This window comes from Acetobacter sp. DmW_125128, assembly GCF_008704325.1.
GTDB lineage: Bacteria > Pseudomonadota > Alphaproteobacteria > Acetobacterales > Acetobacteraceae > Acetobacter > Acetobacter oryzifermentans.
The window spans coordinates 1-57,323 of record NZ_VHOP01000001.1 but is presented as its reverse complement, the minus strand read 5'-3'; the positions used below and the strand labels follow the sequence as shown (position 1 = coordinate 57,323).

The following is a 57,323-nucleotide window of genomic DNA, read 5'->3' as shown; positions in this document are numbered from 1 at the left end:
CTCCTGATGGCTGGATGTGGCGCGCCACCTGTGGATGAAACTAGCCGTGAAAGAGGAGAGGCGGCATCTGCTGCTCCGTGGATGCACATCACGCGGGATGCACTCTATTCTGGAGCGGGGGATGTCACGACAGCCACCATTCAGGATGGTCGGCACCAATGGAAAGTTGGTGGGGTTACAGCCACGCTGTCTGCTTCTGGCTTTGATGTATCTGGTGGGAATATGACCACTGATCAGGATGTCAAAGCGGGCAATATCAGCCTGACCGGGCACGTCCACAGCAATGGCAATAAAGGCGAGAATACTGGGGGGCCAATTGGATGAGTTGCCTTTCCCACGAATGGGGTGGTGATCTACAAGTTGACGCTTCTGGAGCGCTTGTAATTTCCAGCAACCATGATGGCGTGCGGCAACGCTTGCTTAGGCGACTTATGACGCCACAGATGGGATATATCTGGCAGCCTGAATATGGCGCCGGGTTACCCCAAAAGATCGGCCAGATCATCACGGAAGAAGAGCTTTATGCACTCATCCGCTCTCAATGCGCCTTAGAAGTGGGAATTGATCAAACGCAGCCTGTGACTGTGACCCTGACTGATAATGGCGATGGCGGATTTTCCTGCCTGATTTCTTACACAGACGCGCAAACAAACAGCGTGCAGGCTCTAACGCTGACCTGACGGAATCTTCATGTCACTTCCTTTAAGAACGTATGCTGCACTTGTCGCTCAGTCAGTGGCGGCGGCGCAGGGTGCGTGCGGCACGTTGCTGGATATGGCTGTGGGCACGCCGCTGCGCGCAATTATGGAATCTGTGTCGGGCACGGGTCTGTGGTTGCAATATATCGCATTGCTTATTCTGTCCCGCTCGCGGTTAGCCACATCAAGCGGCGCGGATGCAGACAGTTGGGTGGCTGATTTCGGTATGTCCCGTATGCCGGGGACGGCTGCTACAGGCGAGGTGACGCTGACTTCATTTCAGCCAGATCAGCAGTCTGCATCAGTGGCAGTTGGGGTTCTTGTTCGCACTGTTGCTGGTATGAATTATGCCGTGACGGAAGATACGAGCAATTCTGCATGGTCTGCCGCAACTGGTGCTTATGTGCGGCCAGCGGGAACGGGATCTATTACTGTGCCCGTTGAATGTCAGGTTTCTGGATCAACTGGCAATGTTGCCGCAGGCGCCATCTGCCTTCTTGGAACCAGCATTGCCGGTATTGATACCGTGACGAATGCAGTAGCACTTGTAAATGGCTCCGATGGAGAGACAGACGCGCAGTTAAAGGCTCGTTTTCCTGATTGGCTGGCGGCAAAATCTACAGCCAGTAATCCGGCTATTGAAAATGCTATTGCGGGTGTACAGACCAATCTCACTTATGAGATTATTAACTGCGCAGCACCAGATGATACATTCCGCCCGGGATACTTTACGGTTGTTGTAGACGATGGCACGGGCGCGCCATCTACTGATCTTTTGGCATCTGTGTATACAGCGATTGATGCTGTTAAAGCGGAGGGGGTCGGGTTTGCTGTTATCGGGCCCATTGAACTTCGGGCAACAGTCAGTATGACGGTAACCGTGGCTGCGGGAACAGATACAGCTACGGTTCAAACTAATATTCAGAATGCAATTACGACCGACATTGATGCCCAGAAAGTGGGGGCGGGTTACGCATACAGTCGTCTTCCTGTGGTAGCTTACAACAATGCCGGGGTGGATATTGTTTCCATCACGAATGTGCTGTTGAACGGCGCGCAATCGGATCTAGCAGCCGCTACCAAACAGGTGATCCGGGCAGGTTCCGTTGCGGTGACGGTTGTTGAGGCAGGCAGCTAATGGCTACGGGAGATCAGAACGATTTTGCCCGCCGTGTTCGGCAACTCCTTCCATTCGGCTGGTTCCCAGATCCTCCAGCAGAAAACCAGAGTGAAAAAGCGCCTGTTCTGAATGGTGTTTTGCAGGGCATCGGAAATATTCTGTCATGGGTTTATGACCTGTTCGGGCAGGTTAACCTTCAGATGCGTCTGGCCACGGCCACAGGCTCTTTTCTGGATATGATTGCCTACGATTTCTTTGGCGATGCGTTGCCTCGTGCCTCTGGAGAGACAGACGCAGCTTATAGAAAGCGCATCCAAGAAGCACTTGTTGCTCAGAAGAATACCCGCACAGCCATTACGGAAGCATTGCAGGATCTGACGGGGCAAACGCCTATCGTGGTTGAGCCCACGAGCGCCAGCGATTGCAAGGGACTTGGTTCAACAGCAACGCCAGCCGCCGGCGGTGGCTACGGGTATGGTGTGGCGGGACTATATTACGGTGGCCTGAATGGAGGCCAGTTTTTCGTGACGACAAAGCCGGGCAATGCAGCGTCCGTGGCGGCAATTTACGCCGCAATCAATAATGTGCGCGCCGAAGGTGTTACGGCGTGGGTGAAGGTTGAAAACTGATGCAGCGCAGGATTGTTTATCAAGGGCAGATTCCGCTTGATGCAGATTTGTTGTGGGGTGAACGCAATCTGAAAACTGCATTGGGGCAGGCGTTAAATCTTCTTTATGGAGATTTTTCTACAGTTTCTGCGGCTTTCGGTTTTTCTGTTACGCCATCTGCTTCTGCGCTGACCATTGCTGTAGGCTCTGGTGTCGTGGCATCTTCTGGCGCCATTGATGAAACAGCTTTCGGCGGGAATGGGGGTGGTATTTCTGCTGATACATCCGCGCAGTTTGTTGTTTACGGATGCGCTGGAGGAAGCATTACCCTCACAGCAGGGCAGACAGCAACGTTATATGCTGTGTGTTCTGAGGCGGATACAGATGAAACTGTGCTGCCATTCTATAATGCGGATAATCCAAGTCAGACGCAGGCTGGACCCGGAAATGCAGGCACGTCTTTACCGGTTACCCGTTTGGCGCAAGCGGAATTGGTTCTGGCCGCCGAAGCGCCTGCATCACCATCTGGCGGTGCAATCGTTCCTCTTTACACGGTAACAGTTCCCGCTGGCGCAACAACTGCCGCTGGAGCCACGACTAAAGCCCTTACAGCGTTTTATCCGACCGTACCACAACTAGAGCGTGGTCGTTATCTGGGAACGCAGAAATTCACCAGCAGCGGCATATACACTCCAAGTAACCGCGCACGAATGGCGCGTGTTCGGATGTGCGGAGCAGGTGGTCCGGGTGGTTATGCGCAAGCCAATGATAGCGATCATAATTCAGCGGGTGGAAGTGGAGGGGCCGCAGGTGAAATCGAATTTTGGTTTGATGTGTCAGACGGGGCGATACAATCAATAACGATTGGTGCGTCAGCAGAATCCACAAATACAAATACTCAGAACAAAAGCGGTTCAACATGGCTTGGATCTATAGTGGAATGCCAAGGTGGCGTGGAGGGGAGTTATGGATTTTCTACTTCTACGAGTTCAGTAAGCGTTGGCGGCCAAGCTGAAGGCGGAGCAGTAACTGTCTATGATGCGAGCAAAATCCTTTCTGTAATCTACCAAAAACAAGGGCAAGACGGTGCGGGCGGGTGGTATGTTAACGGCATCACTTATCCTGGTATTGGGACGCAATCATTTTTTGGTGGTGGGACATACGCCACATCAAACGGCGCTGCCCAAGACGCGTCTGGATACGGTGGTGGCGCAGGCGGTGGCGGTTCGACCACCTCAACTGGATACCCTGGGGGGCTTGGCTCTCCCGGCGTTGTGATTATTGAGGAATATGCCTGATGCAAAGGTATGTAGTTTACCGCACGATGGCAACTAATACGCAGCCTGTCGGCTATGTAGTCAATGCGGTTCTATGGGATGGAAAATCCTCCTGGGCGCCCCCGAATGGTATGGCTGTTATTCAGAATGATATTTTGAATATTGGCGATACTTACAATTCAAATTCTTAAATTTCCCTGTTTTTTATTTTTAAGGCCGCTTTTTGCGGCCTTTTTTTATGTGAGGGCTCATGGCTGACGCAGATCAATACACGCCTGTGCCGCTACGGCAGTTGGCGCCACTGGTTGCCGCGCTTATCGTTAAAGAGTCTCTGTCTGGCCTTGATATTTCTGGGGCAAATGTCGGCGATATATCCATTGTTGACTATACCAAGGCAGTTAATGATGCCGTTGCACAAGTATTAGATGCGGTAGATAATGCATCCGCAACTTCAGAGGCATCTTCTCAGTCGGCTAATATCGCAGCGGCTGCAGCAGATAGCGCGCAAGCAACTGCGGCTGGGGCTGGGGCCATCCTTGCGCAGAACACCGCACTCGCCAGCATGGTCGCGAACAACCCGGTCCAGTTTACAAACAGGGGCGCATGGGATGCGAGCAAAAACAGCCCGTCATTAACCAGCGGCACGGGCACAGAGGGCGATTTCTACGTTGTTTCTGTTCCGGGCAACGCATCGTTAGATGGGGTTACGGCGTGGGAAATTCTCGACGGCGTCTGGTTTCATGATGGTGTTTGGACAATTCTTAAAAGGGCTGGGTATCCCACCATTGCGCAGGTATTTCAGGGGCTGGATGGCGTTATTGCTGATGGTGTCACGCTCAACAGTCGTGGTAGCGGCGCATTAACGCTCAGGGATGTGTTGGGTTATATCCTAACCTCCATTGATAATACCGGGAATATCAGCACGGCAGGCAAACAGTTGCTGCTGGGCTCTACACTTTTGGATTGCAACGCTACGGGACAATTCCTGTTTGGCATGCGCGATGCCATGGGGAATGTGGCATGGGGCGTACGAGCAGACGGCTCTCCTGCATTCCCGAGCAGTGCTGCGCGTGCTGATCTCGGCCCGATTTCTGTTACCAGCAACAGCAATCCAAATGGCGTTACGGTCAGGGACAAAAACGGTTTTATCCTGCTCGACACGTCTGGGTATTACGCCGTCAAAACTGGCGATTTTACCTCTGAGGAAATCGCCGAACGTGACCGCATGCAGTTAGCTCGGTCTGCTGCGACAATGGCAGGCCCCGGCGATATGCTGCGGGCGCGACCTGTTTGGGGTATATCCGTCAGCTACGCACTCGGTCAGTCTGAGATGATGGGTTTTGTTTCAATTCCTGCCCTCAGTATTACACAGCCCTACGACAACATCACATTTGGCGGTGATCCGAGGGGGTTTGATTTCGGAATTGATAGTGCGCAGTGGACGCCGAGGGGTGGTGATGCAGCACCGCAGCCGTTGGTTGCTGTTAATGTAAATCAAGACACGTATGCAACGATGGATATACCTGATCTGGTTTATAAGCCTGCGACTGTAGATGTGACAGTTCCGACTGTTACCAGCGGTCATCCACAAATCCAGATCAGCACCACGGATAAATCCGTTGATTTTACAACGGGATTTTCTGTGGGTCAGACTATCCAATGTGCAGGTTTTACGGGTACGGCAGCGGCTAACAATGAGAGTGGTGGGTGGTGGTATAGTAACTATATAACGCTCACAACCGTTACAGCGCAGTCTATAACAGGGACGTGTGATTATGTTTGGTTCCAGTGGGACCCCGTAGCTGTTTCGGGAGCAACTGGCGTCTCTATTGCTCCACTGCGCATTACTCGTGATTTTGGTGAGCAGCAGAGTATTGCGGCTCTGAATTTTTATCGTGGTATGCAATTAGCGTATCGTGGTCTGCCCTCTGATTCCTCACGCAAATTAGCTCTGCTGTCCTGCTGCGTTTCTGGCACAACTATTGAGCAGTTAAGTAAGGGATCGTCCCCCGATCTGTTTGACCGCATCCCGCAGTCTGCCACGATTGCTAAGGCGCAGGCAGATAAGTCGGGCACGACAATCGGCTGTTTTCTTCTAGAGTTTTGTCAAGGCGGATCGAATACGAATACGGATTACGCCACGTATTACCCGCTGCTGGCACAGTATTTCGAAGATGCAAAATCGGCCATCAAGTCAGAGTTTGGGCAGACGATTGATCCATTTATCGAAATTGTGCCGATCAGTGGGATGAATCTGCCGGGCACAGGGATTATGGACGTGTGCCGCGCTCAGGTGGACTACGTTATGGCAACGCCGGGAGCATACATTCCGACAGTTGGCTATCCAGCGATTGACTATGGGCCGCATTATTCCAGCAATGGTGAGCGGTATGTTGGTGCGATGCGTGCAAAAGTGCGGCACAGGGTCATTACGCAAGGGCTGGCGTGGAAACCATTGATAATGGAACGTGCCAGGCTGCGTGGGAAAACAATACTGATTGATTGTCACGTTCCGTATCCCCCCATCCGCGTGCTGCCAACGTGGGAAGGGCAGGCCCAAAACACCAGAACTGATCTAGGATTTGGTGTTTACGATACAGTTACAAATGCACAGTTGAGCGTTGCATCGGTAAACATTGCAGGCGAAACGCAGGTCGAAATAACGCTCAGCGCAGAGCCTGAAAATCCTGTCTGGGTGACGTATGGCGATAACCACCACAACGGCTCTGGCAATATTTACGACAGTGATCCGGCTGTATCTCGTGACGTTTATGAATGGGTGGAAGGTAATGGTGCGCCGTACTCCGAAAATATCCCAGCCTACATTGGCAAACCGTATGCGCTGCCTAACCCAATGATCAATTACGCTATTCAGAGCGTGGAAGGATAAGTCATGGCTCTCGCCATTACTGTAAATGACGCTGATTACTCTGATAATTCCATCGGCTGGGAAGCTCCTACCAGTGCGCAGCCAGCAACGGCGCTGTTTGCACTTAACAGTGCATCTGGGCTAAAAAATCTGGCATCAGGCGGCGTGCAACCCACAGCCAAAACGGGTGCGCCAGTATTTACGGCAGGTGTGGCTGGAAAATCTCTGCCGTTAGTTACGCTAGGCTACAACGAAATTCTGGAAACCTACCAACTGTTTACGCCCCAAATCACGATCCTGTCGTTAATTAATTTGGGGTCGGGCAATCCTAATATTATTCAAACTCCTAATATTGGATCATCCCCAGCTGGGTTATCGTTAGCGCAGCGTGGCGGCACTATGAACAATTTTTTGGCATGCTCGAACGCTGCTCAACAGTTATCCGAAAATGCCGATGGTTTGGTATTCGGCACATGGCAGATACACGCGTGGCAGTGTGATATCACGACAAAAACACCCGTGCTAAATTACAAAAACTATACAACCGGCATATCAGCGGGCGGTACAGGTTCATTTCCAGATATTTATACACCTATCAATACGTTTGAATTGGGTGGCGCAGGGGATAATGCCGCAAGCAGTACGTTTGAGGCGGCCTCTTATCTGATCTGGGATACTATTCTTGCAGCTGATGATTTAACAGCGGCGGTGGCATGGATGCGTCAATGGGCTAAATCATTCGGTCAATCAGTATAATGCACGTTTATTTATAGTTCAGATCTGCACTATAAATATCTGAAATACATTTTCTTCGGACAATTGAATGACAGATGAACAGAGCGCGGGCACCCCCAGCGTTGCTGATGGCGTGCACGCACGTCTGGATGATCACGAAGAACGCCTTGCCGCTGTAGAAAGGCGGCAGGACGTGACAGATGGCAAGCTGGATAGCATCAGCCGAGATATTGCGGCTGTGCGGGCAGAAGGTAACGCCCGCCAGCAAGCTACAAATGCCGGAATGGATCGGATTGGTATCCAGCTTTCTGACCTTACCCGCCAACTGGCGGCCCATACGGGTGCGCAGGAAGAGCGGAACAGACTGGCGGAAGACGGTTTACGGCGTTGGAAAAAGTTGGCGGTTATTGTGGGGATTTTCTGCACACTTGGTGCGGCAGTTGGCGGCACAATTCTCTCTAGCCAAACATGGGACGACTACCTGTTTGGGAAGGTCGGGTTCTTGCATCGGAAACATCCATACCCGCAGCCCACACCGCAGCCGCAGGAAACGCAGTTCATCCTGCCCCCGCGTGAAATGGAAGCGACATGACCGGACTAAACCTGTCTCAGTTTAAGTCCCTCATCGTGCGGCCTGCGCTTGCAGGGGCTAGGCTTGGCGGTGAGGCGGCAGTTAATTTGCTAACTGGCACCTGCCTTGTCGAAAGCGGCCTTTCTTGGCTGGAGCAAATTAAAGGGCCTGCTCTTGGTATCGCGCAAATGGAACCCGCAACGCATGATGATTGCTGGGTGAATTACCTGCGCTACCAACAGGATACCGCAAACCATATCCTCGCAACGTGCGGCCTCTCTGGTTTGCCTGATGCGAGCGTGATGATCTGGAACCTGCGGTATGCCGTTTTGATGGCACGGGTGAAATACCTGCGTGTTCCAGCGCCGCTACCTGATGCAAACAATGCCGATGCCCTCAGCGCCTATCACAAGCAGCACTACAACACGGCGTTGGGGCAAGCCAATGCCAGTGCAAACACATCTCTATTCCAGCAGGCCATCAATGCATGAGGCGGGTTCTCCTGCCGCTCATGCGCCAACTGGCGTGGCGATTACTCAGAAAGGACAAATACGGTGTTTCTCACCGAGACCGAGTGCGAGCGTATAGCAAAACGCACCGCAGATATCGTGCTGGCAGAACTCCGCCGCAGCATCCACCGCAGCCCAAACGGGAACCTCGTAATTGAGGTTGTGGAAGTGAACGCACTGCCTGTCAGCTTGCGGGGAGGGAGGTCGCATGACTGATGCACCTGCTCCCGTAGCGCCAAAACGCTCTGCCGTTGTCGCGCAAACAGCCAAGGCCATTACGGCTGGCCTGTCGTTGCCCGCTATGGTGGCTGCACTTCCACAGCCCGAAGCAACATGGGTGCTTTATGCCTGTGTTGTGTTTGCGGCAGCAGGGGCGGCAGCAACGCAGATCCCGCTGCCAGCTAATCAGTCCGGCAAGCTGTGGCTTCTGTACCGGATTATCAACTTCCTTGCCCTCAACTGGAAGCAGGCTGCCAATGCTGCGATTATTTTGCGCGGAGCAGTTTCTTCCAAATCTGAACCGCCCAAGGCTGGGGCGGGTTCTGTTGTGACCATTCCGAAAGACGATACGAAATGAAAAAAGCACTTCTTGCTCTGGGGCTGTTGCCTCTTCTGGCTGCTTGCGCTGATACCTCGCAGGGCAAATTGCGTCAGGCTGTTTATGATGTGGACAGCGCTTATCATGTGCTGGCTAACCCTATGCCGGATGTGATGGCAGGCAAGGTTCCCGGTGTGGCATTAACCGACACGCAAAAGACTATTGCCAAGGCAGCCAGTCAGGCCGTGTTTAATGAAATCCAGTCTCTGGAAACCTCTATCGAAAGCGGCAACAGCATTACGCAGACGGGCGTGAACGCATTGCAAGCAGACTTTGCCTCTTTTGAAACCTGCTGGACAGGCCTGAAAACCGGTACCACGCCGGATGCCTGCGCAGCCCTTGGCGGGAGCAAATAGCATGAACGCAACAGAAATCAGCGCCATCCTTGGCGTAGTTGGTACCGTAGCCGGTTTGGCCGAAAAATACGGGCCAGAAGTTTACGAGACGGTGAAAGAGGCCATTGAGCAGTCCAAGAGCAAGACTGGCCCAACTGTAGCAGATATTGAAGCCATTTTTGCCAAGTGCAAGGCGGATAACGCGGCTATCCAGTCTGCATGACGCCAGATTTTGAATGCGGGATGATTGTTGGTGGCGGGGGAGTTTTCCTCGCCACTATCGCGCTGGCTGTGGGCTGGCGGTTGCTGGTGGTGCGGTCTGATTTTTGGTGGAAATGAATGAGGAAAAAACTGTTATAAAGCTTATGAGATCCTGTGCTGTTTGAAAATCAGTGCCATCAATACTTTCTTTGCGGGAAATGGAATATAAAAGCGCATTTTCTGTTTTTGAGGTGATGTTACATGTGTAAAGATGATCCTCACGTTGGATAAAATTCAAGGCAAGGAGATATTTATTTTTATAAAGTGATAGAGTTTTTGAAAGCTCATGAAAATCATTTTCACAAATTCTTTGAGAAATACAGATAAATATAACTTTCCTATCTGAGCGTAGTAGATTTACAAATCTGTCAACGCAGCGTTGATAATATTTATAAACGTTATTAACAGATATATCATAGTGATTAAATGCAAAAAGAATACCAAAGTGTTCTTTATAATATCTGTGATCACAAAAATTTGCATCGGGTGAGAGTTTTTCACTGTCAGCAATTTTTATGTGCTCTGATCTATCCAGAAAAGTTGAAAACCCGTCCTGAATGCAATGGTTTACCATGCGGATATCACTAAATATCCAATCAAACGGGTAGGAGTGCTTTTTAAGTCCAAGGTTTTTGAGAACTGAAGCTGTCAGGCAATGATCTCCCACAGAAACCACTTCAAGCCCCTGAAGATTCTGCGCGATCTTTTTGAACTGATGGTAATATCTGAGTAAAGAGAGCAGTTCTTTTACAGATCTTTTAACTTTTTTCAGACTGTTCATGCGCGCTCTTGGGGTTGGATATGGCCGACGATAATATGGATCTAATTATATCCTTACATTGGAATATTTTGGCATTTCCTTCAACATTGTTCTCATCGGGTTACGCGGGCAGCATTTTATCCCGATAGAGGCACTGTCTTTACTTTAAGAGATGTATTTTGTATTTGTAAAATGAATCATTACAGATACGACATTCTATATGTCATAAAAAATATTCATGATGCATGATGAACTTGCCTCATAAGGCACATGACATGTTTCTTTTCATGCGGGTTGTGTAGGTTTTTTGCCTGTGTACAACCTTGTGGAAAGTGTGAATTGATACCTTGAAGCGCGCATCTGCTAAGGCCACATATAGGCAATTACCAATGTTAAAGAGAAAGTTCACCCTATGAGCACTGTCACCATTTCTGTTCTAAAAGAGTTTGTTTCCAAAGCATCTGCCCTGCATCAGACGTGGAAAGCAAGTAAGCCTTCTGCATCAGAACTTTCCTGGCGGGAATGTGTAGAGGATGAGAACTATAAGGATGCCGTAGTGGAGAGAGACTTCTTGGCAGAGTTGACAAAAGCCAATATTCCGTATGAGATGTCGGAAGCTGTTTAAAACAGCAGATGCATTTTACGAATTAGGTAAGAAAAAACCGCCTTTCGGCGGTTTTTTTGTGGTTACTTCAAACTTGGCTCCAAATCAGATTTCTTTCTATAAAATGGTAATTCAATAAAGAAATAAGAAAGCGTTGCAAAAAGAATGGCCATACAGATGCCTGAAACGGCAAACAGTTTAGATGATATTCTTAAACCGTAAGACTGGCGAATATCTTGCATAATATCCCAGACAACAATGTGGCACAGATAAAAGGAGTAAGTGATTTCTCCACCCCAATAACTTAGAAACACCAGTGGCTTTGGTACTGTTAGGGTGCCGCATTTTAAGGCGGCATACACCACGCACACACAGGCCAGAATAGAAACAATGCTGATAGAAAAAGGCATCATTTGGTTCTGAAATGCAGCAGGTATGGCTGTAGATGCCACAAGGCCAAAAATCAGCAAGAAGAAAGAAAGCGTTGCAGGAATTTGTGGTGCTTTTGCCCGGATAATATCGCCTATGCCCTGCGTGTTTACAAGATGATAAGCAATAAGTCCCCATATAAACCCTGTGGGACGGTACCATCCCCAATCAACACCACCCGGCAGCCAGAAAAGCAGCACCACAGCTAAAGCATAAATACAGAAGATAAAAAACTTTTTGCCTATGGTGAAGAACAGAAGCGGCAGAACAATATAAAATTGATTTTCAAGCGATAAAGACCAATACCAGCCTAATGGACTGGGAGAGACAGCATTTTCAAAGTTTCTGATATAAAAAATAGAAGTCAGCCATTTATAAAACAGGCTGGTTTGATCGCCCCACAACCCGCGATCGGATGAAATAAGGCCCGCAGTAAGTGTAACGGTTATCCAGAAAAACGCAGCCGGAAAAAGTCTGAGAAATCTTTTCTTGAAGAAATCAAGAGAGAAGGAAACTTTCTCTGCTAGTTCCATATTGGGTTTGGATTTGCCCAAAACCATGTAACCCATGAAATAACCGGATATAACAAAGAAAATATCTACCCCCAACCAAGGACGCAAAACTGCTCCCAAACTTTCTCCAAAATGAGGGTGGATATTGGTACGGAGTGATGCTTGATGCGCCATAACAACCAAGGCAATAGAGATAATGCGCATGAGTTGTATTTCTATGTTTTTGTTATATTTGCCTGCCATCTGACCCTGCTTTTTTGATATTTCCAAAGTTCATATCGGGCAGGGGAGCAGTTGACCAGATTCCTCGCTGCATAGCATGCAAAGCACAGCTAAAATGGTAAGTGAAACTACGAAAAAATCCTTCAACCGGATGTATAGGCTGGTATGGGGCATAGGGAAATCATCAGCGTGACTCACATGGGTTGTGCCCGTTATCCACAGGCTTACCCACCGGAGCATCCGCAGAATCTGTGGACAAGGCCACTAAGCTTGGCAGTCAAGATACCTGCGGATAAAAACTTCAGGGGTGGTATAAATCCTGCTCCAGAAAGGTTTTAACGCGCAGGAAGGCTTCTTCTTCCGTTTCGTTTTCAGCAATCCCCAACCACGAGGGCTTGCGCCGGGCAATCCAGCCCAACATTTTACCGCTTAGGCTCCGAAAGAGCGGAATATCTTCTGCCAGAAGCAAGATGCCCAAAGGCAGCATCCACACACCCAACACAGGTAAAAAGGAAAGCAATCCACCCAAAATTAACAACAGCCCAGAAGGCAAGCGCACCCATTTTTGCTGGGGTTTGCGTAACCACTGTATGGCGCGGCGCATTTTGGCGGGCAGCTTTGCTGTTATCATTTGTGTGCGGTGTTCGCGCAGGGTTTCTGGCGTATCGGTGTTGGAAGATGGTGGCTGCTCCATTTCTGCTCCATAACTGTGGCTGATTTTGTTTTATGTGCCTTTCTTTGGGCATTATCTTTTTTATAAAGGCATTTCGTAGTTTATAGCATTTAACAAAGGCAGCATTGTGTATTTAAAACAGGGTTTCACGCTGGTATCCGTTCAATGAGCTTGCGTGTTGCTAAAATATGCTTAGGCATTGTTATAGCGTCTTTGCCGGTTTCTGCCGCTTGGGCGCAGGAAAATGCAGCATGTCAGGCGTTTGGGCCAGAAAACAGATTGCCCACACTCACGCGGCCTTTCATGTTGAAGCAGACAGAGCTGCTTTGTAACATGGGTTATGCTGTTTTGGTTTCATCTGTTACGCACACACCTTTGTGGGCCGCAGAGCATTTGCAGGCAGATAATGTGCGTCTTGCAGAACGCCTGATGCGTGCTGGCACTTTTTATGAAGATTCTCGCTGGCCAAATGGTAGCCGAGACCATGATTACAAAAAATCTGGCTACAGCAGAGGCCACATGGCCCCCAGTGCAGACCAGCCAACTCCCGCCGCACAATTTGAAACTTTTGCGTATTCCAACGTGGTACCGCAATCCATTACGCTCAATCAGGGCATTTGGGCGCGTATTGAATACACAGTGCGGGAATTGGCTGTGCAGGAAGGTGATTTATATGTGGTCACCGGCCCTGCCTTTCATGGCCATCCTATTCCCACCATTGGGCCAGACCATGTGTTTGTGCCGTCTTCTACATGGAAAGCTGTGTATTCTGCGCAACGTCAGGCTGCGGGCGTATATGTCTGCAAAAACGTGCAACGTTCTCCACACTGCGATCAGGTAACAGTGGCAACCCTTATCCGCAATACAGGGGTGGATCCGTTTCCGGGTGTGGCAGATCGTATCAAGCAGAATTTCTGGCGCTTGCCGTCACCACGTAAAATACGGCGGTAAGCGTGGGAAGGTGAGAGTACTGACCACGATTTTCACGTAGATTGTACACGTTATCCACAGGCTTACCCACCGGAGCATCCGCAGAATCTGTGGGCGAATCTATTGGCAAGAGGTTTTATTGGCTGATGCCAAGCCAAGGTCCGGCCCAGATCATCAGCAGATACAAAACAATGGTTAAGCCACAGCCGCTGGCCAGTGCGGGCCAGAAATGCACGCCATACCGCATAAGCCACGGCATGAACAAAAACATGGGCAAGGAGGGTAGCACATACCAGAATGTAGCGCTCACATGGGCTTCCATCCGTGCGGGATCATGCGTTTCCAGCCAAAGCCAGATCATCCCAAATACGGAAACAAGGGGCAGGGCGGCAACCAACGCACCAAAACCAGGGTAACGGCGTGCCAAAGTGGAAACCAGAGCAATAATCAAAGCTGAAAGCAGGGTTTTGAGAAGAAAAAACATTCAGGTATCAGACAATAAATAAAAAACGCCTGACTATAATATATTTTTTAATATAGATGAATTGTATCACCCCACGTGGCGCATTAAATTAAATTTCAGGATATCATTCGTTATCTTTGAATAATTAAATCAGTTTGGATTAGTTTTTATGCGTTTAAAAGCTCTTTTTGCAGCCTCCGCTGTATTGCTCACCAGTTTTTCTGTGGCACAGGCAGGTACTGTGCACACCACGTGGGAAAAGTTCAAGGCTGGCCATGCCATGCACCGTCTCTCTGTTGATGGCCAAAAAGCCATGATGGACGTGTTTCAGGCGCGGGATCTGCTGGCTCAGGGCAAAACCGATGCAGCTATTCCCCCGCTCTATGATGCACAAAAGCGCTTTAAGGCTGCCAGCGCAGATAACAAGAAGTTCTTTGCGGCAGAAAGCCAGCTTCAGCCAGCGCCGCAGCATCCGGTTTCTGCAACCCATACGCCAGTTGCCAACCCCACAACATGGGTGCCTGTTGGTGGTGAATTTATTGTAAGCGAAACACTGGCCCCAGAAAAACAGGCTGCATTGGCAAACGCCAACAAGCAGTTCCAAGCCGGGCAGACCCAGCAGGCGCAGCAGAGCCTACAGGTTGTGGGTGAAGATGCAGACTTCATTCTGGCCCTTGCCCCGCTGGAACAGAGCGAAGGTGCCCTGTACCGTGCAAAAGTGTTTACAGAAGGCCGCCAGCCGCAGCAGGCTGTAGAAGCACTTAACCAGCTTCTGGATGGCGTTGTGTTTGTTTCGGACGATGTGGTGGAAAAAGTTGCGCCCTCCACACCGGCTAAAAAATCCAACTAAAACAATACGCTGCGTTATACGGCAGGGATGGGGAGCAAAAAAGTTCTCCATCCCTGCTTTTTTCTGTTGCATTTATTGAGAATGGTTCTTATTATCAATTTTGTCGCGGTGATGAAGGCGTTTCTGCTGGTGGGGCAAGGGGCATTACCGCGACAACTCTTGGTTCGTCTTGATTTATCCCGTTCAATCCCCGGTTCCTATCTGGAATGTTTTTGCATCCCCGGTCATTCCAGATAGGTTTTTTAAGTTCCCCTTGCCCCACCAGACTATCTTCTTTCTTGCAAGATATCAGGGTTTTTCAGGTAGCGCCCGATAGGGCACAACGCCTCTGGCATCGCTTCCTGTATCCAACATACGGCCCGAAACAGGCAAAGATCTGTGGCTGCAATTATCCCGCATACATGCGCGGCAGCCGGGGCCAATGGGTACAACCAATCTGTGGTCATTCAGGTTTAAACCATCTGCATAAACCGTTTTTGCGGCATCATTGATGGTACAGCCCAACACAATGGCAATCTGGCGTGGGCGGTCTGTATAGGTAACCCCCTCATGCCCTACAGTGCGGGCAACATTGAGGTAAATGGAATCATCCGTGGTTTGAGAAAGTTGTACCTGCACCTGCCCGGGCGTGGCAAAAGCCCGAAAGATGTTCCATAACGGGCAGGGGCCACCAAAACGGGCCTGAGAAAAGCGGTTGGCAGAAAAACTTTTAAGAATATTTCCTGCAATATCTAATTTGAGAAAATAAAAAGGAATGCCCTCCATGCCGGGGCGCTGTAACGTGCTTAACCTGTGGCTTATCTGCTCAAAACTGGTACCAAAATGGCGGCGCAAGCGTTCAATATCGTAACGCATGGTCTGTGCCGCATGCAAAAAGCGCTTATAGGGCAACAGCAATGCCCCGGCAAAGTAGTTGCCCAGGTAAACACGCCCCAACTCCAGCGCATTTTTCTCCTTTGGGCCTTCACGGCGTAAAATACTACTTATCAGGCGGGTTTGGTCGCGTTGGCCAATAATTTGCGCCAGATAGAACAGCGTGCTTTCCGATGGTTGATCTGGGGGCAGAAGAATAGTGCGACGGTGCCGATCTATCCGCCACACCAAGCCGCCTTCTTCCAGCGCCGGGTCTTGTTGCGTATGCAAACCATGATGATCAAGAAGGTAGGTTTTTAAGGCTTCGGACAAGCCATTTTTGAGATCAAGACTTTCGTAAAATTTTTCGGCTGCACAATCAAGTTCATGAAAATAGTTGCGGTGTTGCTGCACCCAATCCCCTACCGTTTCATAGGGTTCCAAATTTGGGGTTGGTAAAAGAGCGTTGTCTTCACGCTCCTGCTCAAATTTATAAGCGCGGTAGAGGGTTAGAAACGCGGCGCATAAATCCGGATTGGTAAGCACGGCATCCGCCATTTTGGCCAAAGGCAAAGATGCGTTTTTAAACACGGGGTCAGCCATGGTTTCGCGCATGGCCTGCACGGTATGGGCTTCTTTGGTGTTGCTAAACCATGCCGGGCTCAGACCAAAACGCTCACATAGTTTTTGCAGCAGGTGGTGTGGAAGGGGCCGATGGTTGCGCTCCAACTGGTTCAGATAGCTTGGTGATATGTCAAGTATTTCCGCCAGGTTGGCTTGGGTTAGGGTTTCGCGTTGGCGCAACTGCCGCAAGCGCGGGCCAGCAAAAAGCTTGGTTCTGGTTTGTGGCATGGTACGAACTTCGCAAACTTCGCAAACGGGAACATTCCCTTCGCCTCTTTTTACTCTTATCTCTCTGCCGTTCAAAATAACACTCTGCAACACTCGCTTCACGATCAAATTCCGATCATGAGGTAAAAACAATGCAGTACCATGATGTGCGCGTTCATCCAGAAAGCGACCGTCTGCCACGGCCCGAACAGCTTGCGTGGAAAATTGCGCAGGTAGCGGCAGATCCGGTGCCGGTGGAGGCCGCCGTTACGGATATGATTATCAACCGGCTGATAGATAACGCATCTGTGGCCATGGCATCTGTGAACCGTCATTCCGTAATGAGCGCACGGGCCGAGGCTCTGGCCCACCGGCGCGAAGGCGGGGCTACAGTGTTTGGTATGGGGCCAAATGTGCGTGTGCATGCAGAATGGGCCGCATGGGCCAACGGCACAGCCGTGCGTGAGCTGGATTTTCACGATACATTTTTAGCAGCAGAATATTCTCATCCGGGTGATAATATTCCGGGCATTTTGGCAGTTGCCCAACAGTGCCGCCGAAGTGGTGCGGATTTAATTCGTGGAGCTGCCACAGGGTATGAAATTCAGATAGATCTTGCGCGTGCCATTTGTTTGCACAAACACAAGATAGATCATGTGGCGCATCTTGGCCCATCTGTAGCCGCAGGTATTGGCACGCTTATGCGTTTGCCACCAGCGGTTATCTATCAGGCCATTGGGCAGGCTTTGCATGTAACCACAGCCACGCGCCAGAGCCGCAAGGGTGAAATTTCATCATGGAAAGCCTACGCGCCTGCGCATGCCAGCAAGATGGCGGTAGAGGCCGTTGATCGTGCGATGATGGGCGAAACATCTCCAACCCCGATTTATGAAGGGGAAGATGGTGTTATTGCTTGGATGCTGGATGGTAAAAATGCGCATTATCGCGTGCCATTGCCAGAAATGGGTGAGCCAAAACGTGCCATTCTGTCTTCCTTTACCAAGGAACATTCGGCAGAATATCAAAGTCAGGCGCTTATTGATCTTGCCTTTCGTATGGGCCAGAAAATCAAAAACTGGGATGACGTGGAAGATGTGCTGATAGAAACCAGCCATCACACGCATTATGTGATCGGCACGGGTTCGAACGATCCGCAAAAGTTTGATCCGCAAGCCTCGCGGGAAACGCTGGATCATTCCATTATGTATATTGTCGCCGTGGCCTTGCAGGATGGCAGTTGGCACCATGTGCATTCCTATGCCCCGGAACGGGCACGCAGACCAGATACTGTGCGGCTTTGGCGCAAGATCCATACAATAGAAAAACCCGAGTGGACACAACGGTATCACGAAACAGATCCGGATAAAAAAGCGTTTGGTGGCCGCATTGTTATCCGCATGAAAGATGGTTCGGTTATTGCGGATGAGCTGGCTGTTGCCAACGCCCATACGTTAGGGGCAACACCTTGGCAGCGGGCTGATTACATTGGTAAGTTTCAGACCCTTTCAGACGGCATTGTGCCCCATAAGGAAGCAGACAGGTTTTTAGAAGTTGTGCAGAACCTGCCAAACCTGAAAGCAGGGGAACTGCATATGCTGGAAATTGCCATTCCAGAGCGTGATATCCGCCAGATCACAGCGGAAGGCATTTTTAATTTCGGGCAGGCCAAACCTGCTGCGGTTGCGGCCTCCACCACCACGGCTCTGGCTTCCTAAACAGGCGATAACGCACAGGAAGGAATAGAACAATGACAACGCATCTGCACAGAAAACCAAAAAAATCTGTTGCGCTGTCAGGCACGGTTGCGGGCAACACGGCGCTCAGCACTGTGGGGCAGAGCGGGAATGATCTGCATTATCGTGGGTACGATATCAAAGACCTTGCGCGCGCCAGCACGTTTGAGGAGGTCGCGCATCTGCTTATCCACGGATATCTGCCCAATAGCGCAGAACTGGAAGCCTATAGGCGGCATCTGGCCAGTATGCGGGATATTCCTGCCATTGTGCGTGCCGCTTTGGAACGTCTGCCAGCCGCCACGCACCCTATGGATGTTATGCGCACGGCAGTTTCCGTTCTGGGTTGTGCACTGCCAGAACGGAGCGATTGCCCCACCGCAGGCGCACGAGATATTGCAGACAGGCTTGTGGCTTCGTTAGGGTCTATGCTGCTGTATTGGTATCATTTCTCAAACCACGGACGGCGGATAGAGACCAATACGGATGATGAAAGTGTAGGCGGACACTTTTTGCACCTTCTGCATGGTAAAGCGCCATCGGAGGATTGGGTGCAGGCTATGCACACATCCCTTATTTTGTATGCCGAGCACGAATTTAATGCCTCCACATTTACCGCCAGAGTGGTGGCGGGTACTGGTTCGGATATGTATTCTGCCGTTACGGCAGCCATAGGGGCGCTGCGTGGCCCCAAACATGGTGGCGCCAATGAAGTGGCGTTGGATATTCAGCAACGCTATCGCACTGCGGATGAGGCTGAAGAAGATATTCTGCGGCGTTTGGAAAACCGTGAAGTTATCATCGGTTTTGGGCATCCTGTTTATACAATAGCTGATCCGCGTAACGAAATTATTAAGGAAACAGCTCGCAACCTTTCGCGCCGTAATGGCAACATGCGTCTGTATCATGTAGCCGAGCGTATTGAGCGGATTATGGATGAGCAGAAAAAAATGTTCCCTAATCTGGATTGGTTTAGCGCGGTTTCTTACAACGCCATGGGTATTCCTACGGCCATGTTTACACCTATTTTTGTAATTGCCCGCGTAACAGGGTGGTGCGCCCACATTATGGAACAGCGGCAGGATGGTAAAATCATTCGCCCGTCTGCCAATTATGTGGGGCCGGATAATCGGCCTTTTGTGCCCCTGCGTGAACGCGATGGTCTGGAGCATGCAGCATGACATATCTGGTTGGCAAGGATCTGCCACAAACACCAGCCGGGCAACGCTTTCGCGCTCTGCTGAACAAACAAGGTATTCTGCAAATTCCCGGGGCACATAATGGGCAGGCGGCTTTGCAGGCTAAGGATAATGGATTTCAGGCTCTTTATCTTTCAGGTGCGGCTATGTCTGCCAGCATGGGGCTGCCAGATCTGGGTATTATCACCATTGAGGATGCGTGTTTCTTCATCCGCCAGATTGCACGGTCTTCCGGCTTGCCGCTTTTGGTGGATGGAGATACCGGATACGGTGAAGTACTGAATGTCATGCACATGGTACGGGCTTTTGAAGATTCCGGCGCTGCTGCCGTGCATATTGAAGACCAGATACTGCCCAAAAAATGCGGGCATCTGAACAATAAAAAGCTCGCCTCTCCGCAGGAGATGGCGCAAAAGGTGGCGGCCGCAGCCAAGGCCCGGCGCGATATGCTGATTATTGCGCGCACAGATGCCGCCAGCTCAGAAGGGCTGGATGGTGCCGTGGCCCGTGCCCGCTTGTATTACGAGGCCGGGGCTGATGCTATTTTTCCTGAAGCATTGATTTCTGAAGATATGTTCAGGGAGTTTGTGCGCCGTATGCCAGATGTGCCCCTGCTTGCTAACATGACAGAGTTTGGCCGCTCCCCTTACTTCACGGCATCTCAGTTTGAAGATATGGGATACCGTATGGTCATCTGGCCTGTCAGTTCCCTGCGGGCGGCTAACAAGGCGCAGGAGGATTTGTACAAAACCATTGCGCGCACAGGCGGTACGCAGGACATGCTACCGCGCATGCAAACGCGAGAGGAACTGTACAAAACAATCCGGTATTACGATTATGAATCATTGGACGCAGGCATTGTGGCCACGGTTCTGCCGCACATCGGTCAGGACGATCGCAACGCCGCCTGAACATTCTCTTTCTATCCCAAACAACAAAAAACAAAAAAGTAAGGGGGACAGAACAATGTCGGAAAACATCACTATCCCACACACGCAGTATGCAGATTACCCGGCCCTGATGCCACCTGCGGAACTGGCCGCCATGCAGCGCTATGCACGCCGAGACCCGGATGGTTTCTGGCTGCAACAGGCCCGGCGCGTGCACTGGCACCGCAAACCCAGGCGAGGCTTTACGGGCAGCTTTACGGATAATGTGTCCATAAGCTGGTTTGAAGATGGCCTGCTGAATGCTTCGGTATGCTGTATTGATAAACATCTGACAGACAAGGCCGATCAGGTTGCCCTTATCAGCCACCGTGAAGGCCGGGCCGAGGCAGAAAAAATTACATATGCCATGCTGCATGAACGGGTTTGCCGCCTGTCCAACGCGCTGGTGCATTTGGGGGTGGAAGAAGGGCACCGCGTTGCCATTTGCCTGCCCATGATTTCAGAAGCCGTGGTGGCCATGTTGGCCTGTGCGCGTATTGGCGCGGTGCATGTGGTGCTGTTTGGTGGTTTTTCGGCAGAAGGTATTGCAGAACGTATTATAGATAGCGGCGCAGTTGCGGTTATTACTGCCAGCGAAAGCATGCGTGGCAACAAGATTGTACCCTTTAAGGCCATTATGGATGAGGCCCTTTGCAAGGCAGGTGCAGAGAGTGGCGTACGTGCTGTTCTAGTTGTGCGCACATCAGATGCGCCTGTTCCGATGCTGCCGGGGAGAGATTACGATTTTCATGATTTTGTAGATTCGTTTGAAGCAGATTTTGTGCCCGTTGTGATGCGGGCAGAAGCACCGCTGTTTATGCTTTATACATCTGGTAGCACAGGCAAACCCAAAGCAGTTGTGCATGCTACTGGTGGTTATATGGTGTGGGCTGCTTACACCATGGGCATGGTGTACCATCATCAACCCGGTGATGTCCTGTGGTGCACGGCAGATGTGGCATGGATAACCGGGCATACATCCGTTGTGTATGGCCCGCTGGCCAATGGTGGCACCACCATGATTTCCGATAGCCTGCCTTCATACCCCGCTCCGGGCAGGTGGTTGGATCTGATAGATGAGCATAAGGTGACCATGCTGTTTACGGCCCCCACAGCCGTACGTGCCATGATGGCCGATGGCGATGATGTGGTGAATGCCCGCAAGCTGGATTCCCTGCGTTTATTAGGTGTTGCGGGGGAACCCATAAGCCCCGATGCGTGGCTGTGGTATCATGATGTTGTCGGCAAAAAGCGTTGCCCCGTGGTGGATACATGGTGGCAGACAGAAACCGCTGGCATTGTGCTGGGGCCATTGCCCGGTGTGCAGCCGCTTAAACCCGGTTCTGCCAGCACGCCGTTGCCGGGGCTGGAAATGGTGATAGCCGATACGCAGGGCAGGCCGGTGCAGGGGCCTGCGGAAGGCAGCTTGTGCATTGCGTGTTCATGGCCGGGGCAGGCGCGCACAATTTGGAAGGATCATGCGCGCTTCTGCCAGACATATTTTAGTATGGTGCCAGGGCATTATTTTACGGGTGATGGCGCACGGCGAGATGCCGATGGGTATTACTGGATTACGGGGCGCATGGACGATGTTATCAATATTGCAGGGCACCGTTTGGGCACGGCAGAGGTGGAAGATGCGCTGGCAGCAGATCATCGTATTGTGGAATCTGCTGCAGTGGGCATCCCGCACCCGGTAAAGGGGCAGGCGCTGGCAGTATTTGTTATTCAACGCCAGAACGTGGCCACGCAACTCACAGAAAAGGGTATAAGCCGCCTTATCTCCGGTATGCTGGGGCGTTATGCCACGCCAGAAGCCGTCTATCTGGTGCCGGATCTGCCACGCACGCGTTCTGGCAAGATTGTGCGCCGCCTGCTGCGTAAAATTGCCAGTGGAGAAGTAGAGAATCTGGGAGACCTTTCATCTCTGAATGATCCTTCCATCGTGCGTATGCTGAGTGACAGAGTATGGAGCCACATGGCCTTTGATGAGGATTCTACATCTCGCACGCAGGCCAGAGCCTAACCTTAAAGCGAGATCTTACAAGTTTGCTTCGCGCGGCAAGATGCTTCAGGGCCGAGGGAACCCCTCGGCCCTGTTGTATGTTTTGTTCCTAACAAACGGGTTTATGTGGGTTTATCACGCAAAAATGGGCGCGCTGGCGGGGTCGTGATCTGAGATTCACTGGCTGCTGGATAAGCATGCGTGGCACCATCACGGTAAAAACAGGCTGTAGAACCGGAGCTGTGAATGACCGAGCCTTCTTTTTCGTCTGTAACGCCGTCTGCTTTGCCTGATCAGCCGGTAGATAAAGCAACAGCCCGCCACGTTGTGTTGGCATCTTTTCTGGCGTGGATGCTAGATGCGTGTGATTTTTTTATTGTGTTGTTCACGCTTGATGATGTGGCGCGCAGTTTTAACGTGTCCCTGCAAAGTGTGTTGCTTGCCCCCACACTTACGTTAATGACGCGGCCATTGGGCGCCTTTCTATGTGGGCGCGCGGCAGATAAATATGGCCGCAAGCCGGTGCTTGTTTTAACAATTATTATTTATTCCCTTATAGAATTGGCTTCAGCCTTTGCGCCAACCCTTGTTATATTTTTGGCGCTTCGCACCCTGTTTGGCATTGCACTTGGGGGCGAATGGGGGGTGGGTACATCCCTGATTATGGAAAGCGTGCCCAAAAGCTGGCGTGGCACGGCTTCGGGCATTTTGCAGGCGGGGTATCCTGCGGGGTATTTGCTGGCATCTTTGGTGTTTCTGCTATTGCCGGTTTTAGGCTGGCGCGGTTTGTTTGTGCTGGGCAGTGGGGCTATTTTTTCTGCCGTGTATATCTGGCTGCGTGTGCCAGAAAGCCCGGATTGGCTGGCCCGGCAGAAAGCCGATACACAGCACAAAAATGCAGAAGCGCATCTTGGTTTGTTGGCCATTATAAAAGGCAATGCGGCATTATGTGTTTTTGCCGTGGTGCTGATGGCCGCTTTCAACTTCATGAGCCACGGTTCTCAGGATCTCTACCCCAAAGTGTTTCTGGCGCTGGAACGGCATGTGCCGCCTACGTCCATTACAACAGTGGTTGTGCTGTATAATCTGGCAGCTATTGCGGGCGGGTTGTTTTTTGGGTTCTTGTCGCAAAAAATTGGGCGGCAATATGCCATTATTCTTGCTGCGGCCTTAACGCTGCCTTTGCTACCGTTATGGACACTCCCTCACTCCCTGTTCTGGCTGGGGTTAGGGGCTGTGTGCATCCAGTTCTGTATTCAGGGCGCGTGGGGCGTGGTGCCTGCCTATTTAAGCGAGCTTTCGCCTCCATCCGTGCGGGCCACGTTTCCTGGCCTTGCTTACCAGTGCGGGAACCTTATTGCTGCTAGTAATGCTTTGTTGCAAACATGGTTTGCTACCCAGTTAGGTATGGGGCTGGCTCCGGCACTGATGTTGGCCGTTGGGGGTGGCGCCGTGGTTGTGCTGGTGCTTACACTCCTCAATGCTCGGCTGTATCCACAACGGATCTAAACAACGGGTTAAGTGGCAACACGTGGGAAGGAAAAAACGGTTTGGCTTTTATAAGATATCTGGGCGCATGTATGGTGCTGGCTGGTGCAGGGGTGCCATATGCGCAGGCTTATGCAGCAACACCGGCAGAACAGCGGATTATCACGCGCAATGTGCAACCGCGCACGGTACCGCCGCTTGCAAGAGGGCAGGTGCAAGGGGATGATCCGCACGCAAAAGCCCGCCCGGTGGCCTTATCTGCCCTAAGCCTAAAAGCTGCGGTAAAAGTGGCGGACAAACAGCCATGCCCGGCCAACAGTTTGCTTTTAGGCAAGGATGAAAACCCAACAGCAGGGCAAACCTGCCGTGTAGCCACCTTGGAGGTGAACGCCCCGGATCACCCCGCATTCATCCAGACCCTTGGCAGCCTGATGGCGGAGGATAGCGGTGGGCTGATGGATTTAAACCTTTCTCTGTATCAACTTGTGCCAAATGCGCCAAAGAATGCCCTGCCTCAGGTTGTGGTTTCGGGGTACACAGGTGGGGCGCATTGTTGCCAGGCGGCCGCTATTGTAGAGGCCGCCCCGCAAGGCCAATGGCGCGTGCTGGCGCTGCCTGCCCAAAATGGCGGTGGGGAGCCTATCGTGCAGGATGTGGCGCGAGATGGCACTCGCCAGCTTGTTTATACGGATGAACGGTTTGATTACGCCTTTGCCTCTCACGCAGGTTCGGCCATGCCGGTGGTGTTGTATCAGTATCAGGATGGCCAGTTGCAGAATGTTACGGCGCAGCCCCGTTTTGCGGCCTATTTGCGTAACCAGCTTGCGCAGGATTCCGCACAATGGCGCAAAACGGGTGTTACAGAAGTAAACGGCTATCTGGCCGCCTATGTGGCCACCAGCGCGAATATGGGGGAGCTGAACGCAGGCTGGCGTTACATGATGGCGCGCTATGATACGCACTCTGATTTTGCAGAAACATGGTGCGCACTGGATAAAGCCGCATGGCCTCAAAACAAGGATGGTGCATCCTGCCCCAAGCAGTTTGTAAAAACCGTGCCGTTTCCGCAAAGTCTGGCGCAATCTTTGGTGCAATGGGGGTACATCACATCCCAGCAAAGTGCTGCTCTTGGCTATGATGTGGAAAAATTAAAGCAGAACCAGCAGCAGGTTATTGCTGCCACCACCAAGGCGTGGCGCGCTGCACACTAGCTATATCACACTGCCCGCTGGCAGCCAGATTTGTGCCAGAACGGAACACGGCCTAAAACTTGGGTTTATTAAGCTATGTTCTGCCAGCGGGAGTGTAATGGAAGATCTGTTTGAAGGGCATAATGTTGGCACCGCCCGCCCTCTGAAACTTTCAGAAGATGTTGTCAGCACCGCTACCTATGGCGGGCCAGATAAATGCTACCGTTATCGCCTGAAACGGGTGTGGAACCCAACACGCCCGTTGGTTATGTGGCTGATGATGAACCCATCTGTTGCCACAGAATATGGAGATGACCGTACTGTCGCCAAATGCCAGCGCTATGCCCGTGTATGGGGGTATGGCGGTATTTTGGTGGGCAATACTTTTGCGTATCGGTGCACAGATCAGCTTCGGCTGCTGGAAACGCCAGATCCGGTTGGGCCAGAAAATGATAAGGCCTTGCTGGAAATGGCGCAGGAAGCCAATAAAGTGATTGCGGCTTATGGCACACCACACCACAAGGCTCTGCTGGCCCGTGGGCCGGAGGTGGTGCATATGCTCCAAAAACACGGCATTACGGTGGATGCGCTGCGGCTGAGCAAAACAGGCCGACCATGCCACCCGCTGTACCTGCCCGCCAGCCTGTTGCCGGAGCCCTTGCCGAAAAGCTAAGTACAGGAAACGGAAAGCAGCTTTCTGCCCATGTGTATTGACGCCCGGCCTTGTTCGGTATCCGATACACATAGAGGTGTTTGAGTTCTGCACCCAATGCCTGCCATATTATAAAATCAGGCGTGTGGTGCAGCAAAGTTAAGGGAAATATGGATATTATGGCCTTACAGAACACGCAGGGTGCCGCAGGTGGTTATCTGGCATCTGCCGAATTTGCCACCATGCTGGATAAGCTGGGTGAAGTGGCAGCGCGCACGGGTTTGAACGTGGCCCACGGCCAGCAGGTTATTATTACCGCCCCCCTTCATGCCGTGCCGCTCGTGCGCCGGATTACGGAGCACGCGTACAAGGCTGGGGCCTCGCTCGTCAGCACCTTTTATTCGGATGAGGAAACCACGCTGGCCCGTTATAAATACGCGGCGGAAGATACGTTTGATACCGCAGCAGGCTGGCTTGCTGGCGGAATGACAGAAGCCTTCCGTAATGGCGCCGCGCGTATGGCCATTACGGGTTCTAACCCCGCATTGCTGGCAGGGCAGAACCCAGAGCGTATTTCCCGCGCCAGTAGGGCCAATTCCCGCGTGAACCGGCCTGCTATGGAAATTATCACCAATTTTGATGTGAACTGGTGCATTGTCGCGGCGGCTTCTCCGGCATGGGCGGCACAGGTATTTCCGGATCTGCCGGTTGATCAGGCAGTAGAAAAACTGTGGCAGGCTATTTTTTCTGTTTCGCGCATTACGGGTGAGAACCCGGTGGCGGATTGGGAGGCCCACAATGCCGTTCTGCATCGCCGCGCCACGTTTTTAAATAATGCCCGTTACAGTGCGCTGCATTTTAAAGGCCCCGGCACAGATCTGATGGTGGGGCTGGCAGATGGGCACGAATGGGCAGCCGGTGCGGAAAAAGCCGGAAACGGCATTGTGTGCAACCCCAATATTCCAACCGAGGAAGTGTTTACCACACCACACCGCCTTAAGGTGGATGGCACGGTAGCGGCCACCAAGCCGCTTTCACACCAAGGCACGTTGATTGAGGATATTCGCGTAAGGTTTGAAGCCGGACGCATTGTGGAAATGCACGCCAGCAAGGGTGAAGATGTGCTGGCCCGTGTGCTGGATACGGATGAAGGTGCGCGCCGTTTGGGGGAAGTGGCGCTTGTGCCCAATTCTTCCCCTATTTCGCGCAGTGGTATTTTGTTCCAGAACACATTGTTTGATGAAAACGCCGCCAGCCATATCGCATTGGGGCAATCTTACACCAAATGTATGCGCGATACGGCTGGGTTGGATGAGGCCGCATTGGCTGCACGCGGGGCCAATAGCAGCATGATCCATATAGACTGGATGATTGGTTCTGGTGAAATTGATGTGGACGGCATGGATGCCAAAGGCGAACGCGTGGCATTGATGCGCAAAGGTGAATGGGTGATAGAAGCATGAGAAATACTCTAAAACTTTCCTTCCGCTCTGCTCTGTTGGGTGCCATGGGGGCTGCGGCGCTTGTGGTTGGCACGGCGGCACAAGCGCAAACTGTTTCCACCGGCGGCAATGGTGCGCCCAATTTAACACCAGAGCAGGTAGCCACCTTGCAGCATGATATGGATACCGCGCTGCATTACCATCTGGCTCCAAACGTGTTGCCGCGTTTAACCACAGCGTTAAAGGAAATTCAGGCAGCAGGTATTCAGCCCCCCTCACGTTTTGGCATGTCTTTGGATCAGCAGATCGCGCTTGTTCAGCAGGTGCCGGGTTTGGAGCCAATTTTGCAAAAGAATGGCTTTTCAGCGCATGATTTTGTGATGAGCCTGACCTGTGTGGGCCTAACGGGCAGCTTGATGAACGTGCCTGCCAACCCCAGCAATACCAAAATGCCACAGCCCGAACCTGCCAATGTTGCTATTCTTAAATCCAACCCGCAGGATTTACAGAATTTGGTAACAGTTCTGCGCTCGGCTCATCAGTCTGGTGGTGCACTTTCGCACTAATCTCATACATATTGGTGTACAAAAAATGGCAGGTTTTTCCTGCCATTTTTTGTTTGTGACGTTTTAATTTTTCTTCTGCTGCGGTTTGGTATGGCAGGTTTCGGGCTTGGGCAGATCAAGCGCATGTAATGTGCCCTTCATGCGGAAATCTCCAAAATCCAGCGTCAGATTATCGGAAACACCATTGGCAAAATAACGCATGCCAATTTCATATTCTGGCATCATATTGGGGGGCGTGCGTGCAAAAAAGGCCACATGCACGCGGCCAGATTGCAAGGCGTTCAGGGCGGCAAAATCTGTTGTGGGCGTTGTATTGCCCCAGCCCAAAAGGGTGATGTACGTATCGGCTGCGCCATCTGGTGATGTGCCATCAAAAATAGGTGCCGAAATCTCGGTTTTTCCGCTTCGGGCTGCATCTAAAATGGAAACTGTATGCTGGATGGGAAACAACGTGCCAGCCGGAAGTGTAAGCGTTTTGGCTAAAGGTTTTTCATAATGTGCTGTGCCAGAACCATCCGCATGCAGTGTTGCTTCCCCCCGGATGTTTTGGAGCAGCTTGCCGTTAGATGTTTCCATGGTGCGAAAGATCAGGCTGTGCCCATCTGCACTTTCAAAGGTAGAATAGTCAGACACCATATGCTCCACGCCGTTCTGGCGTGTTACACTTTGAATATCCAATCGCTGTTGGGTGGACCATCCGCTGCATCCATGCCGCACGCTGTAAAGCATGGTGCCCGTGGCAGAAAGCGTTTTGCCGCCAGAGGCTTCTGTGAGCGTAAGATCATACACCGCGCGTTGCGAGGCAATCTGGCGAGTATCTGTATCGGAAAAAGATGGCGCAGTGTTGGGCGTAATACTGGCGTGCGTATCGGCTGAGGTTGTGCTTTGCGTAACCGTGCCAGAAGGCACCACCGCTCCGGCTGTTTGGGCATGTGCCATTTGTGGGGGCAAGGCCACCACGCCACCAACCAGCACAAATGCAATGGCTCTGCTTACTGCACTGCAAGCGTATCCTTGCCTCAAGAAAAAACTGCGGGCAGGGGGCGTGTAAGAAGGCAGGCGGCGTAAACGTCTCATACCCGGTACAAAAAAACATCCGGCGCGGTCTTGCAACCACCCGGATGTTAAAAGGGCCGTGGTGTGGCCCTTTTGCATGCAGATGTGAAGGCCAGATCAGTCTTTCTTGACAGCAGGCTTCAGGTTCAGCGCGAGGGAGAGTTCCTTCAGGCGTTCCGGCGGAACAGGGGCCGGGGCACCCATCATCAGGTCTTCACCCTGCTGGTTCAGCGGGAACAGAATAACTTCACGAATGTTCGGCTCATCTGCCAGCAGCATCACAATACGATCCACACCGGGGGCGGAACCACCATGCGGCGGCGCACCGTAGCGGAAGGCGTTGAGCATACCGCCAAAGCGGGCTTCCACTTCGCTTTCTGGGTAACCGGCAATTTCAAAGGCGCGGATCATCACATCCGGCAGATGGTTGCGGATAGCACCGGAGGAAAGTTCAATGCCGTTACACACAATGTCATACTGGTAAGCGAGAATATCCAGCGGGTTCTTGGTGTTTAGCGCTTCCAGACCACCCTGCGGCATGGAGAACGGGTTGTGTGAGAAGTCAATCAGCCCCGTTTCTTCATTCAGCTCATACATCGGAAAGTCCGTGATCCAGCAGAAACGGAAGGCATCCTTTTCAATCAGATCCAGTTCTTCAGCAATGCGGGTGCGCACAAGACCAGAGAACTTGGCCACATCATGCCCTTTGCCAGCAGCAAAGAACACGGCATCACCGGGCTTCAGCCCCAGTTTGGTGCGAATGGTTTCTACACGGTCGGCTTCAAGGTTTTTGGCAATCGGGCCTTGGCCGCCTTCTTCTGCAAAGGTGATGTAACCTAAGCCACCAGCGCCGTTTTCACGCGCCCAAGCGTTTAGCTTGTCATAGAAGGAGCGGGGGCGGCCACCAGCGCCGGGGGCCGGAATAGCGCGCACTTCCCCACCATCGGCGGCAATGCGGGCAAACAGGCCAAAGCCGGAACCGGCAAAATCTTCTGTTACATCGGTAATTAGCAGCGGGTTGCGCAGGTCTGGTTTATCGGAGCCATATACCTTCATGGCGCGGGCATAGGGGATACGCTCAAACGGTGCGGTGCTAACAGCGCGGCCCTTGCCAAATTCCGTAAACAGGCCAGACATTACTTCTTCTAGAACGGCAAAAATTTCGTCCTGCGTGGCAAAGGCCATTTCAAAGTCGAGCTGGTAGAACTCACCGGGGGAACGATCCGCGCGGGAGGCTTCATCACGGAAGCACGGAGCAATCTGGAAGTAGCGGTCAAACCCGGCCACCATGGCAAGCTGCTTGAACTGCTGCGGGGCCTGCGGCAAAGCGTAAAACTTGCCCGCATGGGTGCGGGAAGGCACCAGAAAGTCACGCGCACCTTCGGGGGAGGATGCTGTTAGGATCGGGGTCTGGAACTCGGTAAAGCCCAGATCCGTCATGCGGCGGCGCATGCTGGCAATAATGGCGGAGCGCAGGCGGATGTTGGCGTGCACTTGTTCGCGCCGCAGATCAATATAGCGGTAACGTAGGCGCAGCTCATCAGAATAATGTTCCTGCCCGGCAACCTGAAGTGGCAGCACAGCGGCGGAGGACTGAACAATCAGCTCACGCGCGCGCACTTCAATATCACCGGTGGCCAAGTCCGGGTTGCGGGTGGTTTCATCACGCAGCACCACATCACCGGTTACGGTTATCACGCTTTCTACGCGCAGGTGTTCGGCGGTTTCCATAACGGGGGAACCGGCGGGAATCACAATCTGTGTCAGGCCTGTTTCATCGCGCAGGTCAATAAACAGCAGCCCGCCGTGGTCCCGCTTGCTATGCACCCAGCCGGACAGGCGCGCGGTGGTGCCGGCATCGCTGGCGCGAAGGGCCGAACAGCTGTGGGAACGGTAAGGATGCATGGTCTTGTCCTGAAATCTGGCCCGGCGTTGCAGCAGGGGCGGTTTTTGGCAATGATTCCGTTGTGCCCGGAGGAAGCAGGGGAGCAGCGCTTATGTCAAGGCCACACTGTAATCTTGCGTCTTATAAGGTGCCTTGCCCGCGCACGCAGCTACGTAAATCTGCGGCTAATGCGGCAATGGCTTCTGGCCGCGCATCCCACGCAAACATAAAGCGGCAGATACCCCCAAAAAATGTGTAAAAGCGCCAGCCTCTGGCCCGCAATTCGTTCATGACAGGTTCGGGCATGAGCAAAAACACGGCGTTGGATTGTACGGGCCATGCTTGTTTAACAGAGGGCATATCTTCTACCGCCTGTGCAAATTGGCGTGCACTGGCATTGGCGTGGCGCGCGTTGTCCAGCCATGCGCCACTATGGATCATGGCCAGCCACGGTGCGGATAGAAGGCGCATTTTAGAGGCCGTTTGCCCGCTTTGTCTGGCGCGTTCGGCAAAGCCCTGCGCCATGCTGCGTTTAAAAAACACCACGGCTTCCCCCATGGCCATGCCGTTTTTGGTGCCTCCAAAACTTAGGGCATCCACACCGGATTGCCATGTCATGGCGGCGGGTGTGCAGCCCAGTGTGGCAATGGCGTTGGCAAAACGTGCGCCATCCATATGTAGCCGCAACCCATGATCGTGGCAGGCATTGGCAATGGCCCGAATCTCATCCACCGAATACACAAGCCCGTTTTCTGTGGGTTGCGTAATGGTTACCACTGCGGGGGTGGAAGCCTGCGGGCTGCTGGCGCGGCGGGCAGCCAGTTTTATGGCCTCTGGGGTTAGCTTACCGTCTGGGGTAGGGGGCGTTATCAGCTTGGCGCCGCCGGTAAAAAACTCTGGGGCGCCGCGCTCGGAGGTTTCAGCATGTGCAACTTCCGAGGCAATAATGCTGCAATAAGGTGGGCACAGCGTTGCCAGCGCCAGCGCATTGGCTGCGGTGCCAGTGAGCACAAAAAACACTGCGGCTTCAGGCGCTTCCAACACATCCGCCACAGCTTTGGCGGCAAGGCGTGTCCAGGCGTCATCCCCATATGCGGGGGTGGACCCCTTGGCCGCGCGGCTTATGGCTTCCAGCGCCTGCGGGCACAGGCCTGCATAATTATCACTGCCAAACTGTTGTGGGGGCGTGGTGGTTTGCGGCAGGGGCATAAGCGGCTTCTCCGGCAAGGGCTGTGGGCAACAGGTGCCAAAGCCTGCCCTATAGCACAAGCTATACCTTGCTCATGCACAGCTTTTGCTGTAAGGCGCTGCCACTGCGTGGGCACCCCTGGAGGCCTGCGTGATTAAGTTTTTTATGGAGAAGTCAACGTGTCCAAGATTACATCTATCGAAGCTTCGGCGCGCGCGAAGGCTGGTAAGGGGGCAGCGCGGGCAACGAGGCGTGCAGGGCTTGTGCCCGGCGTTATCTACGGCGGCAAGCAGGAACCCACCCTTATTGCTATCGACCCGCGCATTATCATCAAGGGCATTCAGGCCTCTGGCTGGCGCTCTCGCGTGTATGAAATCAAGGTTGATGGCAAGGCAGAACGCGCTCTGGTGCGTGATGTGCAGCTGCACCCCGTGAAGGACAGCCCTGTTCACGTTGACTTCCTGCGTCTGGCCGCTGGCTCCCGCGTGCATGTTGAAGTGTCTGTTCACTTCGAAAACGAAGAAACATGCCCCGGTATCAAGCGTGGCGGCGTGCTGAACGTTGTACGCCACACCATTGAAGTGGACGTGCCAGCAGACAACATTCCGGAATTCTTCACCGTTGATCTGTCCAAGCTGGACATTGCAGACAACGTGCGTTGGGAAGATGTGCAGGGCACCGCAGGCGTAACCCCGCTGACCCACGAAGAAAACTTTGTTGTGGCTTCTATTGCTGCACCAAGCGTGGACACCACGGAAGGTGAAGCAGCAGCTACGGAAGAAGCTGCTTCCTGATCGGAAGCCGGTTTATTCGGGTTGTTTATTAGGCATGGGGGGTGCGTGCAGATGCGCGTGCCCCCTGTGCTGTTCATAACGTTAGGTGGAATCAGCAATGCTGCTCTGGGTCGGGTTGGGCAATCCCGAATCCTCCATGCGTCGGCACCGGCACAATGTTGGCTTTATGGCAGTAGAAGCCATAGCCCGTAAGTACGGGTTTACGCCGTGGCGCAACCGCTTTAAGGGCGAAGTTGCGGAAGGCCGCATAGGCAGGCAGAAAGTTCTGCTGCTACTGCCCATGACCTACATGAACAAATCGGGTGAAAGTGTGCAGGAAGCCGCCGCTTTTTACAAAATCGCACCCGAAAATATTACCGTTTTTCATGATGAGCTGGATCTGGCACCGGGCCGTCTGCGCATAAAGCGTGGGGGAGGGGCTGCGGGGCACAATGGTTTGCGCTCTACAGATAAAATGTTGGGCACGCCGGAATATTGGCGTGTACGCATAGGCATTGGCCACCCCGGCGCAAAAGAGCGGGTGCATGGCTGGGTGCTAGGCAAATTTACGGAAACAGACCGGCAGGAATGGTTGGAACGGCTGCTTGATCGCATGGCCGATGCCGCCCCCCTGTTGGCAGATGGGCGGGCAGACCAGTTCATGACAAAGGTTGCACTGCCGGAAGGGAGCAAGGGCTGATGGGTTTTAACTGCGGTATTGTCGGGCTGCCCAATGTGGGTAAATCTACGCTGTTCAACGCGCTTACGGCCACGGCCACGGCGCAGGCGGCCAATTATCCGTTCTGCACGATTGAGCCCAATACAGGCCGCGTGGCTGTGCCAGACCCCCGGCTGGACAAGTTGGTGGAAATTGGCAAATCACAGCGTGAAGTGCCCACCAGCCTTGAATTTGTAGATATTGCGGGCCTTGTGCGCGGTGCCTCCAAGGGTGAAGGGCTGGGCAACCAGTTTTTGGCTAACATCCGTGAGGTGGACGCTATTATTCATGTGCTGCGCTGTTTTGAGGATGATGACATCACCCACGTTGAAGGCGGCGTGGACCCTGTGCGTGATGCCGACATTATTGAAACGGAGCTGATGCTGGCGGATCTGGATTCGCTGGAAAAACGTCTGCCCAATCTGGAAAAGCGCGCCCGCAATCGGGATGCCGAAGCCACAGCCCAGCTTGCCGTTATGGAACCGCTGATGGAAGCGCTGCGAGAAGGCCGCCCGGCCCGCACCGCCATTCCGGCGGGGGAAGAAGAAGCCGTGCGCCGTCTGCAACTGCTCACCACCAAACCGGTGCTGTATGTGTGCAATGTGGATGAAGACTCGGCCGCAACAGGCAATGCATTCTCTGCGCAGGTGCAGGCCAAGGCTGCGGCGGAAGGTGCTGCTGCCGTTATTGTATCTGCCGCGATTGAAGCCGAAGTCAGCCAGCTTGAAAATGAAGAACGGCGCGAGTTTCTGGAAGGTCTGGGCCTGAATGATAGCGGGCTGGATAGGGTTATTGCCGCTGGTTACAAGCTTTTGGGTTTGTGCACCTACTTTACCGTAGGCCCCAAGGAAGCTCGTGCTTGGACAATTACCGCAGGCACCAAGGCCCCGCAGGCCGCCGCCGTTATTCACAATGATTTTGAACGCGGCTTCATTGCATGTGAAACTGTCGCGTATGATGATTACGTTCAGTATGGTGGGGAAGCTGGCGCCAAGGAAGCCGGACGCCTGCGCATTGAAGGGCGTGATTACGTAGTAAAAGATGGTGATGTGCTGCTGTTCCGCTTTAACGTCTAACATCCAGCGCACAACCACATAAATAAGAGCTTGATGGCCTGCCCGCACCGGCAGGCCAGATAGAAAAGATGGAGATAGGAACGCCGTTATGAACGCGGAGGGTGAGAGTAAGCTGCAAGGGGTTACAACGGCTTCGGCTAAACCCGTGCAGGATGTTCCAGCGCAGGCACAGGGGCAGGGGCCAATGGCCGCTTTAGCCCATCGTGCGCGGCTGGCGGCCCGCACACTGGCGCAAAGTTCTTCCGCCACGCGGGATAAAGCCCTATGGGCTGCCGCTGCGGCTTTGCGTGAGGCTACTCCTGCTATTTTGGAAGCCAACGCGCAGGATCTTGCTGCCTCCACCGCCAATGATGCGTTCCGTGATCGGCTGACCCTTACACCCGAACGGGTGGAAGCCATGGCGCGTGGTTTGGAAGAAATTGCAGATCTTCCAGACCCCGTAGGCCGTGTGCTGGAAGAGTGGACACGCCCCAACGGCTTGCGCATTCGCCGCGTTGCAACCCCTGTGGGCGTTATTGGCATGATTTATGAAAGCCGGCCCAATGTGGGGGCAGATGCCGCCGGGCTGTGCATGAAATCTGGCAACGCCGTGTTGTTGCGTGGTGGCTCAGAAAGTCTGAACAGTGCGCGTGCTATTCATGCCGCTATGCAGGCCGGGCTGCGTTCTGCTGGCTTGCCAGAAGATGCTGTACTGATTGCCCCAGATGCAGATCGCGCCCATGTGGCGGAAATGCTTACGGCCTCTGGCCAGATTGATCTGATTATCCCGCGTGGTGGGCGCTCATTGGTAGAGCGTGTCCAGCGCGAGGCCCGCGTGCCTGTGCTGGCCCATGCTGAAGGGCTGTGCCACACTTACATCCATTCTGCCGCAGATTTTGCTATGGCGCGCCGCATTGTGCTGAACGCCAAAATGCGCCGCCCCGGCATTTGTGGTTCTACCGAAACACTGCTGATGGATGCCGCCATTGCCGCTGCGCTGCTGCCGCAAATTGTGGCGGATCTGGCAGAAAAAGGCTGCACCTTTAAGGCGGATGCCGCAGCACGCGCCATTGTGCCCGATCTCCCCGCAGCAACGGCAAAAGACTTCGCCACAGAATGGCTGGATGCGGTGTTGAACATTGCCGTGGTGGATGGTGTGGATGAAGCGCTGGACCACATTGCACAATATGGCTCATCCCATACAGAAGCTATTGTAACAGCGGATGAAAACATGGCCATACGGTTTATGAACGGTGTTTCCAGCGCAGTGGTGATGTGGAATGCCTCGACCCAGTTCTGTGATGGCGGAGAGTTTGGCTTTGGTGCGGAAATTGGCATTGCCACAGGTCGCTTCCATGCTCGCGGCCCGGTGGGCGTAGAGCAGTTAACAACCTTCCGTTACGAAGTGATTGGCACCGGGCAGGTACGTCCCTGATTTTTTCGGCCATGCAGCCAACCGCACAGGGCGTGCAGGTGCAGCAACAGGCAGCTCCGCTTACAGAGCCTTGCTTGCATGGCACGGTTATTCCCACTTGGGGGGATAACAGATGCCTGCGTATTGGGCTTTTGGGGGGGTCTTTCAACCCCGGTCATAAAGGGCACCAAGCCATTGCGCAGCGTGCGCTGGCGGTGCTGGGGTTGGATCAGGTGTGGCTTATGGTTTCACCCGGTAACCCGCTTAAAGATGGACGGTCGGATATGGCTGCTTTGCCCGTACGCTTGGCCACGGCCCGCCAACTGGCGGATGGGCGGCGCATTATTGCCACGGATATAGAAAGCCGAATCGGCACACGTTATACGGTGGATACGGTGCGGGTGTTGCAAATGCGTTTTCCGCGTGCGCGGTTTGTGTGGCTAATGGGCGCAGATGGTCTGGCCACCTTGCCACGCTGGAAAAACTGGCGGCAGCTTGTGCATAGCGTGGCAGTGGCGGTTTTTCCCCGTCCGGGGCAAAATGTGCGGGCCTTGCATGGGCTTGCCGGGCGGTATCTGGCCCGTTGGCGGGTGCCTGCATGGCGTGCGCATGCCCTTGCGGAACTTTCTCCCCCGGTGTGGGCTTTTCTTCCGGGGGCACAAAACAGTATATCTGCAACAGCTATTCGTCAGCAGGGCGGATTCAATGTCGCTGCAGGCCAACCCCATACCCCCGATATGCTTTAAAGATCAGGAGAACGGTCATTCCTACCAAGCCCCCCGCCGAAACATCAGCACGTTCCCGCACGGCTGCCACGTCCACCAAGGGGCGGGCCGCTCCGGCGCGTGCTGCAACCACTGCCGGGGCTGCTGCGCCCGGTTCTGTACGTAAAAAAGCCGCGGCTGCTGGCCCCAAGGCCACCACCAAGCGCGAAGCCGTGGCCCCGGATATGCTGGAGCAATCTCTGGCCCTCATCACTGCCAGCCTTGAAGATGACAAGGCCGAAGATATTGTGGTGATCGATCTGGCAGGCCGTGCCTCTTTTGCAGATCGGATGGTCATTGCCACAGGTTTGGCAGACCGTCAGATTTCCGCCATGGCGCAGCATATTGAACGCAAGCTGCGTGATATCGGCATCAAGCGCGTGATGGTGGAAGGCGCAAACGGCTCAGACTGGGTGCTGCTGGATACGGGTGATATTGTGGTGCACCTGTTCAAGCCAGAAGCACGTACGCTGTATGGGCTGGAAAAAATGTGGGGCAAGGAACTGGATGAAGGCGCGGAAGGCAACGTTACCCGCCTGTAATCGCCCAGTTTATAATGTTGTTCTCTGATTTTTCAGTAAGCATGAGCGCGCTGGCATGAGGCTGGTGGCTATCGGGCGGATGAAGGATAAATCCGAGCGGGCGCTGGTGGAACGCTACCTCAAGCGCCTGCGCCCCAAGCTGGATATTATAGAACTGCCAGATGGGCGCGGCAGCCCGGATGAAATCAAGCGGCGCGAGGCGCAAGCCATTCTGGCAGCCTGCCCCGCGCAAAGCCATGTTGTGGTGCTGGATGAAGCCGGGTGCAATTTCAGCAGCCCGGATTTTTCTAACGCCGTGCAAGGCTGGTTGGCGGCGGGCCGCACGCCCTGCTTTGTTATTGGCGGGGCGGAGGGGCTGGATGCCTCGGTTATCCAGCGGGCCGATGCTTCCATGTCCTTTGGCACACTCACATGGCCGCATATGCTGGTGCGCATTATGTTGGTGGAGCAAATCTACCGTGCGCAGGCCATTGCGGCGGGGCATCCGTATCATCGTTCCGGGCGGCCATAAGGGGGTGTTGGCTGCTTTTATGGTATGGCGGCAGTGATACGCAGGCCCTGCCCGCATGGGCGCAGAGCTGATAGCGTCCGGCCTTTCGTGAACAGACCGGACTTGAAGATACATGACAGACGTTCTCTACACTCCGGATGCCCTGCGGCAATTGCAGCACAATGGCAACGCCGTTGTGATAGATGTGCGTTCGGAAGAAGATTTTGCCAAAGGGCATATTCCCGGTGCCGTCAATATGCCGGATATTTTTACCTATCTGGCAGAAACATCAGAAAGCGGGTTGGCCAGTCTGCAACAAAAGTTTTCATCGCTGTTTGCGCAATATGGTCTGGATGGCAGCAAAACAGCCGTTGTGTATGAAGATGCCCTGCATACACGTTATGGTGCCTCCTGCCGTGGATACTGGATTTTGCAGTATCTGGGTTACCCCAAGGTAGGTATTCTGGATGGCGGGCTGCGGGCATGGCTGGCCTCTGGCGGCGCACTTACGCAGGATATCACGCATCCAGCCCCCACGCAGTTTCCGCTGGCTATTCACCATGCACTTATGGCCACGCGGCAAGATGTGTTTGCAGCCCTTACCAACCCATCCATCAAACTGCTGGATAACCGCGATAAGGTGGAATGGCTGGGTGAAAGTTCATCTCCTTACGGGGTGGACTTTGCACCGCGCAAAGGGCGCATTCCCGGTGCTGTGTGGATAGAGTGGTATAGCTTCATGCACACGCAGGATCAGGAAGCACGTTTTAAAACACCGGAAGATATTCGGGCCTTGGCGGCAACACGTAACTTGTACCCGGATGATGATATTATCATCTACTGTTTTAAGGGCGCACGCGCAGCCAATACCTATGTGGCGCTGGCTTCTGCCGGATTTACCAAGCTGCGCATTTATATGGGATCATGGAACGAGTGGTCTCGCCATGCGGATATGCCCATAGAAGATGGTCTGCCACGGGCATCTGTGCCGTATCGCCCGCAGCAGGGCTAAGGCGGTTAGAGGTTTTCCGAATCTGCAAAGGGGGCGGTGTCATGCTGGCGTTGCTCCCACTTGCGGCAGGCCGTGCGCAACACCGTTACAAACCGCGTAACCAGCGGCATGTTCTGCCCGGTGCGTATGGCAACCGCAAGCGTGGCGCGGGGGGCTGGTTCGCTAATGGCATGAAACGTTACCCCGCCTGCATGAATCTGGCTGAGCGAGCGCGGCACAACAGAAACCCCAAGCCCCGCTGCCACCAAAGGCACGGTGCCTGCAATTTGTGGGGCCTGCTGCCCCATTGTAGGGGTAACGCCAGCAAGCTGATAAGCCGACAAAATAGCATCATGAAAGCCCGGCCCCAACTCACGCGGGAAGATAATTAGCGGATCATCCGCCACCATATCCAAACTGATCACCGGCTCCTTTGCCAGCCTGTGCCCGCGGGGCAGGGCAATAACCGTAGGTTCATCCAGCAGATGAAAAACCGAAAGGCGTGAGGGGTCGGTAAACGGCGGGCGGATAATGGCAATATCCACGCTGGGTTCGTGCAATGCTGCGCAAAGGGCTGGGGTGTTGCTTTCTTCCAAAGAGAGGGTGACATCGGGCGCCATTTCCCGAAACCGGCGGATGGTGAGCGGAATAACCGGCAACAGTGGCACAGCCCCCGCCAGCCCGACGCGAATATGCCCTCTTTCCCCCCGCGCCAAACCTTCTGCCGTGGAAAGAAATTGTGCCTGCAAATCCAAAATTGTGCGGGCACGGGGCAAAAGCACTTCGCCAATTTCTGTCAGCTTCATGCCACGAGTCTGCCGCTCAAACAGCGTTACGCCCAAATTGCGCTCAAGCTGGCGGATTTGCTGGCTAAGTGGGGGTTGCTCAATACCCAGTGCCTCTGCGGCACGGGTAATGCTGCCATGCTCAGCAACGGTTACGAAGTAGCGCAGGTGCCTGATATCCATATGGTATATGTAATGCATATGGATAACGTGTTCAATATATATTGGAAGACTGGCTGCCACTGTTATAACGTGCGTGCGAAACGAACTTAAACCACCATGCGTTTGTGGGAGTATGCAGCATGAAAAAACAGTCGGTGATGGACATGGATGTCCGCTCTTCTGCCCTTGGTAACGGCGTGCTGAAAAAGCCTGTTACAAACCGTTTGTACCAGACCTCTACCATGGCAGCCCTGCTGGATGCGGTGTATGATGGTGAAACCACGCTGGATGAGCTGCTCCAGCACGGTAACTTCGGCCTTGGCACCTTTAACGCACTAGATGGCGAAATGATTGTGACGGACGGCGTTGTGCGCCAGTTTCGTGCAGAAGGTTTGGCCGCAGAAGTGCCCGGTTCTCTTAAAACGCCTTTTGCATGCGTAACTTATTTTGAACCGGAAAAAAAAGTTACCATCGATTCCCCCAAAACCAAGGAAACGTTTGAAGAGCTGGTGGATAGCCTGCTGGGTAACCCCAACCTGTTTGGCGCCATTCGCTTTACGGGTGAATTCCAGCGCGTTGATACCCGCACGGTGTTCTGCCAGTGCAAGCCGTATCCGCATATGTTGGAAGTGGTGAAAAAGCAGCCCACCTGCACCATGGAAAACGTTATGGGCACCATGATTGGCTTCCGCACCCCGGTTTACATGCAGGGCGTGAATGTTGCGGGCTACCACCTGCACTTCCTTTCTGAAGATAGCAAACGTGGCGGGCACGTTACAGAATATCGCCTTGTGCGCGGTCAGCTTGAAGTGGCCTCCATTTCCGATCTGGAAATTCAGTTGCCCCGTACGGAACAGTTTGCCAAGGCGGATCTGAACCCCGAAAGCCTGAGCGAAGCGATCCGTATTGCTGAAGGCGGCTGAGCCTCCATTCGCTGAATATTTTTAACGGGGCTGCTGAAAAATAGCTTTCTGACAGCCCAGTTTTTGCAGGACAGAACTCAAATGACCAATCCGGCAGACAACGCCGCTCAGTGCGGTGCGGAGCTTATTGTCAAAAATCTGGAAGCCCACGGCGTTAAGCACGTGTTCGGTATTCCGGGTGCTAAGGTGGATCGTCTGTTTGATGCGCTGGTGGATTCCTCCATCACCACCGTTGTCACGCGGCATGAACAAAACGCAGCTTTTATTGCAGGTGGCCTTGGCCGTCTGACAGGTAAGGCAGGCGTGTGCATTGCCACATCCGGCCCCGGTGCTTCCAACTTTGTAACCGGCCTTGCCACCGCCAATTCAGAAGGCGACCCGGTGCTGGCTATTGGTGGCGCCGTAAAACTGGCAGACCGCCTGAAGCTGACGCACCAGACCATGGATACGGTCAACCTGTTTAAGCCCATCACCAAATACAGTGTAGAGCTGACAACCCCGGTTGCGATTTCTGAAGTGATGGCCAATGCTTTCCGCTTTGCAGAAGGTGGCCGCCCCGGTGCAGCTTTTGTCAGCACGCCTATGGATGTGCTGTCCATGCCTGCACAGGCGCCGGTTCTGGCTGGCCGTCCGCTGCCGCGCGTTGGCGGTGCCCCGGCTGATGTGATTGCAGAAGCCGCAACCATGCTGAAAAACGCCAAGCGTCCTGTGGTTCTGTTGGGCATGCTGGCCAGCCGCCCAGATGTGGCAGATGGCGTGCGCGCTTTTGTAAAAGCAACAGGCGTGCCGGTTGTGGGCACCTATCAGGCTGCGGGTGCGGTTTCTGAAGATCTGGTGGATCGTTTTGGTGGCCGCGTTGGCTTGTTCCGCAACCAGCATGGTGACCAGCTTCTGCACGAAGCCGATGTGGTTGTGGCTATTGGCTACAACCCGGTAGAATACGATCCGTGGCTGTGGAACGTGAATGATGACCGCAAGATCATTAACGTAGATATCGTTCCCGCAGAACTGGATAACGCCTACGTTCCAGCTATTGAGCTGATTGGTGAAATTGCGCCAACGCTAACAGTGCTGGCAAAAGATGCAGGCAAGCTAACCCGTGCGCCAGAACTGGAAACTGTTCTGGAAGGCTACAAAAAAGCCCGTACCACCGCGCTGCTGGAAGCCCGCAGCACCAGCAACAATGCCGTGCACCCGCTCCAGATCGTGCGTGAGCTGGAACAGTTTGTAACTCCGGATATGACACTGTGCCTGGATATGGGCACCTTCCATATCTGGCTGGCACGTTATCTGCTGTCCTTCCGGGCGCGCCAGGTGCTTATTAGTAATGGTCAGCAAACAATGGGTGTGGGCCTGCCGTGGGGTATTGCCGCAAGCCTGCTGAACCCGGCACAGAAAGTGCTGTCTATTTCTGGTGATGGTGGCTTCATGATGTCCAGCATGGAGCTGGAAACGGCTGTGCGCCTGAAGTGCAACCTGATCCACATGGTTTGGATTGATGAAGCCTATAACATGGTGGAAATGCAGGAGCAGAAGAAATATGGCCGTGGTTCCGGCGTGAACTTTGGCCCCATTGATTTTGCAAAATATGCAGAATCCTGTGGCGCAACGGGCATTAACGCCACCACGGAAGACGAAGTGCGTCAGGCCCTGCGCACGGCTATGGATGTAGAAGGCCCGGTGGTTATTGCTGTGCCGGTAGATTATTCCCACAACCATTTGCTCATGCAGCCATTGGCTCAGTTGGGTGAAACGAGTGCCGCAGCGTAAAGCTGCGCAAAAAACGCAGGCCAGATTTTTCTGCTGATGTGCGCGCCGCCTGTTTTGCAAAATGCCATATTTTGTTATAACAAGCGGCGTAGCAGTTTAGGCTGCCAGAAAGGGCAGCGCAGCATGACAGAAATCCGGGCCAGCAATGCAGATGTTAACAGTCTGCCTGATTGTGAATTCCCCTGCATATTTCTGCCAGTCTATTCAGAGTAGGGGTATGAACAAATCCTTTCAGCCGTGCAAAGTGTATATACAGTTGGGCAATGGCGCGTGTGCCAATGCGCAGGCTGTGGCACAGTTGCCAAAACGGCAGAATAGGGGGCAGGCGTAATGGCAGTAACATCTGTAGAAATGGCAGGCGGCAAAACCCGGCGTGGTGCAGCGGTTTTGCTGGAAGTGCTGCGAAGTGAAGGGGTTGAATACATATTCGGCAACCCCGGCACCACGGAACTGCCGCTTATAGATGCTCTGTTAGAAGTGCCCAACGTGCATTACGTTCTGGGCCTTCAGGAAGCCAGCGTGGTGGCTATGGCCGATGGGTACGCGCAGGCTGCCCGTAAACCGGCTTTTTTAAATCTGCACACAGCAGGCGGGTTGGGCCATGGCATGGGCAATCTGCTTAATGCCAGTGTTTCTCAAACCCCATTAGTGGTTACTGCCGGGCAGCAGGATTCCCGCCACACTATTTCTGATCCACTTTTATTTGGTGATCTGGTGCAGATTGCCCGCCCCGCCGTAAAATGGGCGCAGGAAGTGGCCCATGCAGATCAACTTCCTGTTTTACTGCGCCGCGCTTTTCATGATTCCACAGCAGCCCCTACAGGGCCGGTTTTTTTGTCACTCCCCATGGATGTGATGGAAGAAATGAGCAGTGTTGATATTGGTGAACCTTCCAATATCAACCGTCAGGCCGTAGCGGGGGGGCTGCCAGAACTGGCGCGTGCCCTTACATCCCTGCGCCCCGGCAAGGTGGCCATTATTGCGGGGGATGAGGTCTATGCCTCGGATGCCGCAGCAGAAGTGGCCGCTGTGGCAGAGTGTTTGGGTGCGCCGGTTTATGGTTCTTCATGGCCATCACGCATTCCGTTTGCCACGGCGCATCCGTTGTGGTGCGGTAATCTGCCCACACAAGCCACGGGCATTGCAGAAAAGCTAAGCGGATACGATGCCATTTTCGCATTGGGTGGCAAATCCCTTATCACCATTCTGTACACAGAAGGCCCGGCCCTGCCGCCATCCTGTGCGGTGTATCAGATGTCTTCCGATGTGCGAGATCTGGGGCGCACGTTTTGGACACCGCTTTCCGTGGTGGGGGATATTCGCGCATCCTTGCAGGCGTTGTTGCCTATGTTGCAGCAGGCGGCAGCCCCGCAGCGTGCTGCCTATGCGGCATCGGGCCAGAAGGTGGCAGAAGCCCGCCGCGCGCAGCGTGCGCAGGCCGTGGCAGAGGTGCTGGCCCATCCGGTAGATGCCGTTATTTCCCCTCGCGTTGCCGCGTGGGAGACGGTGCGCGCCATTGGCCCGGATATTGCCATTGTGGATGAGGCCATTGCCACTTCATCCGATGTGCGGTTGTTTTTAGAAAGTGCATGGTCTGCCCAGTATTCCTTCCTGCGCGGTGGAGCACTGGGTTGGGGCATGCCTGCGGCTGTTGGGGCCTCACTTGGCCTTGGGCGGGACAGGGTTGTTTCATTGGTGGGGGATGGGGCAGCCCTGTATTCCCCACAGGCCTTGTGGACAGCCGCACACGAAAAGCTGCCCGTTACTTTTGTTGTGATGAACAATTGCGAGTACAATGTGCTCAAGAACTTCATGCGGCAGCAAAACAACTATATCTCTGCGCAGGAAGGTACATATCCCGCCATGGATATTGTTGATCCAAAAATAGACTATCAGGCTCTGGCCCGGTCCATGGGGGTGCCTTCCAGCAGAGTAACACGGGCGGCGGATATTGCGCCTACGCTGGAAGCAGCATTAGCGACCGATGGCCCCGCGCTTGTTGAAATTATGATTGCAGCGGGCTGAGAGTGTCAGGCTGCAAAAACCGGGGGTGCGTATGAAAATCGGGTTGTTTATTCCTTGTTACATAGATGCGTTTTATCCAAACGCAGGGATTGCCACGCTGCAACTGCTGGAAAAGCTGGACCAGGATGTAGAATACCCCATGGAACAAACCTGCTGTGGCCAGCCAATGGCCAATTCAGGCTGTAACCGGGATGCTGCCTCTGCTGAGGCACTGTTTGTCAAACTCTTTGCCAAATACGATGCCATTGTTATGCCGTCTGGCAGTTGTACCCACCATGTGCGGGACAACTTTGATGCCATTCCGCAAACGGATGAAGTGCGGCATGTGCGTGAAAACACCTTTGAACTGGTGGAATTTCTGCACGATGTGCTGAAGGTAGACAATTTCCCGTGGGCGGAATTCCCGCATAAGGTGGGCCTGCATAATAGCTGCGGCACCCTGCGCGCCCTGCGCACGGCCAGCATGTCTGAACTGGGTGAGCCGTTCTTTTCCAAACCGATGGATCTGCTTTCCAAAGTGAAAGGCATTTCCTTTGCGCATCCCAAACGGCCAGATGAATGCTGCGGTTTTGGTGGCACCTTCTCGGTTACGGAAGAAGCCGTTTCCGCCAAAATGGGGGTGGATAAGGTAACAGATCATCACAAAGCCGGGGCGGAATACATTGTTTCTGCCGATACGTCCTGCATGATGCACCAGCAAGGGTGTGCGGAACGGGCTGGGGTTCCCATCCGCTTCATTCATATTGCTGAAATTCTGAATGGAGCACGGGAATGAAGGTTAAACCAGTCAATCACGCTCTAGCGGCTGAAAAGTTCATTGAAGACGTTGCGCATGAAAGTTTTCATGATGAACGCTTGTGGGACCTGCGCCAGAAGCGCGATGAGCAGATGCACATTCTGCCAGAATGGCAGGAACTGCGCACCCGTGCCTCCCAGATAAAAGAACACACGCTGGCCAATTTGCCCGAATATCTGGAGCAGTTTGAAGCCAACGCCAAAAAGAACGGTATTCACGTTCATTGGGCAGCCGATGGCGCGGAACACAACCGCATTGTTGGCGAAATTCTGGAAAAACACGGCGCCAAATCACTTATCAAAAGTAAGTCGATGGTGACCGAAGAATGCCAGATGCGCGAATATCTGGAACCACGCGGCGTTACAGTTACCGAGACAGACCTTGGTGAACGTATCCAGCAGTTGGATAACCAGATGCCCAGCCACATTGTGGTGCCAGCCGTGCATAAGCTGATACCAGACGTGGCCAAGATTTTTGCCGAGCACTATCACACAGATCCGAACGACAATAGCGCGCAGTCTTTGGCATGGCAGCAGCGTTTGGCCGCGCGTCCGGTTATTCTGTCTGCTGATGCGGGGATGACAGGCGGCAACTTTGTTGTGGCGGAAACGGGCTCCTTTGTTGTTTGCACCAATGAAGGCAATGCAGATCTAAGCGCTACCGTGCCGGGGCTGCATATTGCCACTATCGGGATCGAACGCCTTGTGCCGCGTATGGCGGATATGGGGGTGTTTATCCGCCTGCTTTCCCGCAGTGCGTTGGGCTCTCCTATCACGCAGTACACCACGCATTTCCGTGGCCCGCAAAAGGGGAGCGAAATGCATGTGGTGTTGGTGGATAATGGACGTTCACACCGCCTTGGCATGCAGGATTTCTGGACATCGCTTAAGTGTATTCGCTGCGGTGCGTGTATGAACACCTGCCCGGTGTATCGTCGCTCCGGTGGGCTGTCTTACGGCGCTGTGTATTCTGGCCCGATTGGCGCAATTATTGATCCGACCTTTAACGAGCGTAAATACAGCACGCTGCCGTTTGCTTCCACCATGAACGGAAGCTGCACCAATGTTTGCCCGGTTAAGATCAATATTCACGAGCAGCTTTATAAATGGCGGCGCGTGCTGGCCGAACATCATGAACTGCCGTTTGTAAAACGTGAGATCATGCACATGGCGGGCAAGCTTATGGGCCAGCCCAAGCTATACCGTGCCGCCATTAACGGTACGGAGGTGGCCCTTAGCACCATGCCGCGCTTTGTGCTGTATAACTGGCTGAACCCGTGGGGCAAGCACCGTGAACTGCCGCACCCCGTAAAAACCACCTTCAACAGTTGGTACAAGAAAAACCGCCTGAACATACAGAAGGAAAGGGAAAAAGCATGAGCTCGCGTGATGCCATTCTAGCCCGTTTGCGGGATAACCGCCCAGACCCCACCGCCCATCCACTCCCCCCCGTTGCCAAGCTGGGTGATATGGATGCAGGCAAGGCGCGTTTTGAAAACAGCCTGCAAATTATTGGCGGTCAGGTTCTGGAACGGCAGGAAAACGATACGCTGGCAACAGCTATTGCCCGCACCTTTCCGGATTCCAAGGTTATCTGCTCTGCTGTGCCGGATTTTGAAGGCACAATCCGGATTGAAGATCTGGATTCCCCACAGCAGGCGGCCTCGGTGGATGTGCTGGTTGTGCGCTCACCTTTCGGTATTGCCGAAATGGGCTCCATCTATTTGAGCGAAGCGCAGCTGAACAGCCTAAACTCCGCCGCGCATCTGACACAGCATATTGTGGTTATTCTTTCCCCCAAAAATCTAACCGCAAACATGCACACCGCTTATATAGATCGCCCAGAATTCCACACCGCCAATTACGGCGTGCTAATGAGCGGGCCTTCCGCCACGGCTGATATTCAGGGTGTTCTGGTGCGTGGTGCGCAGGGCGTGCGCACGCTTTCCGTGTGGTGGGAAGACTAATCCCGCCTACCTGAAAAACAGCGTTTTTAAAAAAGCCGGAGCGGGTATCAGCCTGCTCCGGCTTTTTTGTATGTGCAGCCCAAGCATTGCGCTCTTGTATTATTCGTTAACACATCGCACAGAATGTAAGGGCAGGTTCTGGCCTGCCTATGGTTGAAAAAGGCTGTGGTTATAAAACAGGTGGCGCAGATATGGCGGATAACAACACAGCGGTAGCGCCTATTTTGGATGGTGCAGATATGCGGCATGGTGGTGCGGGGGCTCCCCGGCTTATTGGGTTGGGGTTAATTGCCTCGGCCCTGTTTTCTGTCACCTTTGTGCTTAATCGGTCTATCAGCCTGCATGGTGGGCATTGGGTGTGGAGTGCCGCACTCCGTTATATTGAAACCGCTTTTCTGCTGTTGGCATGGGGCTTTGTGGCCAAAGGCCCGCGCTGGGTGGCGGCAATCTGGCGCCTGTTCTGGCAAAAGCTGCGCTTCTGGCTGGTGGCAGGCGGTATTGGGTATGGTGTCTTTTACGCCTGCTGTTGCTTTGCGGCCAATCATGCTCCCGGCTGGATAGTTGCCGCCACGTGGCAAAGCACCATTTTGGCTACGCCTATCGTGTTATGGGCCTTTGGCGGCAAGGTGCCTTTACGCGGTGTGGCGTTTTTGGTGCTTATTTTTGCGGGTATCGTTATTCTCAATGCAGGGCGGTTGGAAGCTGGCGTGCCGTTGGCACAAATTGCCTCTGGCGTGGTGCCGTTGCTGGTGGCGGCGTTCTGTTACCCCATTGGTAACCAGTTGCTTAATCGGTTCCGCCATCAGGCTGGCCCACATGCTGCATTGTTGCAAGACCCCCTGGCTGCTGTTTTGTTAATGACACTCGGCGCTCTACCGTTTTTTGCGGCCCTGTTGCTGCTGGTGCGCCCCCCATTGCCAGATATGGGGCAGATAACATCCACGGGCCTTATTGCATTGTTTGCAGGCTGTTTGGCCACGCCCTTGTTCACCTATGCGCGCAATCTATCTTCAGATCCGTATTTGATTGCTGCCGTAGATGCCACACAGGCGGGAGAAGTGGGTTTTACGTTGGTGGGGGAAGCCCTGCTGTTGGGCAGCATTTCACTTGGAATAGCAGATTATGCGGGCCTTATTGCTGTTATAGGCGGCCTGATAGGCTTTGCCGTAAGTGAGGAAACAGCGTCCGAAGCCTGAATAGAAAAACGGGTGGGGCATTGCGGCCACCACCCGTTTTTCAAACTTGGCCCGTTGGGTTTTGGCTTAGTCCCGCACGCGCTCAATCTGTGCGCCACAGGCTGCCAGTTTGCGTTCTACAGCCTCATACCCTCGGTCTAGGTGATACACGCGGCTGAGGATGGTTTCCCCATGCGCGGCAAGCCCTGCCAGAATGAGAGAGAAAGAAGCCCGTAAATCTGTTGCCATAACAGGTGCGCCAGAAAGGCTGTGCACACCGCGGATAATGGCGGAAGACCCATGCACGTTAATGCGTGCGCCCATGCGGTTTAGCTCTGGCACATGCATGAAACGGTTTTCGAAAATGGTTTCCGTAATCATGGAGGCCCCTTCGGCCACAGAAAGCAGCGCCATGAACTGGGCCTGCATATCTGTAGGGAAACCGGGGTAGGGCTCTGTCATAATATCAATGCCACGTAGCGCGCCAGTGCGGCGCACGCGCATAACGTTGCCTTCCTGCGTTACTTCCACGCCGGTTTCTTCCAGCGCACGCACCACAGCGCCCAGATGGTCTACATGCCCATCAACCAGGCGTAGGTCACCCCCGGTAATAGCGGCGGCGCAGGCATAGGTGCCGCATTCAATACGGTCTGGCATAATACGGTGATTTGCACCGTGCAGGGCTTCTACGCCATCAATGGTAATGGTGCCGGTGCCTGCTCCAGAAATGCGTGCACCCATGGCGTTCAGGCAGTTGGCCAGATCCACCATTTCCGGCTCACGCGCGGCATTCACAATTTCCGTGCGCCCTTTGGCAAGGGTGGCGGCCATCATGATATTTTCCGTAGCCCCAACAGAGGCAAACGGCAGAATAACGCGCTCACCCTTCAACCCCTTGGGGGCGCGGGCATGAATATAGCCGTTTTCCAGCGTAATTTCTGCACCCAGAGTTTCCAGCCCCTTTAGGTGCATATCTACAGGCCGTGTGCCAATGGCGCACCCACCGGGGAGTGAAACACGGGCTTCATGGCAGCGGGCCAGCAGTGGGCCAAGTACCAGAATGGATGCACGCATTTTGGAAACAATATCGTACGGCGCTTCGGTATTGGTAATGTCACCACCAACGGAAATGGTGGAGCCATCTCCATTTACGTCTTCCACTTCCAACCCATGCTGGCGCAACAGGGCGCGCATGGTGCCAATATCGGCAATGCGCGGCACGTTGGAAAGCACCAGCCGTTCAGATGTGAGCAGCCCAGCTACCAGCAGCTTCAGGCCTGCGTTTTTGGCACCGCCAATGGTAATTTCGCCGTGCAGGGGGCGTCCGCCCCGGATGATGAAACGATCCATGGTCTCTCTTACATCCGCGGGGTGGCAACGCCACGCTGGCCCATATACTTACCGGCCCGATCTGCGTAGCTTACTTCGCACGGGCTTTCACCCTTAAAGAACAGAAACTGGCAAATGCCTTCATTGGCATAAATGCGTGCAGGCAACGGCGTGGTGTTGCTGATCTCGATCGTTACCTGTCCTTCCCATTCTGGTTCTAAAGGGGTGACGTTGACGATAATGCCGCAGCGCGCATAGGTGGATTTACCCAAGCATACTACCAGTACATCACGCGGGATACGGAAGTATTCAATCGTATGGGCCAGCACAAAGCTGTTGGGCGGAATAATGCACACATCGGCCCGGCGGGAAACAAAGCCATCCGGGCTGAAGTTTTTGGGGTCTACAATGGCGTTGTTTACATCCGTAAAAATACGGAAATCATCAGCCACGCGGGCATCATACCCGTAGGAGGAAAGACCGTAGGAAATAACGCCTTCGCGCTTTTGGTTTTCCACAAACGGTTCAATCATGCCGTGGTCCTGTGCCATCTGGCGGATCCATGTGTCTGGCATCACGGGCATGTCTTATCTTCTCCGGTAGGGTGGCGGTTTTGTGCGCCGGGTTCAGAACTGGTGGGGATGGCAGAATCTGTTGTGTCCTGCCGGGTGCGTGCCTGTTCCTTGCGGCGGCGCAAGTTTGCACGCAGCGCCGCAGCCTGCCGGGCCATGCGCTCGGCGCGGGCAGCTTCCGCTTTAGAGGAAAGGCGGGGGCCGGAAGATGTTTTTTCGGGCGTATCAGTCATGCCGGTATGCAGCAGGCCAGTCGCGTAGGTTGAACGTTCGACAGGCTGACTAGCAGAGGCAGCCCGCCCTGACTAGGGCAGACTGCATATGGATGGACAAAACCTGCTAGAGGTTGGCAATAACCTTAAGGCCCATCATGCCCGCATTGCGGATTTTATGTGTTTCGCCGGGGTGTATCATATACTGGAACTCTGGCTGCACCAGCAGGCCGGGCAGGGCATCAATACCGTAATAAGCCTCAATCACATCAGACGAATGCTGCACGCCGTACACACCGCTTGGCAGGCCGTATCCGCCATCCAGCGCCAGTTGTTCACTCTGCCGCCGCCGGTTGCTGACCTTGTACCATGAAAACATCATGCCCAGACGGTCTGTCATGCGGGAGGGAATAACCCCTACAAGGGAAATACCGCCATAAAGCTGGTCGGACACATTTACGGCGCGCGGGGTTACGTGGATGTAGCCGCCCATCAGGTAGCCACCGGCCATCATATTACGCCCACCAAGGCGATACACCATCTGGTCTGCTTCCAGCCAGAACATGTCAGACGGGGCGGAGCGTGCGCCGGGCACCTGTGCGGCAACAGCGCTTGGCAGGGCCGAACCAATTTTATCGGCATAACGCGTGGTGTCATGCGCGTAGCCCAGCACATAATGCCCCGGCAGACGGTTACGCGTTAAAAAGGGCTGCCACGTAAATTCGATGGGCAAGGAAATACCGGTGGCGTGTTCTGCCCCCCATGCCCAGCCAGAGGGGTTTTCGTTGAGCGCGCCAACAGAATATGCGCCAATCTGGATAGCTGTATCCCATGTGGGGCGGAAGCGGATACGCGCCCCCCATGTGGCTTTTGGATACACGCTCATGCCCGGATTTTGTTTGATGGCCACAGGCGCAGAACAGGTAACCATGAACGAGCAGAGCAGAGGTGATGTGGCAAACACATGGGTAAGTGACATACGCCCGAAAATGACATCCAGCGTGTTGTTGCGGAATTTCTTTTCAGCGTACAAATCCACCAAGTGAGCCACCACGTTGCCGGAAAGAGAATACACTTCCTGCAAACCAACGTAGGATTCGCCCACGCGCGTGCTCTGAATAGCCTTACCGGCGCGTTCCATCACCAGTGCATGTACAGACCACCCGCCCAGACTGGGGTTCATTTTACCCAGATCGAAAATGGTCTGAAGGGTAAGCTCATGCACATAGCTTGTGCCTTTTTGACCTGGGCGGCCCCCGGCAAACAGGCCATTGGCTTCCCCTTTATAAGTAAAGGAAAAGGTAAAGCCTTTTTCACGCAGCCGGTTCCGGAAAGGGGCAAGCTGCGGAATAAGCGCGCCAGATCCCGCCGTGGGCACGTAGTACGGATCGTTCAGATCCGTATCCCGCAGTGCATCCAGATTGGGGGGCAACATGCGGGATGGGCCTTCTGTGGGCAGGATGGAATCCAGTTCCACCTTATGAAAAGCCGAGGCATCCCCCGATGGCCCTACAGGCTGCACGCTCATGGTGGCCATACCGGGAAACGGCAGAACAGGCACACTGCTGGGCGGAATAGGCGTGTTGGGCGGCCGACGAATGGCGTTGAGATCCGGGCCGAGGGATTCTGCATCCAGCGGGCGTGCTGCCTTTGCCGGGGCGGCGTGCACCTTGTTGTTTCCCGGCGTAATAATGGCATCGGATACAGGTGCTACGGCTGTTTGGGCCGTAAGCGGAGATGTGGCGGTGCTTTGCGCTTGTGCTGCATTGTGCGCGCCAACAGGCAATACAACAGCCGCGCAGCCTGCAAGCAGCACAGAAAGGGCGGTAGGAGATGCACGCCCGGGCATATCATGCTCCGCTTTATAGCGGCATGTTTTTAAAAAAGTCATTCCGCTTCCCGCAAAATCATGAGTGTCGGAAATGTTGACCACAATGCTGGTAAGGAAAAAGCTCCGTAGAGCCAGCCTGTCTGTTTAAGGCAGCATGGTGAGCCAGCGCAGATAGCCGGACAATTCACCTTTTAGCGCAAAGGCAGCGGATGAACGCAAAGCGCGAGGGCTTAAGATGCAAGACATGGGACAAACCATTATTGTTGTTTTTGGTTGTTGGCCCCTCATCACAAACAGAAGCAATCTGTGTGGTCAAGCTAGGATTTGTAATAATATTTCCTAAAATACGATAATAATGAAACAAAAGCCAATATCGGAATGTATTTTTTGTTATAACGGTAATTTTGCAACAGGTGGCACATTGTCCTGCGGCATCTTTAAATCCTGCCAGCCACATAGCTGCGCATGGGCATGTTCCAGCCCGGCCCGAAAGCCCGGAGAACACAAAGCTTTGAATTCGGCTTCCTGCTCATAAGTTGGCATCAGCCTTTGCAGCAAAGCGTTTTTATGTGTGGCGGGGTGGAAGTAGATTTCAGAAACACCTTCGGGCAGATGTGCAGCCAGTGCGGCCACGCGGTCTGTTGTCATGTGGCCGCTCCATGCCAGCCCAAAGCACCAGTCATTTGTTTTCATGCCAGCGGCATGGGCTTGATGGCGCAAAAGGCTTGTCCACCGGCGGAGGGCAGCATCACCCAGCGTATCTGTATAGGTGCCAGCGGCGTAAAGGGGTTCGGGCGGTTCTAGCGGCACGCGCACGGCATTGAGCCCATAGCGTTTGCCAATGGTTATAAGCAGGTGCCCAACCGTGGGGTGCAGGTGCATGTGTTTGTGGGCGTTGGCATGGTCTAGCCGCAGGCCGGTGCGGCGGAAGGCTTCAAACTGGGCGGTAATTTCGGCTTCCAGTTCTCGGCGTCCTTCCGGGCGGAAAAAGTAATCCACCCCCAAGCCAAATTGAGAGGATGAAAACCATCCATCTGGCTGAGTAATCAGCGGCAGGCTGGTATGGGGCAGCACAGCCGGGCCTTCTATCACCACAAGGTGCAGGCCAACATTTAGGGTAGGCAGGCGTTTGGCCCGTTCTATGGCATCATCTACAGCCTCACCCGCAACCATGAGGCTGGCTGTTGAAAGCAGGCCATTGCGATGGGCAATTTCAATTGCCTCATTCACTTCAACCGACATGCCGAAATCATCGGCAGAGATAATGGCGCGTTTCATAACAGAACCCCTGATCTTGCTCCGGCTGTATCTAGCACCGGCAGGGGGCACATGTCATGGGCGGAGACATTTTGCCCCCGCCCATGTGGCATGCGTGGGTTACGCAGCGTCCTTACGGTTCTTAAGGAACTGGAAGAATTCCACACCTTCACGCAGGCGGCGCTTCATCATCTGCGGAGACCGCACCATTTCACCCAGAATGGAGGCAATCTTGGGCGCACGGAAATAGAACTTCTTGTAGAAGTCTTCCACGCTGCTGAAGATTTCTGTGTGGGACAGGTGCGGGTAATGCAGCGGTGCAATCTGCACGCCCTTATCATCCAGAAGCTCTGCGTTGTTTTCATCCAGCCAGCCGTTTTCCGTGGCCTGCTTGTGCAGGGCCGTGCCCGGATATGGCGCAGCAAGGGAAACCTGCAACGTGTGCGGGTTGATTTCCTGCGCGAAGCGGATGGTTTCCTGAATGGTTTCCTTGGTTTCACCCGGCAGGCCCAGAATGAAGGTGCCGTGGATTTTAATACCAAGTTCGTGGCAGTTTTTGGTGAACTCACGCGCCACTTCAACGCGCATACCCTTCTTGATGTTATGAAGGATCTGCTGGTTGCCGCTTTCATACCCAACCAGAAGCAGGCGTAGGCCGTTATCACGCAGCACTTTCAGTGTTTCGCGCGGCACATTGGCTTTTGCGTTACAAGACCATGTAACACCCAGCTTGCCCAGCTCACGCGCAATGGCTTCTGCACGTGGCAGGTCATCGGTGAAGGTGTCATCATCAAAGAAGAACTCTTTCACCTGCGGGAAGTACTGCTTGGCCAGACGAATTTCAGCCGCAACGTGCTGCGGGCTGCGTGTGCGGTAGCGATGGCCCCCCACTGTTTGCGGCCACAGGCAGAACGTGCAACGGGATTTACAGCCACGGCCCGTGTAGATGGAAATGTAGGGGTGCATGAGGTACCCAATAAAGTAGTCCTCAATACGCAGATCCCGCTTGTACACTTCGGTAACGAAGGGCAGGCTGTCCATGTCTTCAATCATGGCGCGGTCACGGTTGGCAATAATTTCGCCATCCTTGTTGCGCCATGTAATGCCATCTACATCCTTGAAGTCACGGCCTTCGGCAATTTCCTTGATTGTGTAATCAAATTCATTGCGGGCCACAAAATCAATTGGCGCGCCTTTCAGCAGGCTTTCTTCTGGCTGAACAGCAACCTTTGCACCCACCATCCCGATTTTCAGGTTGGGGTTTACGTCTTTAAGCATCTGCGCCACTTCCACATCCTTTGCGAAGGATGGGGTGGAGGTGTGCAGGATAACCAGATCGCGGTTTTTTACATCTTCCAGAATCGGTTCCATGCCGATACCTGCTGGCGGGGCATCAATCAGGCGGCTGCCTTCAACCATTGCTGCGGGCTGGGCCAGCCATGTCGGATACCAGAAGGACTTGATTTCGCGCCGCGCCTGATAGCGCGAGCCTGCGCCACCATCAAAACCGTCAAAAGTCGGAGGCTGCAGGAAAAGTGTTCTCATCGTCATCGGTTTTTATCCTGACAAGGGCGTGAAGCGGTTGGAGCCGGCAAAAAAGCGGTCTGCAAGGCTTCCATGGTCATTTAGCTGAGGGATTTACTCTGGGCTGTTAGCAGAAGGCAAGTGTTGCGTGCACCGGGGTTTACTGTCTGGCGGAAAGACCACCAGAGGAAGGAGGCCCAACCGGGTGAGGGGCCACATGCATGGTCTGCCCCCGCCAATGCACTTCTGTGCCGCTGGCGCTGCCCACCATAATGGCGGCGGAAAGCCAGTCCCGCACAGGCAAAAGCAGAAGTGGCCAAAGCGGGCGAGACCCTACAGTGCGGTCTATTACTAACGCGGTAAGGCAGCGAAAGCCCCATACACCCCAGAAAAAAGGGAGTGTCCACGCTGCGTGGGGCTGGAACAGAACCACCAACGTAGCCCAGAACAGTGGAAGCTGGATTGAAGAAGCCGCATAGCCCGCCGGTGCAAGCGTGCAGACTGTGCGGCCCCATCTTAACTCGTGCTTTAACAATTCTGTAAAATTGGATTCGGCAATGGTGGTCCATGTTAGGCAGTCGGCAATGGTAATATCCATGCCTAACTGGCGTACAAGGCGGCCCAGCAGGGCATCATCCGCTACATGCGGCAACAGGGCTTCCAACCCACCCACCTGTTCCAGCGTTTCACGCCGCAGGGCCATGGTGGCGCCCAGACAATCCTGCCGCCCCAAATAGCGGGAAAGAATCACGCCGGGCAGAAAGTTGTGGTTGATCTGGCAAGCGGCCAGCATCTGCACCACGGTGCGCCGTGCTGGTAGCCCCGCGTATAGGGTTGTTACCAACCCTGTGTTGGGTTTGCTCAGCCCGGCCACAATATGTTGAAGATAATCCGGGCTGACATGAATATCAGAATCGGAAATAACCAGAATATCGTGCTTGGCCTGTGGCAGGATATTTATCAGGTTGCTGATCTTGCGGTTTAGCCCGTGCAGCACGGGGTTAACCACCAGATCCATATCCAGTTCCGGGTGGCGTTCTTGCAGGCGGCGCACAATGGCTATGGCCGGATCATCTGCATCCCGCACACCAAACAGAATCTGAACTTGCGGGTAATCCTGCGTACAAAAGCTTTCTAACGCTTCTTCCAGCAGGGGTTCAGAACCATAAAGAGGCTTTAAAACTGTAACCGGCGGGCTGTTTTTAAGAACAACCGGCTTGTGCTCCTTGCGGCGGAAACGGGCCAGAAGGCCCGCCCCCAAAGAAGATTGCACGCAGCCGGTAACAGCCAGCACCGCGCTGGCCGCAGCTAGAAACGGAAAGGCGGACATTACACCTCAACCGTTTTATGGCCCCGTCGGGGCGCTGTTTTCTTTCTGCTGCGGCGCACGATGTTGCTTCTCGCTTCTGCTTAATCTTTGGAGTAGTTCTGAACCTTGCGGTTCAGCACATTAATCAGACCCTGCACACCGCCAGAGTTCAGCGTGGAGCTGAAGTCAGACCGCTGGGCAGCCGCCTGGCTGATGCGGGAATCGCTGAGCAGCACATCGGTAATTTTCCATGCACCACCTTCGTTGTGCATGATGTAGCTCACAGCCGTACCGGGCATGCTGTCATCAGACCCGATATGGGTTTCCACAATTTTGCCGCCGCCAGCAGGGGCATCCGTAACAGACGGAGAAACGGTGAAGCGGGCACCAGAACCGGGCTTAAAGCTGGAGACATAGCGCGCAATGGTAAAGTTGCGGAACGCTGCCAGCAGGTTCTGCTTGTCGCTCGGGCTCAGGCTCTCATAGCGCAGGCCAACAGAGGCCTTGAGCACGGCTTCAAGATCGTAAGCCTGATCCACAGCGCCAGCAACTATCTGGCTGCGGTCAGCAAAGTTGCTGTGCGCGTTCTGAACCTGATCCAGCGCTTTGTACAGCGACTGGATGGGCGCGCTTACGGCACTTGCCGGAGCAGACTGGGCAAAAGCTGCCGGAGCGGAAATGCCAGCGCCAGCAACCGGAAGGAGGGCCATGGTCATACCAAACACAAGGCCTGCACGAATGGAAAAGCGTTTCATGGCTTAAGATTTTGTCCCGGTTGCGCGGTTTGGCAAGATCGCTTCAAGCATGTCACCGATGCCCAATGCGCTTAGAGCTGTTCCGACGATGTGCGGAGCGGAGAGCCCTGCCTCGGCATATTGGGCGGCCTGAGTGTTATGGTC

The 57,323-nt window shown here is 53.8% G+C and carries 56 protein-coding genes (1 of these 56 running past the window's edge); 39 read left to right on the top strand and 17 right to left on the bottom strand.

Annotated features, from left to right (window positions below; genetic code table 11):
* From FKW19_RS00285 to FKW19_RS00230, 12 genes are all read left to right on the top strand, one after another.
* Window positions 1-324 carry the end of a phage baseplate assembly protein V gene (locus FKW19_RS00285; RefSeq protein WP_089178538.1) on the top strand. It extends 327 nt beyond the left edge of the window, so 324 of the gene's 651 nt are visible here — the last part of the coding sequence; the start codon falls outside the window, past its left edge; the stop codon is at window positions 322-324.
* Window positions 321-680, top strand: coding sequence for a hypothetical protein (locus tag FKW19_RS00280; RefSeq protein ID WP_089178539.1), 360 nt, complete (start codon window positions 321-323; stop codon window positions 678-680). The genes FKW19_RS00285 and FKW19_RS00280 overlap by 4 nt, the downstream gene beginning before the upstream one ends.
* 10 nt (window positions 681-690) lie before the next feature.
* On the top strand, window positions 691-1,836 hold the full coding sequence (locus tag FKW19_RS00275; protein WP_089178540.1) for a baseplate J/gp47 family protein: 1,146 nt from the start codon (window positions 691-693) through the stop codon (window positions 1,834-1,836).
* Window positions 1,836-2,447 (top strand): hypothetical protein, encoded by a 612-nt coding sequence (locus FKW19_RS00270; protein ID WP_089178541.1) that lies wholly within the window; start codon window positions 1,836-1,838, stop codon window positions 2,445-2,447. The genes FKW19_RS00275 and FKW19_RS00270 overlap by 1 nt, the downstream gene beginning before the upstream one ends.
* Window positions 2,447-3,724, top strand: a complete 1,278-nt coding sequence (locus FKW19_RS00265; RefSeq protein ID WP_150150520.1) for a hypothetical protein — start codon at window positions 2,447-2,449, stop codon at window positions 3,722-3,724. The genes FKW19_RS00270 and FKW19_RS00265 overlap by 1 nt, the downstream gene beginning before the upstream one ends.
* A 229-nt stretch (window positions 3,725-3,953) precedes the next feature.
* Window positions 3,954-6,593, top strand: a complete 2,640-nt coding sequence (locus tag FKW19_RS00260; RefSeq protein WP_089178543.1) for a hypothetical protein — start codon at window positions 3,954-3,956, stop codon at window positions 6,591-6,593.
* Between the two features lie 3 nt (window positions 6,594-6,596).
* Entirely contained in the window at window positions 6,597-7,328 is a 732-nt protein-coding gene (locus FKW19_RS00255; protein WP_089178544.1) for a hypothetical protein, read from the top strand.
* A 67-nt stretch (window positions 7,329-7,395) separates the two neighbouring features.
* Entirely contained in the window at window positions 7,396-7,899 is a 504-nt protein-coding gene (locus tag FKW19_RS00250; protein ID WP_089178545.1) for a hypothetical protein, read from the top strand.
* The gene (locus FKW19_RS00245; RefSeq protein WP_089178546.1) at window positions 7,896-8,369 is read left to right on the top strand and encodes a hypothetical protein; all 474 of its coding nucleotides are present in this window, start codon (window positions 7,896-7,898) and stop codon (window positions 8,367-8,369) included. The genes FKW19_RS00250 and FKW19_RS00245 overlap by 4 nt, the downstream gene beginning before the upstream one ends.
* A 226-nt stretch (window positions 8,370-8,595) precedes the next feature.
* Entirely contained in the window at window positions 8,596-8,964 is a 369-nt protein-coding gene (locus FKW19_RS00240) for a hypothetical protein (RefSeq protein WP_089178547.1), read from the top strand.
* The gene (locus FKW19_RS00235) at window positions 8,961-9,341 is read left to right on the top strand and encodes a hypothetical protein (RefSeq protein ID WP_089178548.1); all 381 of its coding nucleotides are present in this window, start codon (window positions 8,961-8,963) and stop codon (window positions 9,339-9,341) included. Before FKW19_RS00240 ends, FKW19_RS00235 begins: the two co-directional genes overlap by 4 nt.
* Window position 9,342: 1 nt before the next feature.
* The gene (locus FKW19_RS00230) at window positions 9,343-9,543 is read left to right on the top strand and encodes a hypothetical protein (protein WP_035350917.1); all 201 of its coding nucleotides are present in this window, start codon (window positions 9,343-9,345) and stop codon (window positions 9,541-9,543) included.
* A 54-nt stretch (window positions 9,544-9,597) separates the two neighbouring features.
* Here FKW19_RS00230 and FKW19_RS00225 read toward each other — a convergent pair whose 3' ends face one another.
* Window positions 9,598-10,362, bottom strand: coding sequence for a DUF1796 family putative cysteine peptidase (locus FKW19_RS00225; protein WP_089178549.1), 765 nt, complete (start codon window positions 10,360-10,362; stop codon window positions 9,598-9,600).
* Between the two features lie 391 nt (window positions 10,363-10,753).
* On the opposite strand from FKW19_RS00225, the gene FKW19_RS00220 reads away from it, so the two are divergent.
* Window positions 10,754-10,966 (top strand): hypothetical protein, encoded by a 213-nt coding sequence (locus FKW19_RS00220; RefSeq protein WP_006116906.1) that lies wholly within the window; start codon window positions 10,754-10,756, stop codon window positions 10,964-10,966.
* A 62-nt stretch (window positions 10,967-11,028) separates the two neighbouring features.
* Here the strand turns inward: FKW19_RS00220 and FKW19_RS00215 are convergent, their stop codons facing one another.
* Entirely contained in the window at window positions 11,029-12,129 is a 1,101-nt protein-coding gene (locus FKW19_RS00215) for an acyltransferase (RefSeq protein WP_089178550.1), read from the bottom strand.
* Window positions 12,130-12,409: 280 nt separating this feature from the next.
* The gene (locus FKW19_RS00210; protein ID WP_089178551.1) at window positions 12,410-12,802 is read right to left on the bottom strand and encodes a hypothetical protein; all 393 of its coding nucleotides are present in this window, start codon (window positions 12,800-12,802) and stop codon (window positions 12,410-12,412) included.
* A gap of 144 nt (window positions 12,803-12,946) precedes the next feature.
* Here FKW19_RS00210 and FKW19_RS00205 point away from each other — a divergent pair, with 144 nt between their 5' ends.
* Window positions 12,947-13,732 (top strand): DNA/RNA non-specific endonuclease, encoded by a 786-nt coding sequence (locus FKW19_RS00205; protein WP_089178552.1) that lies wholly within the window; start codon window positions 12,947-12,949, stop codon window positions 13,730-13,732.
* 115 nt (window positions 13,733-13,847) lie between these two features.
* Here FKW19_RS00205 and FKW19_RS00200 read toward each other — a convergent pair whose 3' ends face one another.
* A complete protein-coding gene (locus FKW19_RS00200; protein WP_006116910.1) occupies window positions 13,848-14,195 on the bottom strand; it encodes a DUF3147 family protein in 348 nt (115 codons plus the stop codon).
* A gap of 148 nt (window positions 14,196-14,343) precedes the next feature.
* On the opposite strand from FKW19_RS00200, the gene FKW19_RS00195 reads away from it, so the two are divergent.
* Window positions 14,344-15,024, top strand: coding sequence for a YfdX family protein (locus FKW19_RS00195; RefSeq protein ID WP_006116911.1), 681 nt, complete (start codon window positions 14,344-14,346; stop codon window positions 15,022-15,024).
* Between the two features lie 288 nt (window positions 15,025-15,312).
* Here the strand turns inward: FKW19_RS00195 and FKW19_RS00190 are convergent, their stop codons facing one another.
* Window positions 15,313-16,728: a short-chain fatty acyl-CoA regulator family protein gene (locus tag FKW19_RS00190; RefSeq protein WP_089178553.1), complete on the bottom strand. Its 1,416-nt coding sequence runs from the start codon at window positions 16,726-16,728 to the stop codon at window positions 15,313-15,315.
* Between the two features lie 131 nt (window positions 16,729-16,859).
* On the opposite strand from FKW19_RS00190, the gene FKW19_RS00185 reads away from it, so the two are divergent.
* The 9 genes from FKW19_RS00185 (at window position 16,860) to FKW19_RS00145 (ending at window position 27,911) form a co-directional block, all read left to right on the top strand.
* The gene (locus tag FKW19_RS00185; protein ID WP_089178554.1) at window positions 16,860-18,422 is read left to right on the top strand and encodes an MmgE/PrpD family protein; all 1,563 of its coding nucleotides are present in this window, start codon (window positions 16,860-16,862) and stop codon (window positions 18,420-18,422) included.
* A gap of 32 nt (window positions 18,423-18,454) precedes the next feature.
* A complete protein-coding gene (prpC, locus tag FKW19_RS00180; protein ID WP_089178555.1) occupies window positions 18,455-19,621 on the top strand; it encodes a 2-methylcitrate synthase in 1,167 nt (388 codons plus the stop codon).
* On the top strand, window positions 19,618-20,550 hold the full coding sequence (gene prpB / locus FKW19_RS00175) for a methylisocitrate lyase (RefSeq protein WP_089178556.1): 933 nt from the start codon (window positions 19,618-19,620) through the stop codon (window positions 20,548-20,550). Before prpC ends, prpB begins: the two co-directional genes overlap by 4 nt.
* A 55-nt stretch (window positions 20,551-20,605) precedes the next feature.
* Window positions 20,606-22,594 carry an acetate--CoA ligase gene (gene acs / locus FKW19_RS00170; protein WP_089178557.1) on the top strand — a complete coding sequence of 663 codons (1,989 nt, stop codon included), beginning with the start codon at window positions 20,606-20,608 and terminating at the stop codon, window positions 22,592-22,594.
* Window positions 22,595-22,819: 225 nt separating this feature from the next.
* The gene (locus FKW19_RS00165) at window positions 22,820-24,082 is read left to right on the top strand and encodes an MFS transporter (protein ID WP_089178558.1); all 1,263 of its coding nucleotides are present in this window, start codon (window positions 22,820-22,822) and stop codon (window positions 24,080-24,082) included.
* Window positions 24,083-24,153: 71 nt separating this feature from the next.
* Window positions 24,154-25,272 (top strand): thylakoid lumen protein, encoded by a 1,119-nt coding sequence (locus FKW19_RS00160; RefSeq protein WP_162870755.1) that lies wholly within the window; start codon window positions 24,154-24,156, stop codon window positions 25,270-25,272.
* Window positions 25,273-25,369: 97 nt separating this feature from the next.
* Window positions 25,370-25,924: a DUF1643 domain-containing protein gene (locus FKW19_RS00155; RefSeq protein ID WP_089179874.1), complete on the top strand. Its 555-nt coding sequence runs from the start codon at window positions 25,370-25,372 to the stop codon at window positions 25,922-25,924.
* Between the two features lie 149 nt (window positions 25,925-26,073).
* Window positions 26,074-27,366 carry an aminopeptidase gene (locus FKW19_RS00150; protein ID WP_035352532.1) on the top strand — a complete coding sequence of 431 codons (1,293 nt, stop codon included), beginning with the start codon at window positions 26,074-26,076 and terminating at the stop codon, window positions 27,364-27,366.
* Entirely contained in the window at window positions 27,363-27,911 is a 549-nt protein-coding gene (locus tag FKW19_RS00145; RefSeq protein ID WP_035352535.1) for a hypothetical protein, read from the top strand. Before FKW19_RS00150 ends, FKW19_RS00145 begins: the two co-directional genes overlap by 4 nt.
* Before the next feature lie 63 nt (window positions 27,912-27,974).
* On the opposite strand, the gene FKW19_RS00140 is transcribed toward FKW19_RS00145, so the two are convergent.
* From FKW19_RS00140 to FKW19_RS00130, 3 genes are all read right to left on the bottom strand, one after another.
* Window positions 27,975-28,934 carry a cell envelope integrity EipB family protein gene (locus tag FKW19_RS00140; RefSeq protein WP_238331233.1) on the bottom strand — a complete coding sequence of 320 codons (960 nt, stop codon included), beginning with the start codon at window positions 28,932-28,934 and terminating at the stop codon, window positions 27,975-27,977.
* 150 nt (window positions 28,935-29,084) lie between these two features.
* On the bottom strand, window positions 29,085-30,872 hold the full coding sequence (gene aspS / locus FKW19_RS00135; RefSeq protein ID WP_006116923.1) for an aspartate--tRNA ligase: 1,788 nt from the start codon (window positions 30,870-30,872) through the stop codon (window positions 29,085-29,087).
* Window positions 30,873-30,993: 121 nt separating this feature from the next.
* Entirely contained in the window at window positions 30,994-32,061 is a 1,068-nt protein-coding gene (locus tag FKW19_RS00130; RefSeq protein ID WP_089178560.1) for a low specificity L-threonine aldolase, read from the bottom strand.
* A gap of 159 nt (window positions 32,062-32,220) precedes the next feature.
* On the opposite strand from FKW19_RS00130, the gene FKW19_RS00125 reads away from it, so the two are divergent.
* From FKW19_RS00125 to FKW19_RS00090, 8 genes are all read left to right on the top strand, one after another.
* Entirely contained in the window at window positions 32,221-32,835 is a 615-nt protein-coding gene (locus FKW19_RS00125) for a 50S ribosomal protein L25/general stress protein Ctc (protein ID WP_006116925.1), read from the top strand.
* Window positions 32,836-32,932: 97 nt separating this feature from the next.
* On the top strand, window positions 32,933-33,514 hold the full coding sequence (gene pth / locus FKW19_RS00120; protein ID WP_089178561.1) for an aminoacyl-tRNA hydrolase: 582 nt from the start codon (window positions 32,933-32,935) through the stop codon (window positions 33,512-33,514).
* A complete protein-coding gene (ychF, locus tag FKW19_RS00115; RefSeq protein ID WP_006116928.1) occupies window positions 33,514-34,608 on the top strand; it encodes a redox-regulated ATPase YchF in 1,095 nt (364 codons plus the stop codon). Before pth ends, ychF begins: the two co-directional genes overlap by 1 nt.
* 88 nt (window positions 34,609-34,696) lie before the next feature.
* Entirely contained in the window at window positions 34,697-36,022 is a 1,326-nt protein-coding gene (locus FKW19_RS00110) for a glutamate-5-semialdehyde dehydrogenase (protein WP_063353524.1), read from the top strand.
* Window positions 36,023-36,033: 11 nt separating this feature from the next.
* Window positions 36,034-36,747 carry a nicotinate-nucleotide adenylyltransferase gene (locus tag FKW19_RS00105; protein WP_089178562.1) on the top strand — a complete coding sequence of 238 codons (714 nt, stop codon included), beginning with the start codon at window positions 36,034-36,036 and terminating at the stop codon, window positions 36,745-36,747.
* Between the two features lie 17 nt (window positions 36,748-36,764).
* The gene (gene rsfS, locus FKW19_RS00100) at window positions 36,765-37,307 is read left to right on the top strand and encodes a ribosome silencing factor (protein ID WP_369870677.1); all 543 of its coding nucleotides are present in this window, start codon (window positions 36,765-36,767) and stop codon (window positions 37,305-37,307) included.
* 55 nt (window positions 37,308-37,362) lie between these two features.
* On the top strand, window positions 37,363-37,818 hold the full coding sequence (locus tag FKW19_RS00095) for a 23S rRNA (pseudouridine(1915)-N(3))-methyltransferase RlmH (RefSeq protein WP_089178563.1): 456 nt from the start codon (window positions 37,363-37,365) through the stop codon (window positions 37,816-37,818).
* Between the two features lie 112 nt (window positions 37,819-37,930).
* A complete protein-coding gene (locus tag FKW19_RS00090; RefSeq protein WP_089178564.1) occupies window positions 37,931-38,809 on the top strand; it encodes a sulfurtransferase in 879 nt (292 codons plus the stop codon).
* A 5-nt stretch (window positions 38,810-38,814) separates the two neighbouring features.
* Here FKW19_RS00090 and FKW19_RS00085 read toward each other — a convergent pair whose 3' ends face one another.
* Window positions 38,815-39,756, bottom strand: coding sequence for a LysR family transcriptional regulator (locus FKW19_RS00085; protein ID WP_035352579.1), 942 nt, complete (start codon window positions 39,754-39,756; stop codon window positions 38,815-38,817).
* Window positions 39,757-39,875: 119 nt separating this feature from the next.
* Between FKW19_RS00085 and budA the strand changes: the two genes are divergently transcribed.
* From budA to FKW19_RS00045, 7 genes are all read left to right on the top strand, one after another.
* The gene (gene budA / locus FKW19_RS00080) at window positions 39,876-40,658 is read left to right on the top strand and encodes an acetolactate decarboxylase (protein WP_035352548.1); all 783 of its coding nucleotides are present in this window, start codon (window positions 39,876-39,878) and stop codon (window positions 40,656-40,658) included.
* Window positions 40,659-40,739: 81 nt separating this feature from the next.
* Window positions 40,740-42,428 carry an acetolactate synthase AlsS gene (alsS, locus tag FKW19_RS00075; protein WP_035352550.1) on the top strand — a complete coding sequence of 563 codons (1,689 nt, stop codon included), beginning with the start codon at window positions 40,740-40,742 and terminating at the stop codon, window positions 42,426-42,428.
* 330 nt (window positions 42,429-42,758) lie between these two features.
* The gene (locus tag FKW19_RS00065) at window positions 42,759-44,453 is read left to right on the top strand and encodes a thiamine pyrophosphate-dependent enzyme (protein WP_006116937.1); all 1,695 of its coding nucleotides are present in this window, start codon (window positions 42,759-42,761) and stop codon (window positions 44,451-44,453) included.
* A gap of 31 nt (window positions 44,454-44,484) precedes the next feature.
* Window positions 44,485-45,228 carry a (Fe-S)-binding protein gene (locus FKW19_RS00060; protein ID WP_035352553.1) on the top strand — a complete coding sequence of 248 codons (744 nt, stop codon included), beginning with the start codon at window positions 44,485-44,487 and terminating at the stop codon, window positions 45,226-45,228.
* Window positions 45,225-46,628 carry a lactate utilization protein B gene (locus FKW19_RS00055; RefSeq protein ID WP_063353527.1) on the top strand — a complete coding sequence of 468 codons (1,404 nt, stop codon included), beginning with the start codon at window positions 45,225-45,227 and terminating at the stop codon, window positions 46,626-46,628. The genes FKW19_RS00060 and FKW19_RS00055 overlap by 4 nt, the downstream gene beginning before the upstream one ends.
* Window positions 46,625-47,215, top strand: a complete 591-nt coding sequence (locus FKW19_RS00050; RefSeq protein WP_035352556.1) for an LUD domain-containing protein — start codon at window positions 46,625-46,627, stop codon at window positions 47,213-47,215. Before FKW19_RS00055 ends, FKW19_RS00050 begins: the two co-directional genes overlap by 4 nt.
* Window positions 47,216-47,406: 191 nt before the next feature.
* Complete coding sequence (locus FKW19_RS00045) at window positions 47,407-48,411, top strand: multidrug resistance efflux transporter family protein (RefSeq protein ID WP_089179876.1); 1,005 nt, start codon at window positions 47,407-47,409, stop codon at window positions 48,409-48,411.
* Between the two features lie 66 nt (window positions 48,412-48,477).
* Here the strand turns inward: FKW19_RS00045 and murA are convergent, their stop codons facing one another.
* From murA to FKW19_RS00005, 8 genes are all read right to left on the bottom strand, one after another.
* The gene (gene murA / locus FKW19_RS00040; protein ID WP_089178566.1) at window positions 48,478-49,740 is read right to left on the bottom strand and encodes a UDP-N-acetylglucosamine 1-carboxyvinyltransferase; all 1,263 of its coding nucleotides are present in this window, start codon (window positions 49,738-49,740) and stop codon (window positions 48,478-48,480) included.
* A gap of 8 nt (window positions 49,741-49,748) precedes the next feature.
* Entirely contained in the window at window positions 49,749-50,303 is a 555-nt protein-coding gene (gene dcd, locus FKW19_RS00035; protein WP_012812446.1) for a dCTP deaminase, read from the bottom strand.
* Window positions 50,294-50,524 (bottom strand): hypothetical protein, encoded by a 231-nt coding sequence (locus tag FKW19_RS00030; protein ID WP_089178567.1) that lies wholly within the window; start codon window positions 50,522-50,524, stop codon window positions 50,294-50,296. The genes dcd and FKW19_RS00030 overlap by 10 nt, the downstream gene beginning before the upstream one ends.
* A gap of 106 nt (window positions 50,525-50,630) precedes the next feature.
* Window positions 50,631-52,436 (bottom strand): carbohydrate porin, encoded by a 1,806-nt coding sequence (locus FKW19_RS00025; RefSeq protein WP_150150577.1) that lies wholly within the window; start codon window positions 52,434-52,436, stop codon window positions 50,631-50,633.
* A 288-nt stretch (window positions 52,437-52,724) separates the two neighbouring features.
* Window positions 52,725-53,612, bottom strand: a complete 888-nt coding sequence (gene hpnK, locus FKW19_RS00020; protein ID WP_035352559.1) for a hopanoid biosynthesis-associated protein HpnK — start codon at window positions 53,610-53,612, stop codon at window positions 52,725-52,727.
* A gap of 99 nt (window positions 53,613-53,711) precedes the next feature.
* Window positions 53,712-55,142, bottom strand: a complete 1,431-nt coding sequence (gene hpnJ, locus FKW19_RS00015; RefSeq protein ID WP_006116947.1) for a hopanoid biosynthesis associated radical SAM protein HpnJ — start codon at window positions 55,140-55,142, stop codon at window positions 53,712-53,714.
* Between the two features lie 133 nt (window positions 55,143-55,275).
* Complete coding sequence (gene hpnI / locus FKW19_RS00010) at window positions 55,276-56,445, bottom strand: bacteriohopanetetrol glucosamine biosynthesis glycosyltransferase HpnI (protein ID WP_089178569.1); 1,170 nt, start codon at window positions 56,443-56,445, stop codon at window positions 55,276-55,278.
* An 80-nt stretch (window positions 56,446-56,525) separates the two neighbouring features.
* Window positions 56,526-57,179, bottom strand: coding sequence for an ABC transporter substrate-binding protein (locus FKW19_RS00005; protein WP_089178570.1), 654 nt, complete (start codon window positions 57,177-57,179; stop codon window positions 56,526-56,528).
* Window positions 57,180-57,323: the final 144 nt, after the last annotated feature.

Coding starts and splice junctions, on each gene's coding strand:
- FKW19_RS00280 (WP_089178539.1), top strand. CDS start 321: ATGAGTTGCCTTTCCCACGAATGGGGTGGTGATCTACAAGTTGACGCT.
- FKW19_RS00275 (WP_089178540.1), top strand. CDS start 691: ATGTCACTTCCTTTAAGAACGTATGCTGCACTTGTCGCTCAGTCAGTG.
- FKW19_RS00270 (WP_089178541.1), top strand. CDS start 1,836: ATGGCTACGGGAGATCAGAACGATTTTGCCCGCCGTGTTCGGCAACTC.
- FKW19_RS00265 (WP_150150520.1), top strand. CDS start 2,447: ATGCAGCGCAGGATTGTTTATCAAGGGCAGATTCCGCTTGATGCAGAT.
- FKW19_RS00260 (WP_089178543.1), top strand. CDS start 3,954: ATGGCTGACGCAGATCAATACACGCCTGTGCCGCTACGGCAGTTGGCG.
- FKW19_RS00255 (WP_089178544.1), top strand. CDS start 6,597: ATGGCTCTCGCCATTACTGTAAATGACGCTGATTACTCTGATAATTCC.
- FKW19_RS00250 (WP_089178545.1), top strand. CDS start 7,396: ATGACAGATGAACAGAGCGCGGGCACCCCCAGCGTTGCTGATGGCGTG.
- FKW19_RS00245 (WP_089178546.1), top strand. CDS start 7,896: ATGACCGGACTAAACCTGTCTCAGTTTAAGTCCCTCATCGTGCGGCCT.
- FKW19_RS00240 (WP_089178547.1), top strand. CDS start 8,596: ATGACTGATGCACCTGCTCCCGTAGCGCCAAAACGCTCTGCCGTTGTC.
- FKW19_RS00235 (WP_089178548.1), top strand. CDS start 8,961: ATGAAAAAAGCACTTCTTGCTCTGGGGCTGTTGCCTCTTCTGGCTGCT.
- FKW19_RS00230 (WP_035350917.1), top strand. CDS start 9,343: ATGAACGCAACAGAAATCAGCGCCATCCTTGGCGTAGTTGGTACCGTA.
- FKW19_RS00225 (WP_089178549.1), bottom strand. CDS start 10,362: ATGAACAGTCTGAAAAAAGTTAAAAGATCTGTAAAAGAACTGCTCTCT.
- FKW19_RS00220 (WP_006116906.1), top strand. CDS start 10,754: ATGAGCACTGTCACCATTTCTGTTCTAAAAGAGTTTGTTTCCAAAGCA.
- FKW19_RS00215 (WP_089178550.1), bottom strand. CDS start 12,129: ATGGCAGGCAAATATAACAAAAACATAGAAATACAACTCATGCGCATT.
- FKW19_RS00210 (WP_089178551.1), bottom strand. CDS start 12,802: ATGGAGCAGCCACCATCTTCCAACACCGATACGCCAGAAACCCTGCGC.
- FKW19_RS00205 (WP_089178552.1), top strand. CDS start 12,947: ATGAGCTTGCGTGTTGCTAAAATATGCTTAGGCATTGTTATAGCGTCT.
- FKW19_RS00200 (WP_006116910.1), bottom strand. CDS start 14,195: ATGTTTTTTCTTCTCAAAACCCTGCTTTCAGCTTTGATTATTGCTCTG.
- FKW19_RS00195 (WP_006116911.1), top strand. CDS start 14,344: ATGCGTTTAAAAGCTCTTTTTGCAGCCTCCGCTGTATTGCTCACCAGT.
- FKW19_RS00190 (WP_089178553.1), bottom strand. CDS start 16,728: ATGCCACAAACCAGAACCAAGCTTTTTGCTGGCCCGCGCTTGCGGCAG.
- FKW19_RS00185 (WP_089178554.1), top strand. CDS start 16,860: ATGCAGTACCATGATGTGCGCGTTCATCCAGAAAGCGACCGTCTGCCA.
- prpC (WP_089178555.1), top strand. CDS start 18,455: ATGACAACGCATCTGCACAGAAAACCAAAAAAATCTGTTGCGCTGTCA.
- prpB (WP_089178556.1), top strand. CDS start 19,618: ATGACATATCTGGTTGGCAAGGATCTGCCACAAACACCAGCCGGGCAA.
- acs (WP_089178557.1), top strand. CDS start 20,606: ATGTCGGAAAACATCACTATCCCACACACGCAGTATGCAGATTACCCG.
- FKW19_RS00165 (WP_089178558.1), top strand. CDS start 22,820: ATGACCGAGCCTTCTTTTTCGTCTGTAACGCCGTCTGCTTTGCCTGAT.
- FKW19_RS00160 (WP_162870755.1), top strand. CDS start 24,154: ATGGTGCTGGCTGGTGCAGGGGTGCCATATGCGCAGGCTTATGCAGCA.
- FKW19_RS00155 (WP_089179874.1), top strand. CDS start 25,370: ATGGAAGATCTGTTTGAAGGGCATAATGTTGGCACCGCCCGCCCTCTG.
- FKW19_RS00150 (WP_035352532.1), top strand. CDS start 26,074: ATGGATATTATGGCCTTACAGAACACGCAGGGTGCCGCAGGTGGTTAT.
- FKW19_RS00145 (WP_035352535.1), top strand. CDS start 27,363: ATGAGAAATACTCTAAAACTTTCCTTCCGCTCTGCTCTGTTGGGTGCC.
- aspS (WP_006116923.1), bottom strand. CDS start 30,872: ATGCATCCTTACCGTTCCCACAGCTGTTCGGCCCTTCGCGCCAGCGAT.
- FKW19_RS00130 (WP_089178560.1), bottom strand. CDS start 32,061: ATGCCCCTGCCGCAAACCACCACGCCCCCACAACAGTTTGGCAGTGAT.
- pth (WP_089178561.1), top strand. CDS start 32,933: ATGCTGCTCTGGGTCGGGTTGGGCAATCCCGAATCCTCCATGCGTCGG.
- ychF (WP_006116928.1), top strand. CDS start 33,514: ATGGGTTTTAACTGCGGTATTGTCGGGCTGCCCAATGTGGGTAAATCT.
- FKW19_RS00110 (WP_063353524.1), top strand. CDS start 34,697: ATGAACGCGGAGGGTGAGAGTAAGCTGCAAGGGGTTACAACGGCTTCG.
- FKW19_RS00105 (WP_089178562.1), top strand. CDS start 36,034: ATGCAGCCAACCGCACAGGGCGTGCAGGTGCAGCAACAGGCAGCTCCG.
- FKW19_RS00095 (WP_089178563.1), top strand. CDS start 37,363: ATGAGGCTGGTGGCTATCGGGCGGATGAAGGATAAATCCGAGCGGGCG.
- FKW19_RS00090 (WP_089178564.1), top strand. CDS start 37,931: ATGACAGACGTTCTCTACACTCCGGATGCCCTGCGGCAATTGCAGCAC.
- FKW19_RS00085 (WP_035352579.1), bottom strand. CDS start 39,756: ATGGATATCAGGCACCTGCGCTACTTCGTAACCGTTGCTGAGCATGGC.
- budA (WP_035352548.1), top strand. CDS start 39,876: ATGAAAAAACAGTCGGTGATGGACATGGATGTCCGCTCTTCTGCCCTT.
- alsS (WP_035352550.1), top strand. CDS start 40,740: ATGACCAATCCGGCAGACAACGCCGCTCAGTGCGGTGCGGAGCTTATT.
- FKW19_RS00065 (WP_006116937.1), top strand. CDS start 42,759: ATGGCAGTAACATCTGTAGAAATGGCAGGCGGCAAAACCCGGCGTGGT.
- FKW19_RS00060 (WP_035352553.1), top strand. CDS start 44,485: ATGAAAATCGGGTTGTTTATTCCTTGTTACATAGATGCGTTTTATCCA.
- FKW19_RS00055 (WP_063353527.1), top strand. CDS start 45,225: ATGAAGGTTAAACCAGTCAATCACGCTCTAGCGGCTGAAAAGTTCATT.
- FKW19_RS00050 (WP_035352556.1), top strand. CDS start 46,625: ATGAGCTCGCGTGATGCCATTCTAGCCCGTTTGCGGGATAACCGCCCA.
- FKW19_RS00045 (WP_089179876.1), top strand. CDS start 47,407: ATGGCGGATAACAACACAGCGGTAGCGCCTATTTTGGATGGTGCAGAT.
- murA (WP_089178566.1), bottom strand. CDS start 49,740: ATGGATCGTTTCATCATCCGGGGCGGACGCCCCCTGCACGGCGAAATT.
- dcd (WP_012812446.1), bottom strand. CDS start 50,303: ATGCCCGTGATGCCAGACACATGGATCCGCCAGATGGCACAGGACCAC.
- FKW19_RS00030 (WP_089178567.1), bottom strand. CDS start 50,524: ATGACTGATACGCCCGAAAAAACATCTTCCGGCCCCCGCCTTTCCTCT.
- hpnK (WP_035352559.1), bottom strand. CDS start 53,612: ATGAAACGCGCCATTATCTCTGCCGATGATTTCGGCATGTCGGTTGAA.
- hpnJ (WP_006116947.1), bottom strand. CDS start 55,142: ATGACGATGAGAACACTTTTCCTGCAGCCTCCGACTTTTGACGGTTTT.
- hpnI (WP_089178569.1), bottom strand. CDS start 56,445: ATGTCCGCCTTTCCGTTTCTAGCTGCGGCCAGCGCGGTGCTGGCTGTT.
- FKW19_RS00005 (WP_089178570.1), bottom strand. CDS start 57,179: ATGAAACGCTTTTCCATTCGTGCAGGCCTTGTGTTTGGTATGACCATG.